This is a genomic window from Candidatus Methylacidiphilales bacterium (assembly GCA_033875315.1).
Classification (GTDB): domain Bacteria; phylum Verrucomicrobiota; class Verrucomicrobiia; order Methylacidiphilales; family CAZTYG01; genus JANRJG01.
Window position 1 is genome coordinate 1 of sequence record JANRJG010000018.1, and the last position, 41,140, is coordinate 41,140.

General features: G+C 60.2%; 29 protein-coding genes and 1 tRNA gene. 17 read left to right on the top strand and 13 right to left on the bottom strand.

Annotated elements, in window-relative coordinates; genetic code table 11:
- Positions 1–271 precede the first annotated feature (271 nt).
- The 4 genes from SFU85_06575 to dnaK all read right to left on the bottom strand — a co-directional run bounded on the left by SFU85_06575 (position 272) and on the right by dnaK (position 5,040).
- A complete protein-coding gene (locus SFU85_06575) occupies positions 272–889 on the bottom strand; it encodes a thioredoxin family protein (protein MDX6766439.1) in 618 nt (205 codons plus the stop codon).
- A 148-nt stretch (positions 890–1,037) separates the two neighbouring features.
- Complete coding sequence (groL, locus tag SFU85_06580) at positions 1,038–2,672, bottom strand: chaperonin GroEL (GenBank protein MDX6766440.1); 1,635 nt, start codon at positions 2,670–2,672, stop codon at positions 1,038–1,040.
- 42 nt (positions 2,673–2,714) lie between these two features.
- Positions 2,715–3,011, bottom strand: a complete 297-nt coding sequence (gene groES, locus SFU85_06585) for a co-chaperone GroES (GenBank protein MDX6766441.1) — start codon at positions 3,009–3,011, stop codon at positions 2,715–2,717.
- A gap of 85 nt (positions 3,012–3,096) precedes the next feature.
- Positions 3,097–5,040 (bottom strand): molecular chaperone DnaK, encoded by a 1,944-nt coding sequence (dnaK, locus tag SFU85_06590; protein MDX6766442.1) that lies wholly within the window; start codon positions 5,038–5,040, stop codon positions 3,097–3,099.
- A 223-nt stretch (positions 5,041–5,263) separates the two neighbouring features.
- Here dnaK and SFU85_06595 point away from each other — a divergent pair, with 223 nt between their 5' ends.
- On the top strand, positions 5,264–6,136 hold the full coding sequence (locus tag SFU85_06595) for an SMP-30/gluconolactonase/LRE family protein (GenBank protein ID MDX6766443.1): 873 nt from the start codon (positions 5,264–5,266) through the stop codon (positions 6,134–6,136).
- Between the two features lie 82 nt (positions 6,137–6,218).
- Positions 6,219–7,025: a fumarylacetoacetate hydrolase family protein gene (locus SFU85_06600; GenBank protein MDX6766444.1), complete on the top strand. Its 807-nt coding sequence runs from the start codon at positions 6,219–6,221 to the stop codon at positions 7,023–7,025.
- A 61-nt stretch (positions 7,026–7,086) separates the two neighbouring features.
- Here SFU85_06600 and SFU85_06605 read toward each other — a convergent pair.
- Together SFU85_06605 and SFU85_06610 are read right to left on the bottom strand one after the other, a co-directional pair.
- A tRNA-Lys gene (locus SFU85_06605) sits at positions 7,087–7,158 on the bottom strand.
- Positions 7,159–7,263: 105 nt separating this feature from the next.
- Positions 7,264–8,754, bottom strand: coding sequence for an MFS transporter (locus tag SFU85_06610; GenBank protein ID MDX6766445.1), 1,491 nt, complete (start codon positions 8,752–8,754; stop codon positions 7,264–7,266).
- A 177-nt stretch (positions 8,755–8,931) separates the two neighbouring features.
- Between SFU85_06610 and SFU85_06615 the strand changes: the two genes are divergently transcribed.
- The 10 genes from SFU85_06615 (at position 8,932) to SFU85_06660 (ending at position 20,794) form a co-directional block, all read left to right on the top strand.
- Complete coding sequence (locus SFU85_06615) at positions 8,932–9,774, top strand: AraC family transcriptional regulator (GenBank protein MDX6766446.1); 843 nt, start codon at positions 8,932–8,934, stop codon at positions 9,772–9,774.
- An 84-nt stretch (positions 9,775–9,858) separates the two neighbouring features.
- Complete coding sequence (locus SFU85_06620; protein ID MDX6766447.1) at positions 9,859–11,178, top strand: Gfo/Idh/MocA family oxidoreductase; 1,320 nt, start codon at positions 9,859–9,861, stop codon at positions 11,176–11,178.
- Positions 11,162–11,968 (top strand): DUF1080 domain-containing protein, encoded by an 807-nt coding sequence (locus SFU85_06625; GenBank protein ID MDX6766448.1) that lies wholly within the window; start codon positions 11,162–11,164, stop codon positions 11,966–11,968. Before SFU85_06620 ends, SFU85_06625 begins: the two co-directional genes overlap by 17 nt.
- 7 nt (positions 11,969–11,975) lie before the next feature.
- Entirely contained in the window at positions 11,976–14,873 is a 2,898-nt protein-coding gene (locus SFU85_06630) for a ThuA domain-containing protein (GenBank protein ID MDX6766449.1), read from the top strand.
- Between the two features lie 11 nt (positions 14,874–14,884).
- Positions 14,885–15,430, top strand: coding sequence for a hypothetical protein (locus tag SFU85_06635; protein MDX6766450.1), 546 nt, complete (start codon positions 14,885–14,887; stop codon positions 15,428–15,430).
- Positions 15,427–16,767: a Gfo/Idh/MocA family oxidoreductase gene (locus tag SFU85_06640; protein MDX6766451.1), complete on the top strand. Its 1,341-nt coding sequence runs from the start codon at positions 15,427–15,429 to the stop codon at positions 16,765–16,767. The genes SFU85_06635 and SFU85_06640 overlap by 4 nt, the downstream gene beginning before the upstream one ends.
- A 1-nt stretch (position 16,768) precedes the next feature.
- Positions 16,769–17,461 (top strand): discoidin domain-containing protein, encoded by a 693-nt coding sequence (locus tag SFU85_06645; GenBank protein ID MDX6766452.1) that lies wholly within the window; start codon positions 16,769–16,771, stop codon positions 17,459–17,461.
- Between the two features lie 109 nt (positions 17,462–17,570).
- The gene (locus SFU85_06650; protein MDX6766453.1) at positions 17,571–19,088 is read left to right on the top strand and encodes a TIGR03663 family protein; all 1,518 of its coding nucleotides are present in this window, start codon (positions 17,571–17,573) and stop codon (positions 19,086–19,088) included.
- Positions 19,085–19,942 (top strand): FAD:protein FMN transferase, encoded by an 858-nt coding sequence (locus SFU85_06655; GenBank protein MDX6766454.1) that lies wholly within the window; start codon positions 19,085–19,087, stop codon positions 19,940–19,942. The genes SFU85_06650 and SFU85_06655 overlap by 4 nt, the downstream gene beginning before the upstream one ends.
- Before the next feature lie 24 nt (positions 19,943–19,966).
- Positions 19,967–20,794, top strand: coding sequence for a DUF6807 family protein (locus SFU85_06660; GenBank protein ID MDX6766455.1), 828 nt, complete (start codon positions 19,967–19,969; stop codon positions 20,792–20,794).
- A gap of 210 nt (positions 20,795–21,004) precedes the next feature.
- On the opposite strand, the gene SFU85_06665 is transcribed toward SFU85_06660, so the two are convergent.
- Together SFU85_06665 and SFU85_06670 are read right to left on the bottom strand one after the other, a co-directional pair.
- A complete protein-coding gene (locus tag SFU85_06665) occupies positions 21,005–22,549 on the bottom strand; it encodes a glycoside hydrolase 43 family protein (protein ID MDX6766456.1) in 1,545 nt (514 codons plus the stop codon).
- Positions 22,543–23,325, bottom strand: coding sequence for a prepilin-type N-terminal cleavage/methylation domain-containing protein (locus SFU85_06670; protein MDX6766457.1), 783 nt, complete (start codon positions 23,323–23,325; stop codon positions 22,543–22,545). The genes SFU85_06665 and SFU85_06670 overlap by 7 nt, the downstream gene beginning before the upstream one ends.
- A 185-nt stretch (positions 23,326–23,510) precedes the next feature.
- Here SFU85_06670 and SFU85_06675 point away from each other — a divergent pair, with 185 nt between their 5' ends.
- From SFU85_06675 to SFU85_06695, 5 genes are read left to right on the top strand one after another with little or no spacing between them, the layout of a single operon-like run.
- The gene (locus SFU85_06675; GenBank protein MDX6766458.1) at positions 23,511–27,239 is read left to right on the top strand and encodes a hypothetical protein; all 3,729 of its coding nucleotides are present in this window, start codon (positions 23,511–23,513) and stop codon (positions 27,237–27,239) included.
- A 5-nt stretch (positions 27,240–27,244) separates the two neighbouring features.
- Positions 27,245–28,039, top strand: coding sequence for a hypothetical protein (locus SFU85_06680; protein ID MDX6766459.1), 795 nt, complete (start codon positions 27,245–27,247; stop codon positions 28,037–28,039).
- Between the two features lie 13 nt (positions 28,040–28,052).
- Positions 28,053–28,727, top strand: coding sequence for a prepilin-type N-terminal cleavage/methylation domain-containing protein (locus SFU85_06685; protein ID MDX6766460.1), 675 nt, complete (start codon positions 28,053–28,055; stop codon positions 28,725–28,727).
- Positions 28,724–29,365 carry a hypothetical protein gene (locus tag SFU85_06690; protein MDX6766461.1) on the top strand — a complete coding sequence of 214 codons (642 nt, stop codon included), beginning with the start codon at positions 28,724–28,726 and terminating at the stop codon, positions 29,363–29,365. Before SFU85_06685 ends, SFU85_06690 begins: the two co-directional genes overlap by 4 nt.
- Positions 29,343–30,179, top strand: coding sequence for a prepilin-type N-terminal cleavage/methylation domain-containing protein (locus SFU85_06695; protein MDX6766462.1), 837 nt, complete (start codon positions 29,343–29,345; stop codon positions 30,177–30,179). The genes SFU85_06690 and SFU85_06695 overlap by 23 nt, the downstream gene beginning before the upstream one ends.
- A gap of 422 nt (positions 30,180–30,601) precedes the next feature.
- Here SFU85_06695 and SFU85_06700 read toward each other — a convergent pair whose 3' ends face one another.
- From SFU85_06700 to SFU85_06720, 5 genes are all read right to left on the bottom strand, one after another.
- Positions 30,602–31,411 carry a glycoside hydrolase family 16 protein gene (locus tag SFU85_06700; GenBank protein ID MDX6766463.1) on the bottom strand — a complete coding sequence of 270 codons (810 nt, stop codon included), beginning with the start codon at positions 31,409–31,411 and terminating at the stop codon, positions 30,602–30,604.
- Between the two features lie 217 nt (positions 31,412–31,628).
- On the bottom strand, positions 31,629–33,479 hold the full coding sequence (locus SFU85_06705; protein MDX6766464.1) for a hypothetical protein: 1,851 nt from the start codon (positions 33,477–33,479) through the stop codon (positions 31,629–31,631).
- An 8-nt stretch (positions 33,480–33,487) separates the two neighbouring features.
- Complete coding sequence (locus SFU85_06710) at positions 33,488–35,098, bottom strand: prolyl oligopeptidase family serine peptidase (protein MDX6766465.1); 1,611 nt, start codon at positions 35,096–35,098, stop codon at positions 33,488–33,490.
- A 35-nt stretch (positions 35,099–35,133) separates the two neighbouring features.
- On the bottom strand, positions 35,134–39,852 hold the full coding sequence (locus SFU85_06715) for a chitobiase/beta-hexosaminidase C-terminal domain-containing protein (GenBank protein MDX6766466.1): 4,719 nt from the start codon (positions 39,850–39,852) through the stop codon (positions 35,134–35,136).
- 22 nt (positions 39,853–39,874) lie between these two features.
- The coding region (locus tag SFU85_06720) for an alpha-L-fucosidase (GenBank protein MDX6766467.1) at positions 39,875–41,140 on the bottom strand (1,266 nt) is incomplete at its 5' end.

Consider the following 41,140-nt stretch of genomic DNA (forward strand, 5'->3'; position numbering starts at 1 on the left):
TTCTGCGCAAAGCATCGGCCAGAACTTGGAAGGAGCTGATCTCAGCCCTCAAAGAAGCCATCGAATCCTTCACCCCGGAGCACTGTGCCAACTTCTTCTCTCATGCCAACTACGAAGCTAATTAAGTGGAAAGTGCTCTAAACCACTGTCCTTGTCTCCGGGGAATCCCTTCCCCGGTGTCTCAGGCCTCTGGAGAAACGGGGATGCTGACTACCCTCTATGGGCGTCGCTCGCGTTCATTTCCACTCCAAAGGCCTTTCCCCGGGCAAGATCAATTGGCGTATTTGACACTGCACCCATAGGCCTGGGTGCTGGCCGTGGTCACGGGTTTGCCCGCCAACACTTCCTCCACCGCCGCCTTGACATGGTTGGTGGCCTTCGGCACATCCGCGGAGTCGGTGGATTTGATGGAGTCGATCGCCCCGGCATAAACGAGCTTGCCCGCGGGATCGATGACGAACATGTGCGGGGTGGTGCGTGCCTGGTAGAGCCTGCCCACCTTGCCATCTTCATCGAGCAAGACGGCCGTGGGAGCGGCCCCCTTCTCCGAGGTGGTTTTGTTCCAGTCCGTGGGGCTCAGATGTCCCTGTTTACCCGGGGCGGACGAGCAAATGCTGAGCCAGACCACGCCTTTGGAGGTGGTGTCCTTCTGCAGGGCCTGCATCGATCCCCCGCTGTAATGTTTGACCACGAAGGGACAGCCATGGTTGATCCATTCCAACACCACGGTTTTCCCCTTGAAGTCGGAAAGATTGTGGGACTTTCCCTGGGTATCGGTCAGGGTGAATCCCGGGGCCGGTTTGCCAACTTCCGCGGCCATGGACAGCTGGGGAAGGGTGATCAGCATCGCGGTGAAGGCGAAGCGCATGAGGAGGGAGGAGGTGTTCATGAGTTTTATCGGTGTTGGGGTGCAGGGGTAGGGTTTGTTCGGGACACAAGTAGCAAAAGAAAAGCAAAGCGCCAGAGGGGTGGACAAAAAAAAGGCGGCCCGGTGAGGGGCCGCCTTTTCAATTTTGCGTTTGGAGACGCGGACTAGATTAGTAGTCCATGCCGCCCATGCCACCGTGACCGCCGCCAGGGGCCGCCGGAGCTTCTTTCTCCGGGACTTCCGTGACAATGGCTTCCGTGGTGAGCAGGAGGCCCGAGATCGAGGCCGCGTTCTGCAGCGCGCTGCGGGTGACCTTGGTCGGGTCGACCACACCGGCTTTGACGAGGTCTTCGTATTCGCCCGTGGCGACGTTGTAGCCCTCGTTGCCTTTGCGCTTCTTGACTTCCGAGACGACGATGGAACCTTCCACGCCGGCGTTGTCGGCCAGGGTGCGGAGGGGTTCTTCGATGGCACGACGGATGATGTCGACACCGATGGCTTGGTCGCCCTCGAGCTTGAGGTCTTCAAGCACCTTCTGGGCGCGGATGAGGGCGGCGCCGCCACCGGCGACGATGCCTTCTTCCACGGCCGCACGGGTGGCGTGCAGCGCGTCTTCCACGCGGGCTTTCTTTTCCTTCATCTCGGTTTCGGTGGCCGCACCGACATTGATGACGGCGACGCCGCCGGCGAGCTTGGCCAGGCGTTCCTGGAGTTTCTCGCGGTCGTAGTCCGAGGTGGTCTCCTCGATCTGACGGCGGATCTGGCCCACGCGGCCCTGGATGTCGGCGTTTTTGCCGGCGCCTTCAATGATGGTGGTGTTTTCCTTGTCCACGACGAGGCGCTTGGCCTTGCCGAGGTCTTCCAAACCGACGTTCTCGAGCTTGATGCCGAGGTCTTCGGTGAGGCACTTGCCACCGGTGAGGATGGCGATGTCTTCGAGCATGGCCTTGCGGCGGTCGCCGAAGCCGGGGGCCTTGACGGCGCAGACCTGCAGGGTGCCGCGGAGTTTGTTGACCACCAGGGTGGCGAGGGCTTCGCCTTCGACTTCTTCGGCGATGATCAGGAGGGGCTTGCCGCTCTTGGCCACTTTTTCCAGCAACGGGAGCAGATCCTTCATGCTGCTGATCTTCTTCTCATGGATGAGCAGGTAGGCGTTCTCGAGGACCGCTTCCTGGTCTTCCGCGTTGGTGACGAAGTAGGGCGAGAGGTAACCCTTGTCGAACTGCATCCCTTCGACCACTTCGAGGGTGGTTTCGATGGATTTGGCTTCTTCGACAGTGACGGTGCCGTCCTTGCCGACCTTGTCCAGGGCGTCGGCGATGATTTCGCCGATCATGGTGTCCCAGTTGGCGGAGACGGTGGCCACTTGGCGGATTTCTTCCTTGTCCTTGACCTTCTTGGAGATCTTCTGGAGTTCGGCGGTGATGGCTTCGACGGCTTTGTCGATGCCACGCTTGAGTTCGGTCGGGTTGGCCCCCGCGGTGACGTTCTTCAGGCCGGCCTTGTAAATGGCTTCGGCGAGAACGGTGGCGGTGGTGGTGCCGTCGCCGGCGATGTCGCTGGTCTTGCTGGCGACTTCGCGGACGAGCTGGGCGCCGATGTTTTCATAGCGTTCCTCGAGCTCGATCTCCTTGGCGACGGTGACGCCGTCCTTGGTGATGGTCGGGGAGCCGAACTTCTTGTCGAGAACGACATTGCGTCCGGCGGGGCCCATGGTCGCCTTGACGGCGCGGGCGAGTTTTTCGATGCCACGGAGCAGGGACTGCCGCGCGGTTTCGTCGAATTGGATTTGTTTAGCTGCCATAGTATTTTTTCTCCTCTGATTGGGGATGGAATGTGATGGGGGTTATTCGATCACACCGAGGATGTCGTCCTCGCGCATGACCAGATATTTGTCACCATCGATGGTGATTTCCGTTCCGCCGTATTTGCTGTAAAGCACGCGGTCGCCCTTCTTGACTTCGAAAGGAAGAAGTTTGCCCGCTTCATCGCGTTTGCCGGCGCCCAAGGCGACGACTTTGCCTTCCTGGGGTTTTTCCTTGGCGGTATCGGGGATGATGATCCCGCCTTTTTTGACTTCGGACTCTTCGATGGTGGAGACCAGCACGCGGTCGCCCATCGGTTTGAACTTAACGTCTGCCATACGTAGTTACTCCTGTGGTTGGTTGTTGTTTGAGGACTTCATGCCCCGCCGGAAAACGGCCGTCGGGGCGCTGAAATTTCGTAAATTACTTCTTATCGCCCTGGTCTTTGTCGATGACCTCGAAGTCGGCATCGACCACGTCGTCGTCCTTCTCCTTCTTCTGCGCTGAGGGGCCGCCTGCCTGGGCCGCCTCGGGGCCGCCCGTGGGGGCGTTCTGGGCGGCTTTCTGGTAAAGCTCGGCCGAAACTTCCTGGAGCTTGGCGGTGAGGGCCTCGGTGGACGACTTCATCACGTCGGAGTCATCACCTTTGACGGCTTCCTTGGCCTTTTCGATGAGGGACTCGAGTTCCTTTTTCTTGGAATCGTCGATCTTGTCGCCTTGTTCCTTGATGAGCTTCTCGGCGGCGAAGGCGATGTTGTCGCAGCCATTGCGGATCTCGACCTTTTCCTTGGCCTTCTTGTCGTCCTCGGCGTGGGCTTCGGCGTCCTTGACCATCTTGTCGATTTCTCCCTTGTCGAGGTTGCTCGATCCGGTGATGGAGATTTTTTGTTCCTTGCCCGTGCCGAGGTCCTTGGCATGGACATTGAGGATGCCGTTGGCGTCGATGTCGAAGGTCACTTCGATCTGCGGCACACCGCGGGGGGCGGGCGGAATGCCATCGAGGTGGAACTTGCCGAGCGACTTGTTGTCCTTGGCCAGAGGGCGTTCACCCTGGAGGACATGGATGTCGACGCCGGGCTGATTGTCCGAGGCGGTGCTGAAGGTCTGTGACTTTTTGGTCGGGATCGTCGTGTTGCGGGGGATCATGGGTGTGGCCTGACTGCCCATGGTTTCGATGGCGAGGGTGAGCGGGGTGACGTCGAGGAGGAGAACATCGGAGACGTCGCCCTTGAGCACGCCCCCCTGGATGGCGGCGCCGATGGCCACGACTTCGTCCGGATTGACGCCTTTGTGGGGTTCCTTGTTGACCAGCTTGTGGGCGATCTCAACGATCTTGGGCATGCGGGTCATGCCGCCCACCAGCACCAGTTCATCGACCTGGGAGGCGGAAAGCTTGGCGTCCTTGAGGCAGGCCTCCACAGGCTTGATCGAACGTTGGGCCAGCTCATCAGTAAGCTGTTCCAGTTTGGCCCGGGTCATCTTGACCTGGATGTGCTTCGGGCCGGTGGCGTCAGCGGTGATGAAGGGAAGGTTGATCTCGTATTCCTGCGAGGATGAAAGGGCTATCTTGGCCTTTTCGGCTTCTTCCTTGATGCGCTGCATCGCATCCGACTGCCCACGCAGGTCGATGGTGTTTTCTTTTTTGAATTCGGCCACGATGTAGTCGATGACGGCGTTGTCCCAGTCATCGCCACCGAGATGGGTGTCCCCATTGGTGGCGAGCACTTCGAAGACCCCATCGGCGATGGAGAGGATGGAAATGTCGAAGGTGCCTCCACCAAGGTCGTAGACGGCAATTTTTTCGTCTTTGGTCTTTTCCAGACCGTAGGCGAGCGAAGCGGCGGTGGGTTCGTTGACGATGCGGAGGACTTCCAGTCCGGCGATTTTTCCGGCGTCCTTGGTGGCCTGGCGCTGGCTGTCATTGAAATAGGCCGGGACGGTGATGACCGCTTGCGTGATTTTTTCACCGAGTTTGGATTCGGCATCGGCCTTGAGTTTGGACAGGATGAAGGAGGAGACTTCCTCGGGGGTGAAAACCTTCTTCTCCCCTTTGACCTCGACTTCGACACAAGCCGAGCCGTTTTTGCCCTCGACGACTTTGTAGGGGAGACGTTTGATTTCTTCCTGAACCTCGGAGAATTTGCGGCCGATCAGGCGCTTGACCGAGAAGACGGTGTTTTTCGAATTGGTGACCGCCTGGCGTTTGGCGGCCTGACCGACCACGCGCTCGCCGCTTTTGGTGAATGCGACAATGGAAGGGGTGGTGCGGGCGCCCTCGGCATTTTCAAGGACAACGGCTTTGCCGGCTTCCATGACGGCCATGCACGAGTTGGTCGTGCCCAAATCAATTCCTAATACGCGGCTCATATAAATTACTCCCTTTGATGTGACCCTGTGTGGATCTCCTATGTTAAGTGCATTTCAAGTGCCAACTCATTTGAGAACAATAGCGTTGATAATCAACATGTTATGAATACATCGGCAAGCAATATGCGTCAAATTGTCCCGCTTGAATTGCCAATCTGGGACAAAATGGGCTTGGGTCATGATTCCATTGCCAATGGCGGAGTGGCTTTGCCATGCTCCCATTATGAAAAGCCTGACCGCACAAGTTCTCCGTGCCACCCCCGATGTTTTGGGAGAAGGACCTGTCTGGCATGATGGGGCTTTTTGGTGGATCGACATCGAGTCGCGCAAGCTGCAAAGGCTGCACCCGGACGGTGACTACCGGTCTTGGGACACCGGGGAACGCGTGGGTTGCGCCATCCCGGCGGCCGATGGGTCCTGGATTCTGGGCTTGGAGAACAGCCTCAGCCAACTTCATCCCGCGACCGGAACCATCAGCGTTCTGGCTCCATTGAACAAGCCTCCGGGAGACCATCGCTTCAACGACGGCAAGTGCGATCCGCGCGGACGCCTGCTGGTGGGCACAATGAGCCTGGCCGCCCCACCCATGACCTCGTCGTTCTACCGCTATGTCGGAGGCCAGGCGTTGACTGAATTGTTCAGCGGCATCGGCACCTCTAACGGACTGGCCTGGTCAGCCGACGGTGCATCGCTTTATTACATCGACAGTAAAACGGGTAGGATCGATGTCTGCGATTACGATTTGGAAACGGGCACTCCTTCGAACCGGCGTCCTCTGGTTCAAGCCGCCCCGACGGGAAGGCCGGACGGCATGTGCATCGATGCCGCAGGAAACCTTTGGTCAGGCCACTGGGGAGGCTGGGCGGTGCGTTGTTACCATGGGCGGACGGGCGAATGTCTTGCCGAAATTCCCATCCCCTGCGCCAACGTCACCTCATGCTGTTTCGGCGGGCCGGATCTTGCGCACTTGTACATCACCACGGCTTCCAAGGGATTGACCCCCGAAGAACACCAAGCCCAACCGGGCGCCGGCAGGGTCTTTATCGCCGAGCCCGGCGTCACCGGCCAGCCGGTTCCCCTCTTCCAAGAGGGTTAAGCCTGTCTGAACCAGACGGAGCGAACGAGTCGCTGATCCCAAAGGGGCTTGCGGTCACAGGGCGGGAGGCCAATCTGGCTAGATGAAGATCGTCCGCTTCCTTGATCTGGAAGGCCAAATCCGTTTCGGCCTGCCCACCGTTCCCGGCAAAGCCCGCCTCCTCGCCCACCACCCCCTGGAAAGCCTGGACCTCCTCGATCGGGAAATCACCCTCGGAAAGCTCCTGGCCCCCCTCACCCCGTCCGCCATCCTCTGCGTCGGCCTGAATTACCGGAAACACGCGGAAGAAACCGGGGCAAAAATCCCCGAACACCCGATCCTCTTCATGAAATCACCCACCGCCGTCCAGCATCCCGGCGACCCCATCCTCCTGCCAAGGCACTTGCAGAGCAACGAGGTCGATTACGAAGCCGAACTGGCTGTGGTCATCGGCAGAACCTGCAAAAATGCGACCCGTGCGAACGCGCTGGACCATGTGCTCGGCTACACCTGCGCCAATGATGTCAGCGCCCGCGACTGGCAGAAGCATGGCGGGGGCGGTCAGTGGTGCCGGGGCAAGGGCTTCGACACTTTTTGCCCGCTCGGTCCATGGATCGTGACCCGAGACGAAATCCCCAACCCGAACCAGCTCCGACTCCAGACGCGCGTCAATGGTGAGACGCTCCAGGATTCCAACACCGCCGACATGATCTTCGACGTCCCCGCGCTGATCGAATTCCTCAGCGGCAGCACCACCCTGGCGCCCGGAACCGTCATCCTGACCGGCACTCCAAGCGGCGTCGGCATGGCCCGGGAACCCAAGCGATGGCTGCTGCCAAAAGACCGAGTCGAGATTGAAATCGAACAGATCGGGGTGTTGGAAAACCCGGTGGCAGAAGAACCCGTTTGAAACGGGCATGACGGAAGGCTTTGTGCCTATACAGATCTGGCTGCCACGAGGACAAGAAGATTGCCCCGGGAAGGGCTCGAACCTTCAACCAATTGATTAAGAGTCAACTGCTCTACCATTGAGCTACCGAGGCGGCGAAAATGAAAAACCTACAATCGACCACCCGGTCGATGCAAGCGGGAATATCTGCGGAGCAGGGCCGGAAACCGATGATCCCCCCAAAGGATTCGAATCCTCTTCAATGGCCTTTGGTGCCCTGCAGGCCGACCACGCCCGAGGATCCACTCAGTCGGACCCAATTGAATCCATAAGCTGCGACAGCCAGGAAGCAGACCAGGGGGACGACAAAACCTGTGGACATCCCGTGTTCATCGGCGACATGGCCCATGAGTTTGGGCACGATGGCCCCGCCCATGATGGCCATGACAATGTAGGAAGAGGCCCGTTTGGCCCGGGCGCCCAGCCCGTGGATGCCAAGGGCGAAGATGGTGGGGAACATGATCGACATGAAGAAGTAACTAAGAAACACCGCCACCACGGAAACCCAACCCCACTTGAGCATGACGAGAAGACAGGCCAAAACGTTGATGGCCGCATAGAGGCCCAAAATGTGGTGGGCGGGAAATTTCTTCAACAAAGCCGCTCCGGTGAACCGACCGACTAGAAAACAGACGAAGCCGACCGATGCGAGTGTGGAAGCGGTCTTATTGCTGATCTCGACCGGGGTCTGGGAAGTCATGTAGTTGATGAAGTAGGCAAAAATCCCCGACTGGGCGGCGACATAAAAAAACTGGGTCAGGGTGGCCGAGGAAAAATGCGGGTGCGACCAAATGCTCTGCTGGCCGAATCGGTGTGCTTTCAAACCGACCACGAAGGCAGAGATGACAAAGGCCAGGGCCGTGGAGCCCAGGAAAAACCAGAGCCCATGGCTCTCATCGGGATCGAAGACCGCGGCAATGGCGGTGAAGATCATGCCAAAAGAGGCGGCCAGAACCACCAGATTGGCCCAGACCAAGGCCACGGCGAGGGCGCTCATTCCACTGCCAGAAGAAGCATTCGCAGCCACATCCGCCTCGTCCATGTGGTAATCGTCGGTTGTCTTGATGTCCGGCAGTTCAACTCTCCAAAAAATCAGGGCCAGAACCAGCACAATGACTCCGACTGCCGCGTAGGGAATCCACAGGGTCTGGGCTCCGGTGCTGTGCCCCTGGGCGTCGGTTGAGTAGAAAAACATGGCTCCGGCGATGGGACCAAAGATCCAACCAATGCCGTTGCAGGACTGGGCCAGGTTGATCCGGGTGGCGGCGAATTGCTTGGGTCCCAGCACCGTGGTGTAGGGGTTGGCCACAGTTTCCAGGAAGGTCAGACCGGAGGCGATGAAACAGACACCAAGGAGGAATGACCAGAAGGTGGCCAGATGGGTGGCAGCGATGAACCAAAAGCCCCCCGCGGCCACCATGACCAGACCGGTGATGATGCCTCCTTTGTAACCTAGCTTGGAAGCCAGCCATCCCGCAGGCAGGGCCATCAGGAAATAACCCAGATAATGCGCAAATTGAACCCAGGCGGATTGCGAAAGATTCAGCCCCAGTTCTTCCTGGAAGTGCTTGTCCATCACATCGATCATCCCGTTCAGAAAACCCCAAAGCAGGAACAGGGAGGAAACCAGGATAAAGGTGACAAGACGATTTTTCCCGTCTTCAGTTCGGAACAGGTCGGAGTGAATCATAATTTTGTTTGCGATTTCTCCATCATTATCCATTTGCGCCAAACATGGCAATCATGGTTTGTGGAAGGCGATTTCATCCGGCCTGCCTTGGCATCGGAAGGCTTTTCTCATCGATTTGCAGATTGTGAAATTCCAAATTCTGCCGTAATTATCCTATTTAAGAGGCCTTTGCCATCCATGCCACTCACGAAGCAACCCCGCACAACGTCCACTCCTGCTTTCCCCCGCCGGGGCCTCCGAGTCGCCCCGCCCTTCGATAGCACCCGGTTCCTCCTCAGTCTGGAGCCCTGCCGTCATATTGAAGAATTGGTCGGACTCCTGCCCGATTCCAATTACTTTGCCAAAGACTCGAGGGGCCGCTTTGTGCTCATGGACGACGGGTTTGTCGCCATGCTCGGCTGCACCGGCCGCGAGCAGGTCATCGGGCGGACCGATTATGATTTTTTCCCCAAGGAGACCGCCCGCCAGTACGTCGCTGACGACCGCCGGGTCATGGCCTCGGGAATGGCGCTTCGCCGCCATCCGGAACCGGTGCCCGACCGCGACCTCACCTTTCATTGGTGGCTGGTCAACAAGGTCCCCTTGCGCGACCGCAAGGGCATGGTCGTTGGGGTGGCCGGACTCATGTCACGAATGCAGAGCGAACCCGACACTTCGCTATATGGCGATAGCATGTTGCCCGTTCTGAGCCATATCGGCCGCACCTATGGCCAACCGGTCAAGGTCCCGGAACTCGCCCGGCTGGCCGGCTTATCGGTGCGTTCCTTTGAGCGTCATTTTCAAAAAATGTTCCAAACCTCGCCCATCCGCTACGTCAATCTCGTCCGCCTCCAGGCTGCCCGCCAGCGCTTGATCCGCTCGGCCCTCAGTCTGGCAGAAATCGCCTCATCCTGTGGTTTCTACGACCAAAGCCACATGACCGCCCTTTTCACCCGGCACTTCGGCCTGAGCCCACGCCGGTACCGCCTCGCCCATGATTTTTCCCAACCCCGTCAGTCCTTGCCACCCCCCTCGCGTTGACGTTTTTTTCATAAAAGCGGTCGCTTATTTCCAAGATTTTTTCAATGAATTGGTTTATATTTCATAAATTCTAAGGTGGGCTGCATGCAACGTCGTTCCTTTCTCCAGCTTTTGGCCGCTTCTTCCCTAGGGGTCGGCTTCCCTTCCCTCGTGAAGGCTCAAACTCTGGGCATGGGCGGCGGGACCGCACCTTCCAACCGCATCACGCTCGCACTCGTCGGAGCTGGCAACCAGGGCCCCAGTGACATGCGCAATGCCATGTCCCAACCAGGCCTGCAGGTGGTTGCCATCTGCGATCCCGACCGGCAGCGCCGCCTCAAGGTCAAAACCTCGGTCGATGAAACCTATCAGGTGGCGGCCGGCGAAAAGGGCTGCGCCGACTACAACCACCCCATGGAAGCCATCCAGCATCCCGATCTGGATGCGGTCCTCATCGCCACCCCAGACCATTGGCATGCCCTCGCCACCCTCTGGGCCGCCCGGGCGGGCAAACACATTTATCTCGAAAAGCCCGTCACCCATCACATCGCCGAAGGCCGCCCGATGATCAAGGCCGTCGAAAGGGCGGGCATCGTCTGCCAGGTCGGTTGCCAGCAGCGTTCCAGCAGCGAATTCATCCGCGCCATCGATTTGGTCCGGAACGGTTTCCTCGGCCGTATCCAAAAAATCGAGGTTGGCCTGCCCGGATTCAGTGACGGCAAACCCCCGATACCTTTCGGACCCCAACCGATCCCCGAGGGCTTCGACTACGATATCTGGGTCGGGCCGGCCCCGTTTCTGGGTTACCACCCCGAACGCTGCCATTATAAATGGCGCTGGAACCTCAACTTCGGCGGCGGACAACTCGCTGACTGGATCGAACACCACTACGACATCGCGGCCCTGGCCATGAACGTCGCCGGAACCCAACCCGTGGCCATTCGTGAAGCCAGCGCCGAGTTCGTCCGCCAGAATCCGCTCTACGATGTCCCAACCAGTTATTCTTTCCAAGCCCACTACGCCGATAACACCGTCCTTCACGTCTCCTCGAAGTTTCCCGGAGGCATCCGTTTCGAAGGCGATGCCGGTTGGCTCACCGTCACCCGCGGCCAGATGAATTACAGTTCCGAGGTCCTCCGACGCGCCGTCATCCCCAGCCACCTCTCCATAGCCCCCGAACCGAAGTCGCACATGGCTTCCTTCCTCGATGCCATCCGCACCGGGTGCAAAAACAACGCCCCCTTGGACGAGGCCCATAACATCGCCACCGTCGCCCACCTCGCCAATGCCGCCCTGCGCAGCAACCGCAGCGAGCTTCTCTGGGACCCCGCAACGGAATCCCTGCAGGAATCCCTCCCAGAGGCCTCCGATGCCGCCCGCATCCTCACGCGCACCTACCGAGCCCCTTATGTCCTTCCCGCCTGATTCCCGTTTCAAACCGGCCCTGGCCAATAAACTGGGCCGCGTCTTCATCCTCGTGCTGACCTGGGCCCCCGCGCTCCCCCTCCTGGCATGGAATCCCCCCGAAGCAGTGACGGCGTGGAAATTCAACGACCCCACCCGCCCCCTTCCAGCCGTGGTGGAGCCCCTCCCCGAATCCACCTTGGTGGCACGCAGCACGCCGCCCCCCGGTGCGGAAGTGCTCTTCTCCGGTGACTCCCTTTCTTCCTGGAACCCCACCAAGTGGAAAATCGGGAACGGCATCCTCGAATGCGTTCCCGGCTCGGGTTCCCTCACCTCGATCAAAGGCTACGGCTCCTGCCGCCTGCACCTCGAGTGGAGCACGCCCTCCACCCCGCCGCTGAAAACCGGCCAGAACCGTGGCAACAGCGGGATCTTCTTCATGGGAAAATACGAGGTCCAGATACTCGACACCTTCGACAATCCGACCTACGCCGATGGCATCGCGGGTGCGGTATACGGCCAATACCCCCCCACCGTCAACCCCATCCGTCCCCCCGGGCAATGGCAGTTCTATGACATCGAATTCCACCGACCGGTCTTCGACGCAACAGGGCTCCTTATCCGTCCCGCCACCCTGACCGTTGATTTCAACGGCCATCGCGTTCAAGACCGGGTTGAACTCACCGGCCCTACCAATCCACCCGGCCGCAAGCCTTACCAACCCCACCCCGACGCCCTCCCGATTTCCATCCAGGATCACAAGGAAATCGTCCGCTTCCGCAACATCTGGATCCTGCCCATCCCCGACTAGGCCGCCCATGTCCTCCGACCGCTTTCCCCACTTTATCCTGGTCACCTGCTGGGCGCTAGGGCTTGCCCTGTCTCCCGCCAGCGGGCAATCGCCCACACCTTCAGCACCCACGCCCAAACCTCCACCCCCACCCCCCACCCCCGAACAACTGGCCCGGGTGGATAAGGCCCTGCCCTCCGCTCCCACCGCCAAACCCCTGAAACCCCGTCGCCTCCTCGTTTTTTCCCGCACCGAGGGCTTCGTCCATTCGTCCATCCCAATCGGCGAGGCCATGCTCACCCGCCTCGGCTCGGCGACCGGCGCCTACACCGCCGTGGTGAGCAAAGAAATGGATGCCTTCACTCCGGAATCGCTCAACTCATTCGACGCTATCCTCTTCCTGAACAGCACGGGCCTCAAATTCGAGAATCCCGCCCACCGCAAAGCCCTGCTCGACTTCGTCGCCTCCGGCAGGGGCGTCGCCGGTCTCCATGCCGCAACCGACAACTTCCCCAACTGGCCGGAAGGCCAGGCCCTCATCGGCGGTCTCTTCCATGGCCACCCCTGGGGCTCCGGCGACCTTGTCGCCATCAAACTCGATGATCCCTCACACGTCATCAACCGCGCCTTCGACGGAAAAGGCTTTTGGCTCAAGGAAGAAATCTATCAAATGCGCGATCCCTACAGCCGGGAGAAGCTCCGGGTGGTTGCCAGTCTCGACATGGACAAACCGGAAAACGCCCGGCCCCCGGAAAAAATCAAGCGCAGCGACAACGACTTTCCCATCAGTTGGATCAAGAATGAGGGCCCGGGCCGCGTCTTCTACACCTCCCTCGGACACCGCGAGGACATCTACTGGGTCCCGCAAATTGTCCGCCATATCCTCGACGGCATCCAGTTCGCCCTCGGGGATCTGGCCGCGGACGCCGTGCCCTCGGCCAAAATCCCATCCCCGCCACTCCCCGCCCCGGCCCCGGCCGACAAAACCACGCTGCAAGAAATGGTAGACGGAAAAAAAACCACCACTGCAGCTGCATCTGCACCTGCCCCGGCCTCCACCGAAACTCCCGCCGACACCTCCATCGGGGAGGACGCGCTTTACCAAGCACTCAGGGCCTACCAGTTCGACCAACCCGCCGAACCCCTCGTCCAGTTGCACCAACTCATCCGGCAGAAAAAACCCGCGGACCGTGCCGCCGATGAAGCCAAACTGCTCGCCGTCGCCAGCGACCCATCCCTCAACTCCTGGTCCCGCCAATCCGCCCTGCGCATGCTCCAGCTCATGGCCGGCCCGGCCTCCGTGCCCGCCTTGGAAAAAATGGCCCCGGATTCCGTCGTCTGCGATGAGGCTATCCGGTTGCTATCTTGGATCACCGACCCCACAGCCACCGAGGCCCTGATCCGCCTTGCTGGCCATGAATCCGAGGTCGTGCGCCTGCCCGCCCTCCAGGCCCTCCGCACCCGCCCGACTCCGGAGGCCATTCGAACCCTTTCCCAAGCGGCACAGTCCGCGGAAACGTCCACTGCATTGGCCGCCGTGGAAAGCCTCACCGCCATCGCCTCCCCCCAGTCGTATCAAGCACTGGTCTCCAACGCGAAATCCCTCTCCCCCCAAGCCACCCTCGAAGCCGCCCTCCTCACCTGGCAGCAGAGCCCTCAACCCGCCCGGGACACGTTCGCCGCAACAGCCGCCGCCCTGGCCCGGAAACACCTCGCGTCCGATGCCGATACCTCTGCGCGGTTGCTGGCCGCCAAACTGCTTTTGGCCACAGAGGGTGACAAAGCCCTGCCCGAACTGATTCCCTTGCTCGGCGGCCAAACCCCGCCCCGTCTGGCCATGGCCTTGGCCCAAGACGTCCTGACCACCCGCACCCCCCAAGCCCTCCAAGCCTTGGCCGGTGCGCTTCCCAACGCCATTCCCGCCGCCCAATCCGCCCTTCTCAATGCCGCCCGCGATCTCCATGAATCCGCCTTCCGTCCCCTCCTCCTCCTCGGCACCTCCCTCCCCGATCCGGCGCTCGCTTCGGCCAGCCTCCAGGGACTGGCCCTGATCGGCGATCCCCAGGATGACGCGATGCTGCTCGCCGCATTGAACAACCCGGCGGGCGACGCAACATCCGCCCGACGCGCCCTGCGTATGGCCCGGTCTCCATCCATCATCCCGCTGCTCCGCACCAGTCTGGAGCAATCCCTGCAAACAAGCACACCGTCAATTCTAACACTGCTCTGCTCCATTCTCGGCGACCGACAGGACCGGGAGGCCTTTCCCCTCCTGCTGAAGGCCTGCGAATCCCCGGACGACGGCGCACGCGCCGCAGCCTTCCAGGCCCTGGCCACCCTGGCCCGTCCCGGCGATCTCCCGCTCTTTCTAAAAATCTCCGACAAGGCCCGCAAATCAGCAGAGCGCCGCGAATGGCGCAAAGCGCTCAACACCACTGCCGCCACCCACCCTTCCCCGACCGAAGCAGTCCAACTCCTGGAAACCGCGTTGTCCGACCCGGCCCATCCAGCACGCCCGGATTTCATCGGCGCCCTCACCCTGGTCGCCACCCCGGAAGCCACAGCCCGGTTGCAAAACCTCCTGGCATCCAATGACGCCAACCAGCGCAAGGATGTCCTGCGCGCCCTTTCGGCCTCGCGCAGCCAGGGTGCCCAGGACCTGCTCCTGCAAGCCGCGGAATCATCCACCGCCGAGGATGAAAAAATCCTCGCCCTGCGCGGCGCCCTTGATGCCATCGGCAGCCGAGAAGTACCCGCCGATAAGGTCCCGGCCTACCGCAAGGCCTGGAGCCTGGCCCAACGCCAGGAAGAAAAGGACGCCATCCTCGCCGCCTTGCGCGATATGCCCCGGGTACGCACGGCGGTCACACTCCTGAAGGAAATCGAACCTCCCGCACCTGCGGCGGCTCCGCAAACCTCACAATAAATCCATCCACTATGAATCCCAACCCATCCCAGACACCGACATCCGAACCCGTCCGCTTTCTCGGCTGCTCCGGCCAAACCCTCGCCTTCCTCAGTCTCCGTCTCTGGCTCGGACTGCGCGCCCTGGTCACCGGTTTGGAAAAATTCGCCGCCAAAGTCAACATCCAGGAACCCCTGCTCGACGCCCAGGGCCAGCCCGACCCCAGCGGGGCGGTGGTAGAAATCGAAAAAAAGGTCTACGGACTCTCCCATTACCATGCGGTGCCGGAATCACTCCAAACGAAATTCGCCGGTGAACCCCTCCTCCCCGGCATCTTCACCGGGCCTTTCTACGCCGCCCTGGGTCCGATCCTCATCCTCCTCGGCCTTCTGCTCCTGGCCGGCATCTGCACCCGCCTCAGCCTCGTCGGCATGGCCCTTCTCTACACCATGCTCACCTTCGGGCTGATGCTCATCGGACAAGACCAGGGCGTTTCCTGGCTGGCCATCCACATCGCGCTCGTCGCCCTCTCCCTCTCCTGGGTCGAGCACAACCGTTTCACCTTGACCCGCTCATGAACTCCGCCCAACCCGGCTCCCACGCTTCCTCCCCTCTCACCCGCCGCGACTTCCTCGGCTATTCCACCGGAGCCGCCCTCACCCTGGCCACCACCCCGTCCCTCTTCTCCATCACCCCCCCGGATGGCGCCAAGCCCCTCCGCCTCGCCCTGGTCGGCTTCGGCGCCCAGGGCCGCGTCCTGGCCGAGGCCATCGTCAAAGTCCCGGGCATCCAGGTCGTTGCCCTCTGCGACATCTGGGACTATGCCCGTGAATACGGGCGGCGCTTCTTCAAATCCAACGGCACCGAAACCAACGGATACCGCGACCTGGAAGAATTGCTGGCCAAAGAAAAAGACCTGGACGCCGCCATCGTCGCTACCCCCGATGTTTTCCATGCCCCCCACACCATCGCCTGTCTTCAAGCGGGGTTGCATGTTTACTGCGAAAAGATGATGTCCAACACCGTCGAGGGGGCCCGCAGTATGGTCCAGGCGATGAAGACCACCGGGCGATTGCTCCAGATCGGCCACCAGCGGCGGAGCAACCCACGATACCTCGTGGCCCGCAACCGCCTTCTCTTGGAAGCCCGCATCACCGGCCGCTTGACTGCCGCCCACGCCCAATGGAACCGCGCCGTCTCCGAGGACCTCGGCTGGCCGAAAAAAGCCGCCATTCCCGACGACGTGCTCAAGCACTACGGCTTTCCCGACATGCACACCTTCCGCAACTGGCGTTGGTTCAAAAAGTTTGGCGGCGGTCCGCTCTCCGACCTCGGGGCCCACCAAATTGACATCCTCAGTTGGTTCTTTGACCGCCTGCCCAGCACCGTCATCGCCAGTGGCGGCAGTGACTACTACAAAAACCACGAGTGGTTCGACAATGCCATGGTCATTTACGAATACCCGCTGCCCGAGGGCACGGCCCGTGCGTTCTACCAGGTACAGACCACCACCAGTTCCGGTGGCGGCTACTTCGAACAATTCATGGGCACCGAGGGCACACTCAAAATCTCGGAAAACCCCAACCTCACGGTGATCTACCGTGAAGCATCCGCCCCTTCGTGGGAGGAATGGGTGCGCAAGAACTATCTCCGCGTCAACGCCGCCCCGGCCCCCGACCCCGACGCCAAAGTGGACGCCCGCGAAACCGCCGCACTCGCCACCTACAAGCTTCCCGTGGTCACCAACAAGGCCATCCACCAATACCACCTGGAAAACTTCTTCCAAAGCATCCGCGGCAAGGCCACTCTCAATTGCCCCTCCGACGAGGCCTTCCGCAGTGAATACCCCATTTTCAAAGCCATCGAGGCGGTGGAAACCCGCCAGTTGGTCCAAATCCAAGAACCCTCCGTTTGATATGAAAACCACCCCCATCCCATCCATCCCATCGATTCCCACCCTCCTCCTCGCCATCCTCGCGCTCTCCCTTGGCCCCACCCGGCTGCCCGCCGCCGACAAGGTCCCGCTGGTCACCGAATTGCCCAAGCCCCTCATCATCGGAACTCCGGTGCCCATGAAGGTGGAGAACCTTGAAGCCCCCCGCAGCGGCAAACGCCCCGATTTCCTCGTCCCGGCCACCGCCAAAAACCTCGCCCTCAAAAAACCCGTCACCAGCAGCGACCCCCAACCGCTCCTCGGCGATCCCGAACTGGTGACCGACGGCGACAAGGACGGAGCCGAAGGCAGCTACGTCGAACTGGCCAAGGGCACCCAATGGGTTCAGATCGATCTCGGCAGCCCGGCCGAGATCAACGCCCTCCTTGTGTGGCACTTCCACGCCCAGGCCCGCGTTTATTACGGTGTCGTGGTCCAAGTGTCCAATGACCCTGACTTCATTTCCGGCGTGACCACCGTTTTCAATAACGACATCAAGAATGTCACCGGCAAGGGTGCGGGCAAAGATCCCACCTATGTCGAAACCTATGAAGGCCGCCTCATCGATGCCAAAGGAGTGAAGGGTCGCTACGTCCGGCTTTACAGCCAGGGAAACACCGCCAACGCGATGAACCATTACATCGAGGTGGAAGTGTGGGGCACCCCGGCCAATTAGGGCGTTCTGCGTTTGATCTGCTCATCGTTGTCGTACTCTTTCTCTCGGGGATGGAGAGAAAGGGCACAAGATCGAGTAAGAGAAACGAGTGGGAATGGCTGCCAATTGAATGGATAATACTCTAAACCCCACTCCGCCCCATTCTGCCAGCCGTCCGGCATGGCGGGTAGGGCTGTCCGGTTTCGTATTTCTGTTCCTGGCCCTGGTCCTCTCTGCGTTTTCCCTGCGCCTCCTCCGGATCGAAAACCGTCCGTTCCACACCGACGAAGCGGTCAACGCACAGCTCCTGGAAGACCTCAACCGCGAGGGGGTGTTCCACTACCGCGCCAACGACCACCACGGCCCCCTGCTCTTTTACGTCACCGCCCCGCTCCTGCGCATTGCCGGAATCACCCGCACCGACGACATGCAGGCCTGGATGCTGCGGATTGTTCCCGTCCTCGCCGGGACCGCTTTGGTGGCGGCGGCGGCCTTGTTCAGGCCCTGGCTCGGAACCCCCGCCGCCCTGGCAACCGCCGCCCTCCTGGCCCTGGCCGCCCCCTTTGTTTATTACAGCGGAATCTTCATCCACGAAACCCTCTTGGTGCTTCTGCTCCTGTGTTGGATCTCTATGGTTTGGCGCTGGCGACAAACCGGTTCGGTCTTCACGGCCGCGCTCGCCGGATGGATCACCGGCCTGATGCTGGCCACCAAGGAAACCGCCGCCCCCATCCTCATCCTGGGTGGTCTGGCCCTGCTCCCGGGCACCCGCCTTCCACCGACGACCTGGTTCCGCGGGGCGGCCGCCGCGCTTGTGCTGGCTTTCCTCACCACCTTGCTTTTATACAGTGATTTTGGCCGTCAGCCGGACCAGGCCTTTGCCCTGCTGGATGCCGTGACCCACCAATGGGGCCGTGCCACCGGCACCGATCACGCCCACCCTTGGTCGACCTACCTTTCGTGGATGTTCCTGCCCTCCCCCATCGGCTTCCCATGGAGCAGTTGGATCATGGTCGCCGGCCTGATCACCGCCTTCCCGTGCCTCCGCCATGATCCCCTGCCCCGGGCACTGACCCTCTTCGCCCTTCTCCTCCTGTTGTTCTTTTCCACCCTTCCCTACAAGACACCCTGGCTGCAACTGGCCTTTTGGTTGCCAGCCTTGCCCGTGGCCGCACTCGGCTGGTCGCTCCTACTCCACCGCCACCCCCGCGTCGCTTGGACTGCCGCCGCCCTGGCCCTCGTGCTCATGGGACTGGAAACCTCCAGCCGCTGCCTTCGTTTCGACGCCGATCCACGCAACCCACTGGCCTACTCCCCCAGCAGCCCCGACTTGGAACGCCTGCAACGGGACCTGGCTGTCCTGGCCCACAAACCCACAGCACCCAACGGCCAAACCAAGCCCGGTGAATTCATCATCCAAGTCATCGCCCCCGACTACTGGCCCCTGCCCTGGACTTTGCGCCACCATCCAAATACCGGATTTTGGAACACCCCGCCCACAACCCTCCTGCCCGGCCTGGTCCTGGCGGCGCCGGAATTTCTGGGCGCCCTCGACCTCGTGCCTCCGCTGACCCCTTACGAGATCCGCCCCGGCCTGACCCTCTTCCTCGGACGCTCCCCTTCATCAACCTCTCCCCCGCTTCCATGAAGGACGCCCCCCTTGTCCCCACCGTGGTCCATCGCCACGAGGCCATGGCCACTTGGTTCGAAGTGCGCCTGGCCACAGACGACCCCGCCTACGCCGCCGCGGCCGCCCGCGAAGTTTTCCGGTTGGTCGACCGCTGTGAATCCCTGTTGAGCCGCTACCGAGAAGACAGCGAGATTTGCCAGATTGGGCGACTGTCCTCCGGGCAAAGTTTGCGTTTGTCCTTGGAAACCTTTGCCTGCCTGCGTTTGGCTCTGGATCTCAGCCAGGCCACCCACGGGGCTTTCGATCCCGCACTGGGTGCACCCGAACCGGACCAACCCCTGCCGGAGCAGCGTGGTCGTATCATACTGGACGGAGCCACCCTCACCGCCACCCTCGAGGGTCCCCCGGTTCATCTTGATCTAGGTGCCATTGGCAAGGGCCATGCCCTTGATCTCGGGGCGGCGATCCTACGGGAATGGGAAATGGACCACGCCCTGCTGGTGGCGGGAGGCAGCAGCCTTCTCGCCCTCGAAACCCCACCCGGGCGGGCGGGGTGGGAGATTGGCCTGAGCCATGATTCGGGCATTCTCTTGAACGATGCCGCCCTCGGAGCCTCGGGTGGAGCCGTGCAGGGCCCCCATATCCTTGATCCCCGCACCGGTCAACCGGCCCACCGGCACCATCGCACTTGGGCCCACGCCGGTTCGGCCGCAGAAGCCGACGCCCTTTCCACAGCGGCCATGTTGCTCACAGAAGATGCCCTGCGGGAGATCACAATCAGCCATCCCGCTTGGAGCTTTGCCTGGCTGGATCGGGAAGACCAGTCCAAACCGGAGAGTGTCGGTACCTTTCCGCTGTTACCCCATGCGTAACCTATGCATAACCAAGCAAGCACCATGAATTACCAACTCCACGCCGCTGCCAATCACTTGGAAGTCACCCGCGACGGCCAGCCCGTCGGCCTTTACCACACCGGCGACCCCTTCAAGCCGCATTGGCACCCGTTGCGTTCGCCCGCGGGCCACATCGTCACCCTGGCCCGGCCGCACGACCACCTCCACCACAAGGGCCTGATGTATGTGCTGCGCACCAGCCGCTACAATTTCATGGAGGAGGCGAATCTCCGACCCGGTGAGGAAGTCGGCCGCCAGATCCATCTGCGCTTCGAGGATGTGGTATCCGCCGGCCCGGCGGTTTCCTGGACCGAACATCTGGAATGGCGCGGCGGGGCCGGACACGAGCCGGTCTTCCGGGAAATCCGCCGCCAAAATATTTCCACCGCTCCCTCCGGCGGCCTTCTGCTGGCCTGGCACTCCAGCCTGACCGCGGTCTCCGACCTGAGCCTGATCCAAAGCGAATGGAGCCGCCCCAACAAGGACGGCGTCCTGATCAATTACCATGGCCTGGTCATCCGCCTGCCCCGCGAATGGTGTGGCACGGGGAACTTCGGCTTCGCCGCCGACGGGGTGCCAATGCCCGCCGCCGATGCCTTCGGCACCCGGGTCCGGGAGGCCACTTACTACGGCGCCATGGACGGCCCGGAGGAGCTGACCTTCGCCTCGGTCACCTTGCGCCAACATCAGGACCACCGACTCTGCCTGCGCGACGCCCCTTTTGCCTGGATGACGATGGGACCGACCAATGGCGGCCCGCTGGAGATCGCCGCCGGCCATGTGTTCGAGGAACGCTACGAAGTGGAAATCCGCGACGGCAAGCCGTTTTGATTCCTAAGCCGAAAAATTCAGTTCACCGCTAAGGACACGAAGATCGCAAAGTAAAACTCCGGGCAAGGAGAGATTTATAAAGCAATTTAATTGCTTTGCCGATGCATTGAGACACATGGATCGGTGATTCGAGCATAGACCTACTACAAGCCCTAATTACTTCGCGACCTTGGCGCACTTCGTGGTGGACTGCCTTCTTCCGTCTTAGGCTCAGGAAAAACGGAACGGCCCGAAATCGGCATAGCCTCCGGGGGCGCTGTCCTTCCGGCGGGAACAAAACAAGCCCACCCTCGCCCCCATCCATCCGCCCTCGCGGGTGACGTAGGTCTCCAGCACCGGATTCCACGCTCCGGCCCCGGCGGCATAACTGAACCGGCAAAGCGCGTGCGGGAAGACTTCCATCCTCAGACTGACCACGGGCTCCCCCCAATCCACCGTGCGGAGCGGCCGGGTGTCGGCGGTCATGCGGAAGACACGCGCCCCCGCCTTCTGTTCCAGGCCGATGAAGGCCGATCCCCCGCCCCCGACCACCGCCAGGCCGGCCACCCCATCCCCGGTCAGGCCGGAAAGATCGAGCACGGTTTCTACCGCGAACGAACGGGCCGGGAATTTCTGCCCGAGAAAATGGGGACAGCGACCAATGTCGTCGCCGTCATCTTCTTGGGCGAAAAGGCGCAGCCAACCCGGCCGGGCCGCGGGCGAAACCCATTCCGGCCGGTGGTTGGCCTGCCATTGCCACTGCAACCCTAACTTCTTCGAAGAAAAGTCATCCGACGAGGCCGGGATGACGACCGGCCCCGGGGGCAGGTCCGGCTTCCGATGGACGGCCACCGGCTCACCGATGCCATTGCCATCGTGGTCGAGGCCGATCTTCGGCCATCCGTCCTCCCAAGAGACAGGTTGGAGGTGGACGATGCGGCCAAAAGGCCCGCAGTCCTGGAAATGAAGGAACCACCACTCGCCGTTGGGCAGATCCACCAGGGCCCCTTGGTGCGGGCCGTTGACTGCCGTGACGCCGGTTTCCAGGACGATTTTCTCCTCGTAGGGGCCCCAGATCGAAGAGGAACGAAAGGCCACCTGCCAGCCATTCTGGACCCCGCCACCGGGTGCCATGAGGAGATACCTGCCGCCCATCTTGTGCATCTTCGGTCCCTCGAGATAGGGGTGGTGCGGGGTGTGGATGACTTCGCGGCCCTCGCCCAGCAGCCGGGTGCAGTCGGGCGACATCGGACGGATGTGGATGCGTTCTTTTTTTCCCGCCCGGGAATTGGCGTAGGCGTGGAGCAGGTAGGCTTGGCCATCGTCGTCCCAGAATGGACAAGGATCGATCCAGCCCTTGGCTTCCTGCAGGCACCAGGGTTCGCTCCATTCTCCCCCGGGATGGTCGGCGCTGGTGACGTAGATGCCCTCATCGGGCATGGGGAAAAAGATCCAGAATTTGCCCGCGTGATGGCGGATGGCAGGAGCCCAGACCCCGCAGCCGGGCCTGACCTTCTCATAACTGGGATGCGGCACCTGTCGCAGGGCATGGTTTACCAGGCGCCAGTTGACCAGGTCCTTGGAGTGCAGGATGGGCAGGCCGGGTGTGCAGGTGAAACTCGACGACGTCATCCAGAAGTCGTCACCCACGCGGATGACGTCCGGGTCAGAGTAGTCGGCGTGGATCAGGGGGTTGAGGTAGGTGCCATCGCCCCGGTCGGGAATCCAGGGATAAGCGCGGGCGACGGAGGAAACAGGAACGCCCGGGGTTACCATCGGTAGTAGAGACGGTTGGCAGAGTCGTAACTATCATATTCCGGATGGGCCGGAATGGATTGATCACCAGCTATCGACTCAACGTGAAAATCTGCAAAGAGATAATAAGCCTTGCCATCGCGCGAAACCCGATTGCTTGTCTCTATATTATCCTTAAAGACAGCAGATTCTCTCGGGATAAAATCATGTCCACCATTTCGGTTTTTTTCACCAACGAGCACTAGCTTACTGCGATTGGGAGACTTGGATATGCTGCCGTAAAACGGACTTGCCCCAGGCACATTGTTTGCCCACAAAAATTGGTTCATTCCCCAAGCAGTTCCCCAGTAATACTGAGTATTGGAGTTATAACTCTTACCTGCGGGCATTTTGGCAAAAGTCTTCGAATACCAGACCGAACGTCGTTGCCAGTTGTATTGCGATGAAGTGTTGAATTTGCCGTCGGGCGGCATCATGCGGTCCACGTCTTCCATAAAGTTGGCGTCCGCGTGCCCTTTAGTTGGAGACGGATCGTCTAGCATCTCACCATTTTTGGAAGAATAGCGGTTGTTCGGTAGTCTTCCTTTATCTGCCTCAAAATTGGCGAGGGCCTGCCCGATTTGCTTCAAATTATTCAAATCATTGGTATTGGCCGCCGCCCGGAGAGACTTCTGCAGGGCAGGAAGGGCCAATCCGGCCAGTAGGCCGATGACCACAATCACCACCAAAAGTTCAACCAAGGTAAAACCTGAAATTGTCGCACCTCGTTCAATGGCACTACGCAGGTTGCTTTTCATTTGTTTGCATCAAGCCTATTTGTCCACTCCCCGTTTCCAAGGAAAATCATTACGCTTTTGCTCTAGATAAGGAGCAGTCTTCTCCGTTTTTGGTCTCATGCAATTTTTTGGCATTGTTTGTATTCCAACGCAAATCTTAGACAAAAACGTCTTGTTTTCGCCTTAAATCACCATTACATTAATCTGTGGTGACGCTAAAACATTTACTTTGTAAATCTAAGGTATGGATATCTGCCTTGGGTCGTGAGCGTTCATCGGGGTTCGTTTTGGTCTCGGTGCTGTTGTTGTTGGCACTGGTCACGGTCTTGGTGGTTTCGACCCTGCTGATTTCGCAAATTGAACGCCGCGCGGCGGCGCAATCGGCCAAAACCGAATCGGCCCGCCAGAATGCGCTATTCGCCCTGGACGTGGCGCTCAACCAATTGCAAAAAGAAGCCGGCCCCGACCAGCGCATCACCGCCCGGGCAGACATCCTCGACAGCACCCCCTCCAGCAGCACCATCGAAGGCGTCAACCAACCCTACTGGTCCGGGGTGTGGAAGACCGGCAACGCCTCGTTGGACGTGGGGGCCACCCCACAACGCACCACCAGCCTGGGCAGCCTGACCCCGACCGCGGCGGACAAAGCAGGCAAAGCCGCCTGGCTGGTTTCCAACCCCGCTCCCTCGACCCCGATCAGCCCGCTGACCTGGACCGGCTCCACCACCGGCAACAGCACCACCCGCACAGCGGTGGTCATGGCCAGGCGATACGGCTCCTCCAGTGCCACCGTGTCCGTGCCGCTCGTACCCGTTCTGGGGAATGCCTCCGCCAGTACCACCAACGCAACCGGCGGCTATGCCTATTGGGTCAGCGATGAGGGCATCAAGGCCCGCGCTAATTTGTATAATCCCAATCTAGATGCGCCTACTTCCAGCCGCCTGGTTGAGAGTCAACTTCAGTTCTTTGCTCCTTCTGCACAAGCAGTTCACAAGTTTTTACCCTCACCATTCAATATCGATTTTCGCGGCAATGCTACACTTGTGCGAGTGGTGACTTTGCCGGCGATCCGTTGGCTGACTTCGAGCGGCGCAACTGTTTTCGATGCGCCTGAATTTGAGCCAGACATGACCCTGTATAGCGCAGGCGTTTTGGCTGATGTTCGCAATGGCGGATTAAAAAAAGACCTAACGGCCGCATTCGAAGACGGACAAGGAGCCTTCTCTTCCGGAAATATGAGCCGTTTGTTGGCGTTTTCCAATAACTTGAACAATTTTACCAGTACTCCGAACAGCGGCAAGGTTTACGCTGTTACACCCATCAGCGGGAGTTACTTCAACGGTTACGCCAATGGGCATGCAATTGATGGTATGAGGTGGATGTCACTCTATAATTACTACAATCTTTACAAATCCAGCGCAACAACGCCATCTGGATTGACCGCCAGTGGCACCAGTCCAAGCGGTGTTGGCAGTCCTTCCGCATCACCTATCCTGCAGGTCCGCAACTACAACATTGACGGGAATTTTGAGGGAACAAGCAACGCCAACCGGCTCATCAGGGACAACATTAGCGCACGTGTCATCGGCTGGCAGATGCACATAGGCATCCAAAGCTATCAGGATGCCATTGATAGCCGCTGGAAAATCAAACTGCTGATGATGCCAGGCCTGGTTCTCTACAATCCCTACAACGTCCGATTAACCCACCAATCCGATTTCCAATACCAGTGGAGCGGATGGTACAATTTGAACGCCGGCTTCGACACGCTTCAGTTCGCCCTGGGAAGCAATACCCCAGCCAACCAATTCAATATCAATCCGCTGCAAAATTTTTCTCTGAGCGCAAACGGCGCTCAAGGTGATTTGGGTGCAGGTGTAACGAGCAATGGATTTGCTACTGCCGCAAACGCTGCCATCACCATGGAACCGGGTGAGATCAAAATTTTTGGCCTCAACCGAGTAGTCGACCCGGCAATAGGCAGCGACAATTTCGGGACCCTGCAAAACTTTTTTAGCCCGGATTTTTATCATGCCATTGATCTGAAGAGGATACCACTGACGATGTGGAGTGCAGGAGCAAACACAACGAACGGCACTGTTTTTCACGGCACTGCTAGCGGGGCAGATTCTGTTCTTCTACGAAGGGTCTTTCCTCGCATACGCACGAACGATGGAAGATTCAATGCACACTACAGGCTGCCCAATTCCTCGCCTAACCCTGCTACGGGTGCTTGGAATCTTTGGCCCCAAGGCGGCTCGACTGGCAGCCAGTATCTCACCCAGATGTATCTCAATGACATTACAGTCACCCCCTTGGCTTCTCCACTCAACTTGGGCCCCATATCCTCCCTGACCCAGCCCATTAAATTCATGACTTACACAGTTTGGATGAAGGGAACAAACAGCGCGCAAGACCTTGACGGTAGTGGGACGATTGTAGCCCGACCGGCTCCGGTTTTTGCGTCTGCGGGCAGTCTCTGGAATCCAATCGGAACGGATATACGAAATCCCCCCATCGACTTGCAGGTTTCCGTGGGCCGCTTTCCGATGGACAAAGCGAGTTTGAACTCGACTCCCGGCCCGGCATCCAGTGTGCGTAGTTACTGGGGTGACTCAGTAACGGGAGGAGAAACGCAAATTGTTTTGAAAGAAGTGCCCAGGCAACCGTTGATCTCGTTGGGGCAGTTTATGCATAGCAATCCGTCCTACAACCCCAACCGTTCGGGTTCGGTCTTGCGTAGCGCCACTCTGTATCCTGTCGGTGGATCTTGGGCTTCTTCTTTTGTGCCGCGAGACAAGGCCGTCGAAACCAGCCTTAGCGGAATAAATACAGGTTTTAATACAGTAGGAGAGGGAGGGTCAAATGTAACGGCCATACCTATAGGCGGCCCCATCCAATGCGTCGATGACTCCTTCCTCGCCAATCAGGCTCTCTTCGATACCTATTTCTTCTCTACAGTGCCCTCACTTTTCCAGCAATCAAACAACTCGCTCTATCCTCCGCGTAATACGGTTTTTGATTCGAGCTACGTGGCTTCGGGCAATCCCCTACCCAACAGTCGTCACCGCTTCTACTCCAAAAATGGAGTGAATCCTCAAATAAGCGCCCTGCGCGACTTCGACCGTGCGGCAGCCAGCTTAATGCTCGAAGGAGCATTCAATGTAAACTCCACATCTGTCAATGCTTGGGTGGCTCTGCTTTCCAGCTTGTCCAATAACAGGCTGCTCGCAACGGATGGGACGGAAGTATCCTTGAACGGACTCAATCCAATTCCACGCTTCCTCCATCCTCTTTATGGGGGCACTACTTCAGTCAATACTCCTTGGGGAGGCGTTCGGGCACTTACTGATGCGGAAGTGCGCGAACTTGCTGAAAAGATTGTGGAGCAAGTCAAGAACCGGGGCCCATTCCTGTCCATGGCTGATTTTTTGAATAGGCGACTGGTGGCCAATGGAACGAACGGTCTATACGGTGCACTTCAAGCCGCGCTGGAAGCATCCTCTGTAAACAATGCTGTCAAGGCAGCTGTGGGACGGACCACTGACATTCCCAGTTCAACCGTGGCAACTGCCATTCTTTTGGACACAACAAGCCTGCCAAGTAACACGGCTACAGGGGTGCCGGGCTACCTGATGCAACAGGACATTGTACAATGCTTCGCTCCCTTGATGTCGGCACGCTCTGACACGTTCGTTGTCCGATGTTACGGAGAAAGCCGAAACCCGGCCACAGGAACCGTTGAAGGAAAAGCGTGGGGTGAGTGCGTAATCCAACGCCTACCAGATTATGTCGACCAAGCCGATCCAGCTTTGACCTCGGGAGCAAGCCTGGGAGACGCCGCACCATTGAATTCCCTGAATACCAACAACCAGAATTATGGACGTAGGTTTAAAGTGATTTCATTCCGCTGGCTTGATCCGGAGTCGATCTAAATTGAATGAAAAATATGAACCCTTTATTTCACCTCACTTTCATGGCTTTAGTGCTCTCTGCAGCTCCAGTCAAGAGTCAGATAACTTCAGCGAAACCATCATTCAAGGCCTTGGCATGGACGGAAGATATTTCTGACCTCTATTACGCTGATAGTCATGACACTTCCAAAGTTCTACCAATCAGTCTTTACACTCATGCAAGATCGGACTCCTACTACTTCAACTCAGGCATGACTGTCCTGCGTTTTTTCCGCCAGAACACCGATCCGGCCTCCAAAGAGCCTTATATTGAAGTCGCCAATGTTGATTTACAAGATGTCGGACCCAAGCCACTACTGATTTTTTTCCGTGATAAAAAAGATCCAACCAGATATCAAATCGTGGCCTTGCCAGATGATTTGGCTTCTTTCGGAAGCGGAACCTACAAATTCGTCAATTACACAAGCGGTCCTGTGAGGATCAACCTGGGATCAGACAAGGCGGATCTTGCGCCACGCGAGGCCAAAGTGGTGAAGGGCAAGCCGCGCACCATCGCCGGCGTGCCTAACGTTCTGGATGTCCAAGTTGTGACGGGCAAACCACCACAAACTCGGCAGGCTTTCGGGAACATCTGGGCATACAAAGAAACCTTGCGCCAGCTCGTATTCATCGTTGAAACCGGCCCCGGCCCCGGCCCCATGAATGTCGAAGTGAAACGTATTTCAGAGGATCCTAATTTCGTTCCTTTGCCCCCCAAGCCTGTCACTGCTTCAGCAGCTCCTTCTACGCAAGCCAATGAGACTCCTAGCAACCCTCAGTAAACAGGTGATCCCAGTGAAAAAGAATAAACATTTTAGTAAACGCAACTCCGCCTTCTCCCTAGTCGAACTGTTGGTGGTCATGGCCATCATCACGGTCATGGCCGGGGTGGGCATGGCGGTTTTCCGCGGCGGCACGGCCTCCAGTGGCGGACGCGAGGCTTCCACCATCGCCTACTCCCTCTTCAACGCCGCCCGCACCGAGGCCATCCTCCGTCAATCCCCCGCCCGCGTCATCGTCGACACCGTTTACAATTCCGGCCGGCCGGAGAACTACCTCCGCCGCATCAGCATCGCCGCCCTGCGCAGCAGGGAGGACACCACCAACCCGGCCGTGGTCCTCGATGCCGATGGCAATACCGACCCCGCCATCGCTTCCAACTGGTCGCAAATACAGAAGTGGGTCTTCCTCTCCCAGGGGGTCTACTACGACGCGGACTACAGCAAACCCACCGGCACCATGGACATCACGTTCGCCGGCTCGGGCGCGCCCACCAGCGGCTATGACTACTACGAATTCTCCGCCAACGGACGCGCGTCGGACCTCCAATTTGTCGTCTCACCCGGTCTTCTCGTCGGCACCCAGTTCAAGGTCAAAAACGAAGGACAGCTGCGCTACGGCTTTGTCGTCCACTTGTTGGGCCGGATGAGTTTCTTCCCCGACGTGGCGTCGATCCCCCCCGTGCTATGACCCTTCTCCGCCAGTTTCCGAGAAGGACGGGCACACGGGGCTTCAGCCTGGTCGAAGTGGCCCTGTCCCTGGGCATTGTTGGATTTGGCATCCTCGCCGTCATCGGACTGTTCGGCGCCGCGTTGCAGTCGAACAAGGAAGTGGTCAGTCAGGACGAATCCTTTGCCGTCACCCGCACCCTGCCCGGCTTCCTCAAAGCCCAGGGATTCAACACGGTGTTTTCTTGGATCACGAGTAATAGCACCATGGATACGAGTGCTACCGCCAGCAATGCCACCGTGCCGATTTTCGCCTACCACATCGATCCAAGTGGCAGCGGCACCACCCAAAGCCTCCTGGAGGGCGGGGTGCACAGCCTTTTCATCCGCACGGGCAGCGACTCCGCCTTGGCCACCGAACTCACGCGCCGCAGCGGTCGGCTCTTCCGCATCACCCTCGGGCTCTCCCCGAACATGGCCATCCAAACCTCCGGCAACAGCAGCTATGTCGCCCGCCCCACCAGTCTGTCCGGCAACGCCACCAGCTATCCCGAAGCCGCCCTGGCGGTGCAAGTGAAAATCTACGAGGTCCAGAACACCACCACCAATGTCGCCAAACTCAAACCCGTATTGACCTATGATGCCACCGTGCCGCGTTGAACAACGTCGCAGTCCGCGGCGGGCCTTCACCCTCATCGAGATGTTGGTGGCGGTCACGATCGCCGCCCTCATGGTGGTGATGATGGCCAACCTGACCAACCAAACGGCCACGGTCTCCAAGCGGGCCAACAACACCCTCCTGGCCCTGAACGCAGCCAGTGCGGCCCTGGACCTCCTGGTCACCGATCTGGACTCCCTGGCCGCCGTGCGCGGCAGTTCGGAATTCCTCCAAGCCAGCCCTGATGCCGTGGACACAGTCAACTCGACCCGGCTTTACCTGCTCGCCCTCTCCCCGACCGATGTCACGAATGCCGACCAAGCCGGGCAGGCCCGGGCGGTTCTTTACCGGGTGGCGAAGCAGAATCCCCTGGGCAGCGGCAGTGGCAACCAGGTCTACGGCCTATACCGCACCGCCCTCAGCGCCAACACCACCTTCTCGGATGTCATTGGCCTGTCCGACCTGTCCGGCTATGCCTGGTCCGCATCGCCCGTGCGGGACGACTTCCTGGTCGGCAACGTGGCCCAATTCCGGGTGCTCTTCTACGCGGCCGGAAACAGCAGCGTCACCAACCCCGCCCCGATCAACCTCACCAGCTCCTCCTACCAATCGGTGCGCATCGCCGGAAACAATGTCAAACTCAACGGGGCCAATTACACCACCTCCACCCCCGCCACGGCCGAGATATCCCTGACCATCCTGGAGGAATCCGGCGCGCTGCTCTTCCGCAACGGCTCCATCCCCATCGACCGGGCCCTGCGCGAATTTGGCCACACGCTGACCCGCCGGGTCACGCTGCGACAGCCCTTGTTTTGAGCAAGCGGCCTTCCCCCGGCGATCGATCCCGCCCAACGGGGATGGGAATCCCCGTCTACATAGGATTTCCTAGAGCGCTTTGCGTTTAATTAGGATTGGTTTCATCTCGTATCTATTATACCAAATTGAATTGAGTGGGCGAAAAAGTGCCCTATGGGAGGGCGAAGCTCCTGCTGAGCCGGCCTTGGAATAGAGACATCAAACCGGCTCGGCACGAGCCTCGCCCTCCCGCTTATTCTGTCGCTCAGTCATTTTAATTTGGCATCACTCGCTCTCGTGCACGTTCTCTCCCATTCAGAGAGCACGCGAATGAAAAAGAGCATGAGGACGAGAGGAAGATCAAATGCCAAATGCTCTAGTTCACGGATCCGTTATTCTCATTGTATAGCCGGGGAATCCCTTCCCCGGACCGGATCCCGCCATCAGGGTGCGGCATCGGGCAACGCATAAACCCGGACGTAGTCGAATTCCGCCACCGATGGCAGCGCGGCATCATCGACCTGCTTCGTGCCACCCAGATGCGAGGCGATCGAAGTCAACCAAACGTGCTGGGGTCCGTGCTCGAAGACGAAAGGCGTTCCATCTTTCCGCACCGGATTGGCCACGTCCACGGTCTGGACGGCCTTGCCTTCGAAGTCATACCGGACCGTGGTGGGAGTGAAAAGACAGCCAAAAACGTGGAACCGGGCCGAGAGATCCGGGGTCGTGACGGTTCTGCCACCAAAATAGATGTGCTCCCCTTTCCATCGGTGAATATTGACCCCGTAGCTGGTTTTGTGGATGGAATCGTTTTCGATCACGTCCAATTCCTGGTGGGCCGCACCAGGACCGGTGCCTCCACTTCCATTGTGCGCCATCATCCAAAACGAGGTGTGCCAACCCCCACCCGGCGGGATTTTCAGCCTCGCCTCGTAGTAACCATACTGGAAAGCCTTCCGACTGATGATGCCGCCGCCGGTGTAGGACATGTTTCCGGAAGATTCTTTTTTCAAGTGCAACTTGAGCACGCCCCCTTCCACCGTGACGTTCTCCGGCTTCTGGGTGCTCCAATGTTTGCTGTCGGTCCGAAAGACCCACTTTGCCCGGTCCAAGACGGTGCCGTCGAATTCATCCGACCAGACCAACCGGCTTCCATCGGGCGGCGCCGCAGGCAAAGCCAGGGGAAACATCGCGGGCAAACCCACTAAAAAACACACCACTTTATTCAACGGAACTCTGACTGTTTTTTTCATATCTTTTGATCTTCTTCTGCTTATTTAGGCTCGTTCTCTAATACCAAATCACATGGAGTAGGCGATAAAATGTCTTACGGGAGGGCGAAGCTCCTGGCTCCCCCGCAAGCGTGCGGGGCTGAGCCGCGTCTGCATACCGGACTGAACCCGGCTCGGCAGGAGCCTCGCCCTCCCGAAGAGCCCGTCACCCAGTCTACATCATTTGATTTTACTCGTTCTAGAACATAAGCCGGAAGGTTTGATACACGGTGGACGCCGGCTTGACCCGGCCCGGATCGGAGTATCTGCCCATTTGATAGGCACCGACGGTCACCTCGATGGGGTTTTTTGTGCCCTCCGGAATCTCGGACGGTACGAAGGCCCCTTCGCGGATGATACCGGGCCCCTTCAAGACAAAGTACCCCACCGGCAGGCCGGACGAACTGGTGGCGTTGAGTGCCACCTTTTCGACCGCGGCCGGGCTGTCGGGAATGGCGGGGAAAGTGATTGTCTGTGACGGCGCATCCTTGAAGACACCCCCCGGCCACCAGGATATCTGAACCGTCCGCCCGGCCGCGGCATGGGTAGCATCGCCTTCATGGAACACGCGCAGGAACAACATCTGGAAGCCCCCTTCCGGCGACATGCGGTATGGTTTGAACCGGAGTGTGAAACGGGTCTGCGGCAGCCCACGTTCGTCCACCGCCTCCTCACGACGGACCACTTCCACCGCACCACCGTGCGGATCGATCTGTAGGGGTATTTTATCCACGGGAAGCGTGGTTTTCCCTGGAAAAAGGACATTTTCCAGGGTGTGCGGATCGTTCGGGCGCTTGGCGTGTTCCTTGTCCTTCACCGTGCAGACCTCGAAGGGTTTGTCGAACGGATAGGTGGTCAGGGTGAACTGCCCATCCTCCTGCAACAAAGCCTGCGGGTCCGGCATGACGGCCATGGAACCATGGGCCAGGCTGATGGGTTTCCCGGCAGGGTCGAGAAAGGTGAACATCCCAATATCCTTGCGGGGCTCCCGGCAAACGAGATCAAAGAACGCACGGGCCAAGACCTCGTTCGGATACCAGGCGGCTTTGGCCTTGCTGCCCTTGAAGTCCGCGTAGGGCGCGGGTTGGGGGAAATCGGCGGGCAACTCCCCGGACACCGGCACGTTCGGATTGACCAACCAGCCGTCGGCCAGGACCGTCTTCTTGAGCGGATCACCGGGCTTTTCCGGAAGCCGCATGGCCGCCACCGCATCGAGCCAGTCGGCTGTGAATTGGTAGTTTCTCGGCAGCATGTCAAAATGGCCGCTCATCATGTCCCAGCATGTGCCGATCAGTTCATTGCGCGGTTCATACGTGGTTCCGGGGTTGTCGTCGCGGTCGCGTCGGTAGGCCCCAAAAAACGAGGCACTGCCATGCCCGTGCGGGTAGGCGCTCCACCCGACGGTCTCCTGGCTGGAGGAGGAAATAAACAGGATGGGAACATGATTCATGGCCAAAGCGGGATTGGGGGCCTTGGCCTTGCCGCTCTCGGCGTAAAAGGCGTATACGTCCGGCATACCCGCCTTGATCGGAAGAATGGCCAGGCATTGCTCTGGATTCCTCATGGCTGCTTCAAACGGGAAACTCATGTAGGCCGAATGGGCCAGCGGAACGATGGGGGCGGTCGGCAATTCCGGATGGCCGGAGACTTCGGCCAGGGCATTCAGGTAGGCATCGTAGACGGCGGTTTTGTCCGGGTTGGTGATGTCGTAGTTCAGGTCCTTCAGCATCACCGGCCCGATCTCGCTGCCATTGGGGGTGAGGAGGATCTGGGCGATGCCGTGCTTGCGGCAGACGGCGCGGATGGCGGGGTGCTGCAGGATGTTCATCGGCAGCCCGTTGTGGATGCCGACCATGACGGCCCGGATGCGGGGTGTTTTGGGTGGAATCCAGAGATAGGCACCGGAAAGGGCAGAGCCTTTCTCCAGCTTGGTCGGGACAAAGTATTGGTAGATCCGGTTGCTTTCGATGTCGTCAACGGTCGATTGGGACCTGAGGGACCCGCCAAGGGCCAGGGTGGCCAACAGGATGAGCAGGGGCTTGGTTTTCATCGAAGTCCTCACAGGGGGTTGGGTGTTTTGCGTCTGGGGTCCGCCAGGGCTGCCACCTCTTCAGCGGTCAGGGCATGATCGGCCAGAAAAAGGTCGGAGAAGCGGCCCGAAAAATCTTCGGCCACCGCGACCCGGGGCCCGATCAGGACGGCATTCTGCAGGGCTTGTTCCGCCACCACCTGACCATTGATGTAGACAATGGCCCGTTCGGGGGAGACGGTGAAGGCTACGTTAACCCAACCGGAAGGCAGGGGCGTCTTGGTGGTGAGGCTGGCCCCGGCCACATGGAGGGTGAGCACGCCTCCCGGTCCGAAGACCCATTTGCAGCCGGTTCCCGTCCCGGTGAGGGTTCCACGTTTATAGAGGGTGCCCGAGGGTTTATCCGGCAAGATCCATGAGGCCACGGTGGTGGCTGTCCCCGGGTGTGGGCATCCGGAGAGTTCCAATCCGCCCCGGCCCCGGCCCACCTGGATGACCTGTCCGCGCTGCGGGTCGGCGACCAACCCGGCCGTGGTGACCCCCGCCTTGTCCAGCGCAGGCAGATGCAAGGCCACCCCCTCCCCGGCCTTTCCAGCAATACGACCCTCCGTCATTTGGTCCCCGGCAATGCTCCAACTCCGATTTTGCGGGGAATCAGGCTGGAGATTGGCTTTTCCCTGGAGATAACCCATCGAGACCAGGAAGGCGTCAACCGCCCTCATGGCGTCGAGCCATTCCGCTCCGGTGGAACGGTAGCCGAAGAGAATGAACGCATGCCCGGCCTTGGGCAGGGTGAAGAGGTCGCCACGCACGCCCGCAGCTTTGAGCTTGGCCTGGAATTCCGAGGAATGCCGCGGATCGACCACGCTGTCCCCCAGGCCATGCAGGAGCAGGGAGGGGGCGGCCTGTGGAGTGATGTTCCACATCGGGGAAATCGCCCGGGCACGGTCGTTGAGGCCAAGTGCTTCGTTTGCTTCCCAAAACCGCGGTGTGTTGGGGACAAAAGCCCGCCATTTGGGGTCCAGCAGGTCGGTGATGGGATTGCAGGGAATGGTGAGGTTGGCCCGGCCGCTGACCGCGAGGTCATCCCCCGGGTTGTCAAATCGATCGATGGTACCGAGACAGGCGGCAAGGTGGCCTCCGGCGGAATCGCCGATGACGGCGATACGATCGGGGTCGATGCCGAGGCGGTCGGCGTTTTTTCTCAGGGTGCGTAGGGCCGAACGACAATCGGCCAAGAGGTCGAAAAGACTGGGGCCCTTTTCGAAGGCCTCCTTCTCATTATCCTTATCCGGGCGTGGGACATGGCGGTAGGAAATCGTGACCCCGACCGCACCACGGGCGGCGAAGTAGCGGGCGTGGGGAGCAAAGACGCCGCCGTCCCAGGCCGAGACATCCCCACCTTTCCATCCCGACCAGGCCCCACCATGGAGGCAGAGGATGACCGGACGGCGTCCGCTTTTATCTTCCCCGGCTCTGGGCAGAAATACGGCCATGGGCAAATCGATGCCATCCACCGTTTTGTAGGCCATGCGTTCGTCAGGCAGGCGGCCATCCGAATCCAAATCCTCCGGATGGATGCGGGTTTCTGAGGCCTGCGTCCATCCCGGAACCAAACACAAGAAGGCGGCGAGGGACATGCCCAGCCAAGGCAATGGTTGAAAGGTGCCCGGCATCAGGGGGTTTTCCTTGGGGTGGCTTTTCCCGGAATCTCCGGCGTTGCCGAAACTTTTACATACCACTGGCGAATTTCATCCGGACCCAGGACGCGCCCGTAGACCGAGGCCGAAGCTACTTCGGCGGTGTGGTCGGTGAAGAAATCCAAAGCGTCGGTGGCGAGGGATGGGCTGCCCGGCCCTGCCGCCACTTTTTCGCCATTGATATACAAGATCTGGGCGTCGGCGTCCGAAGCCAACACCACATGGGTCCATTCCCCCGGGGCGACCTTTCCTCCGGAAAACTTGCCGGGCCCCACTTGGATATGGCCCCGGGAAAGGGCGCAGGAAACCGTCTTGTAGGATTTGCCGAAGGCGGTCAAGCCGTCCTTGCCGAAGAGTTTGCCATCGGCGGATGGACTGCGGAACCAGACCCCCACCGTGATGGCGTTGTCGCGCATGCGCAGCCCGGTGAGCTTGAAGGCGGAATTTCCCAAGCCCTTGGTCAGGTTGATGTCGACGATCTGACCGGCCTCGCCCGTGGCCTTGGCCGGCTGGGGATTGGCGAGCAGGACACGTCCGACAGAACCCGGACCGGAGCCGGGCTTGCCTTCCGGCGCCACCCACACCGCGCACGGTTGCGCATTTGCCATCGGACCCTGCTCACCATTCCATCCGGCAAAGTCCACGTGTCCGATCCGGTCGCGCAGGGGGCGGTCGACCAGGGAGAAAGCCACCCGGGCGGGCGGCGTGGCCGCCTGGGCCCGGCCTTGGACATAGGCCGCTGCCGTCAGGGTGGCGTTCCCGGCCACGGTCACCGGGCCACGATACAAGGTCGCATCCGGGCCCGGATCACGGCCGTCCAGCGTGTAGCGGATCTGTCCCTCCCGGCCGGCGGGCAACGACAGAACCACCGGTGTCGGACGGAAAATTTCCACCACGGAATCAGCCCGTGCTGCATCCTTCGGGCGGATGTCCACGGTCAACGGACGGGATAGCTCCGCGGCCGTGAGGGGCAGGGTCTGGCCGTCAGGATAAGTCACGCTGCCGGCGGCGGGGCTGCTGCCCAGGCGAAGGGAGACCTCATGCCATCCGGCCTTCAGTCCGATGCGGCGCAGGGGGAAACGCCCGGGAATGCCCCGTTGCACCACCACCTCGCCATCGATGCGGAGTTGGTTCTGGTAAGCGGCCCGCAATTCTCCCAACCCGGCACTGGCGCCACGTCGGGAGGGCAGATCAAAGGCATAGATCCCGTCCGCCGGCGCGTGGAACCAGCCATCGTAAACCCGGACGAGTGCGGGTCGCAGATTGGCTTCCAGGACTTCCGTTTTTTCCTGGCGCAACGGGGGCAATCCCTCGATGTCGAGGTAGTCGGGATCGTGGTTTTTGTTTTCGCGCTCAAAGATGGAGAGGACCACCCCGGGTTCCATCCAGCCGGGGGCGGGCCGGGCCTCTTTCCAGACCACGGCCGGGGCAAAGGGAGCGGCGGCGGAAAGCGGGGAAGTGGCCAGGCGGGAATGATCAATGGCCTGATCCGGTCCGGATTCATGCCGGACGGTGACCCGGAACGGCATGAGGTCGGCGGTGGCCAGGTTCCAATACAGGGGATCGCAAACGATCAGTTCCAAAGGATGCCAGCCAGTTCCGAGGACGGCGGTGCCCCGGCGGACGGCTTGTTGTTGGTGGTAAACCCCGGTCGAGGCCATCACGGTCTGTCCGGCAACCTGCAAACGCACCGGGCCGCAGGAATCCACGGCGAATTCATGGGCCCCGGGGGCATCGGCCCGGAACCAGCCCGTGAAGCGGTAGAATCCCTTGACTTGCTTGTCCGTCGCCGCCAAGGGCACGGTGTGCGGCAGCTGGAATCCCGGGGCAAGGGACGTGGAGACGGGGGTTTCCCGGTCGAGGTCCGGAAGCATGACCTTATTGGCGCGGAAGAATCCGCGGTCGTCCCACATGACTGTCTTCTTTTCATAAACCCGGACCTGGAGCCCGGATTGGCTGCCAGCGGGAGGCTGGCTGATTCCTGCGGCGGCGGGCACCTGGATGAAACGCGCTTTGAGCACCGCACCCATGCTTTGTCCGCCGGGCCAGGCGGGATCCACGATGCGGGCCTGGACCTCGGTGGTCTTCTTGATTTCCAAGGGCGTCTGATAGCGCGGTGACTTGGCGTGGGGCGGGGTACCGTCGAGGGTGTAGACCACATAGGCCGGAGCCGGAGGCCGGACCCAACCCGCCTGGATCATCCCATCAAACCGGTATTCCGGGACTTCCCCTTCGGCGCGGGTGGTGCGGGCCTCGTTGACATCGGTGCGCACTCCGCGGACGTCCAGCACCGGGCGGGCCGGCGTCGCCCGGGTGGGAATTTCTCCACCGCTTTTTCCTTCCCGCTGCATGGCAAAGACCGTGCGCCCGCCGTCAGCTTGGGCGAAACGATAGGTGTCTTTCTGGTCGCCGATGACCACGGACAATTCGCTCCGGTCCCGGTTCCATTCGGTCACCGGCAGGGGGTCGCCCTGGCGGAAGGGATAGAGCATGACCCGGAACTCCGGCGATTCGGAAATGGCGGGGATGGTCAGGCGGGCGGAGCCCTTGTAGGGATAGTGCACTTCCACGGGGGTGTTCTCAAGCCGGGGGACCGGATAACCGTAGGGGCTGTTGCGCCAAAGGACGCGCACCAGCAGCAGGGGATCTCCCTTGGCCGGGGTCAGGCGGCCTGATTTCGGATCACGCGGTGTTCCCTCCAGCCCGAGGATCAGGTCGCTTTGGCGTTTCTCGGAGGGATCGACGTTCTGGAACTGGACTTCGGGGATTTTGGCCTCGACCAACCGGGCCCCGTCAGGCACGGAAATGTTCCATTCATAGAGGTGGCTTTTGCCATCCTTGCGGGCGTCATCCAGGACCAGGACGTAGGGCCTCGCCCCGCGCGCCAGATGGACGGTGCGGTAAGCTTGTTCCACCGGATTGTTGGACTTGTAGTGTTCGACCAGACGGGTCTCCCCGCTCCAGGGTCCGTAATCGGTGTGGGCGTAGCCGTCATCCCATTGGACCGTTCCGGGATGGAAGGCCACCTGGAGGTCGCGGGTGAGGTCGTAGTTCCCTTCGGCAAATGGCGCATAGTAAGGGATCTTGGCCGACGGGAAGTCGAGCGGATGGACCTGCATGACCTTGGAATGGGAATAGGCAATTTTGCCATCGCCGGCCGCGGTGACGCCGAGCGGGCTGTCTTGCACGCCGAGCCAAACGCCGGGGCAGGGCGGCCAGGCCAATCCCTTGCCATCGATGGTGAGCATGTTCTGCAGGCCGGTGGCCTTGACCGCGAGCATGTCAACGTCGCGGACCCAGTTGACGCCGTGGGCCCAGAGCGTGAGGCGGTTGGTTTCCGATCCTTCATGACCCCCGTAGAAAAAGTCCTGCTTGCAGACAAACCCGAGTTTGAGGTCGTCGATGCGGGACGAATTCTTGGCCAGAAGGTATCCACGGGTGTCGTCCTTCCACGTAAGCGGGAGCTTGAGGGCATCGATGCGGGCCTGGTCGTTCCAGTCCAGGGGCCGGCCCTGTTTGTCGAGCATGCCCTCCTCGGCAAAGAGCAGGAGCAGATCGGGGGAAATGCCCACCGGATTGGGCCACTTGGCCTTGGGATCGGTCAGGAAATCGTGCGAGGAAAAGGTGGCCCGATAAAGCCAGTCGTAACCCAGATCGCCGGGATGGAAGTAGCGCATCATCCAGATGACATGGAAGGCCGAGGCCCGCATCTCGTCGCGGATCTGCCAGCGGCCATCCACCCAGCGGATGGCTTGTTGGAAGAAATTCATCTTGGCGCGGAGGTGGCTGTGTTTGAGGAAATCCCGCTCGCGCCGTCCGACCGCGACAAAGGCGGAGATGTTGAGCCAACCCTTGATCGACTCGTAGCACATGCCGTCTTTGTTCAGATACCAGTTCAGCATGGCCCGGCACTTGCGCACCGCGAGTTTGAAGACGGCGGGGTCATAGCCTTTTTCCCCCTCGATGAGCAGGAGAAGACGGATGTATTCCATGCCGAAGCCCTGGTGGTTGTTGATCATGAAGTGCTCGGGGTAGGTCATGAAGTTGGAGATGCGTCCGCGGGTCAAACGGGCGATGACACGTCGGGCGGATTCGCGTTCCTCCGGTGTCATCCACCCGTGGAGGTAATCGTAGTCGAGCAGGGCCCAGATTTCCGTCGGCGGATCGGGATCGCCGGAGGCGGTCAGGGATCGTTCCACGCACCACAGGTTGTCCCGGTCGGGCTGGGCGTCGATTTTGTCCAGCTTGGGTTCAAGGGTTTTGATTTTGCGCACCAAGTCGGCGGCCAGCTTGCGGCCAAGGACATCGTCCTTGGCCACCAGGGCATAGAAGGCGCTGCGGGACTCGGACACCCGGGCCCACATGACGCGGAAGGCCGCCGGGGCCTTTTCACCCAGGGCGACCTTGGCCCGGATGCGGTCGACATCCGCGGGTGACAAGAGAACACGGGGATGGACGCCGGGGGGCGGGACGGACGAGAGCCGGTCGTCGGCGAATGCCGGGTCGAGGTAATCCACCTCCACCTTCGGCGGGGCGGGCCAGAAGTCGCCGCGCAGCGCATCGGCGGCGGGAAGGATGGCGCGGGGTTTCCACGACGGTTCGCGATAATACCCCTCTGCGGCCGAGATGGCACAGGTAAGTGCGGAGAGTCCGAGGAGGGTGGTCAGAATGAGTGCGGCAGGCTTGGTGTGCATAAGATATGGGGTGTTGGGTTACTCAGTGTCCGGGTGCGATTCCGGTTCCGCTGCCCACGGGGGGCACGGATTGTTGGACCGTCGGTTCCGTGCGGATTTCACGATCCTGCAACTCGAGGCAAACGACACTGACCTCCGGATCGGGGGCGGAGGCGGGAAGCCGCAGCACCACCGAGGATGCGGTCTGTTCGAAAGGAATGGGGGTTTTTTTAGGGTCTGCGAGTAGGTAGACTTTTCTAACTTGGGTGAGCAGCCCGGAAAGCGTGAAGGGTTGGTTCGGCCATTTCATCAGGTGAAGATACACCCGGCCGGGCTTGGTGGTCGCGCGCCATTCCCAAGAGGGGATAAACTTGGGCTGACCTTTGTTATCCTTTTCCGTTTCACTGAAGCGACCGGCCTCGGGACCGAAGGGGGTGGCTTGCGAGCCGTAGATCGCCTCGCCGTTGACTTTCATCCAACGTCCCATGGCGCGCAGGCTGTCGATGCTCGGCTGCGGAATGGAGCCCTCGCCATCGGGGCCTACGTTGAGCAGATAATTCCCTCCTTTGCTGGCGATGTCGCAGAGGTTTCGCAAAAGAGTGGCGTTGGATTTCCAGTTGTGGTCGTAACTTTTGAAGCCCCATGTGTCGTTCATGGTCATGCACGTCTCCCAATCGCGACCGGGGTAGCCTTGGGGCGGGATGTATTGCTCGGGTGTCTCAGTATCGCCTTGGATACCGCCGCCGAGTCGGTTGTTCATGATCAGGCCCGGGCGGATTTCCTGAACCACATCGTTGATCTTTTTTGCATGGCTGGGCTGCATCCAGCGACGGGGGGTGTCCCACCAAAGGACGGCGGGAACGTCGGAACCATAGCGGGTGAGCAGCTCGCGGGTCTGGGGCACGGCAATCGAGTCGATATAGTCATCGAAACTACCGAGCTGCGCGGGATCCCAGTGGTCAGTGGAACGAGGACCGTATTTCCAGCAAGCACCGCCGGGATGGGTCCAGTCCTGGGCCTGGGAATAATAGAATCCGAGCTTCAGCCCGTGTTTGCGGCAGGCGCTGGCGAGTTCGGCGAGCGGGTCGCGTTTGAAGGGCGTGGCATCGGCGATGTTGAACGGGCTGGCCTTGGAGGGCCACAGGGCGAAGCCGTCGTGGTGCTTGGCGGTGATGACGATGTATTTCATGCCGGCCTCTTTGGCAAGGACGACCCAGGATTCCGCGTCAAACTTTGTCGGGTTGAATTGGGTGGCGAGCGTCTTGTAATCAGCGACGGGGATATCACCGCAATTCATGATCCATTCACC

Bases quoted from the DNA above. Each gene is read 5' to 3' on its own strand.
- SFU85_06670 (MDX6766457.1), bottom strand. From the start codon at position 23,325: ATGAAAAGCAACCTGCGTAGTGCCATTGAACGAGGTGCGACAATTTCA.
- SFU85_06705 (MDX6766464.1), bottom strand. From the start codon at position 33,479: ATGAAAACCAAGCCCCTGCTCATCCTGTTGGCCACCCTGGCCCTTGGC.
- SFU85_06625 (MDX6766448.1), top strand. From the start codon at position 11,162: ATGTCCTTCCCGCCTGATTCCCGTTTCAAACCGGCCCTGGCCAATAAA.
- dnaK (MDX6766442.1), bottom strand. From the start codon at position 5,040: ATGAGCCGCGTATTAGGAATTGATTTGGGCACGACCAACTCGTGCATG.
- SFU85_06615 (MDX6766446.1), top strand. From the start codon at position 8,932: ATGCCACTCACGAAGCAACCCCGCACAACGTCCACTCCTGCTTTCCCC.
- SFU85_06650 (MDX6766453.1), top strand. From the start codon at position 17,571: ATGGATAATACTCTAAACCCCACTCCGCCCCATTCTGCCAGCCGTCCG.
- SFU85_06695 (MDX6766462.1), top strand. From the start codon at position 29,343: ATGATGCCACCGTGCCGCGTTGAACAACGTCGCAGTCCGCGGCGGGCC.
- SFU85_06690 (MDX6766461.1), top strand. From the start codon at position 28,724: ATGACCCTTCTCCGCCAGTTTCCGAGAAGGACGGGCACACGGGGCTTC.
- groES (MDX6766441.1), bottom strand. From the start codon at position 3,011: ATGGCAGACGTTAAGTTCAAACCGATGGGCGACCGCGTGCTGGTCTCC.
- SFU85_06645 (MDX6766452.1), top strand. From the start codon at position 16,769: ATGAAAACCACCCCCATCCCATCCATCCCATCGATTCCCACCCTCCTC.
- SFU85_06630 (MDX6766449.1), top strand. From the start codon at position 11,976: ATGTCCTCCGACCGCTTTCCCCACTTTATCCTGGTCACCTGCTGGGCG.
- SFU85_06715 (MDX6766466.1), bottom strand. From the start codon at position 39,852: ATGCACACCAAGCCTGCCGCACTCATTCTGACCACCCTCCTCGGACTC.
- SFU85_06680 (MDX6766459.1), top strand. From the start codon at position 27,245: ATGAAAAATATGAACCCTTTATTTCACCTCACTTTCATGGCTTTAGTG.
- SFU85_06620 (MDX6766447.1), top strand. From the start codon at position 9,859: ATGCAACGTCGTTCCTTTCTCCAGCTTTTGGCCGCTTCTTCCCTAGGG.
- SFU85_06710 (MDX6766465.1), bottom strand. From the start codon at position 35,098: ATGTCCCTCGCCGCCTTCTTGTGTTTGGTTCCGGGATGGACGCAGGCC.
- SFU85_06660 (MDX6766455.1), top strand. From the start codon at position 19,967: ATGAATTACCAACTCCACGCCGCTGCCAATCACTTGGAAGTCACCCGC.
- groL (MDX6766440.1), bottom strand. From the start codon at position 2,672: ATGGCAGCTAAACAAATCCAATTCGACGAAACCGCGCGGCAGTCCCTG.
- SFU85_06595 (MDX6766443.1), top strand. From the start codon at position 5,264: ATGAAAAGCCTGACCGCACAAGTTCTCCGTGCCACCCCCGATGTTTTG.
- SFU85_06600 (MDX6766444.1), top strand. From the start codon at position 6,219: ATGAAGATCGTCCGCTTCCTTGATCTGGAAGGCCAAATCCGTTTCGGC.
- SFU85_06635 (MDX6766450.1), top strand. From the start codon at position 14,885: ATGAATCCCAACCCATCCCAGACACCGACATCCGAACCCGTCCGCTTT.
- SFU85_06575 (MDX6766439.1), bottom strand. From the start codon at position 889: ATGAACACCTCCTCCCTCCTCATGCGCTTCGCCTTCACCGCGATGCTG.
- SFU85_06665 (MDX6766456.1), bottom strand. From the start codon at position 22,549: ATGGTAACCCCGGGCGTTCCTGTTTCCTCCGTCGCCCGCGCTTATCCC.
- SFU85_06700 (MDX6766463.1), bottom strand. From the start codon at position 31,411: ATGAAAAAAACAGTCAGAGTTCCGTTGAATAAAGTGGTGTGTTTTTTA.
- SFU85_06655 (MDX6766454.1), top strand. From the start codon at position 19,085: ATGAAGGACGCCCCCCTTGTCCCCACCGTGGTCCATCGCCACGAGGCC.
- SFU85_06610 (MDX6766445.1), bottom strand. From the start codon at position 8,754: ATGATTCACTCCGACCTGTTCCGAACTGAAGACGGGAAAAATCGTCTT.
- SFU85_06640 (MDX6766451.1), top strand. From the start codon at position 15,427: ATGAACTCCGCCCAACCCGGCTCCCACGCTTCCTCCCCTCTCACCCGC.